The organism is Prevotella sp. P4-98, assembly GCF_002251405.1.
Taxonomy (GTDB): domain Bacteria; phylum Bacteroidota; class Bacteroidia; order Bacteroidales; family Bacteroidaceae; genus Prevotella.
On the sequence record NZ_NPJC01000028.1, the window covers coordinates 1 to 57,671 of the forward strand.

Annotated in this window: 39 protein-coding genes and 1 pseudogene (1 of these 40 running past the window's edge); 23 read left to right on the forward strand and 17 right to left on the reverse strand. The window is 46.8% G+C overall.

Annotated features, from left to right (window positions below):
* Window positions 1-207: 207 nt before the first annotated feature.
* From CIK96_RS04425 to CIK96_RS04495, 15 genes are all read right to left on the reverse strand, one after another.
* A complete protein-coding gene (locus CIK96_RS04425; RefSeq protein ID WP_094439894.1) occupies window positions 208-903 on the reverse strand; it encodes an Ig-like domain-containing protein in 696 nt (231 codons plus the stop codon).
* Window positions 904-1,450: 547 nt separating this feature from the next.
* Entirely contained in the window at window positions 1,451-1,654 is a 204-nt protein-coding gene (locus CIK96_RS13675; protein WP_094435036.1) for an AraC family transcriptional regulator, read from the reverse strand.
* Window positions 1,655-1,987: 333 nt separating this feature from the next.
* Entirely contained in the window at window positions 1,988-4,570 is a 2,583-nt protein-coding gene (locus tag CIK96_RS04435) for a glycoside hydrolase family 2 TIM barrel-domain containing protein (RefSeq protein WP_094439895.1), read from the reverse strand.
* 153 nt (window positions 4,571-4,723) lie between these two features.
* A complete protein-coding gene (locus tag CIK96_RS04440; RefSeq protein WP_094439896.1) occupies window positions 4,724-6,124 on the reverse strand; it encodes a sialate O-acetylesterase in 1,401 nt (466 codons plus the stop codon).
* On the reverse strand, window positions 6,124-9,159 hold the full coding sequence (locus tag CIK96_RS04445; protein ID WP_094439898.1) for a glycosyl hydrolase: 3,036 nt from the start codon (window positions 9,157-9,159) through the stop codon (window positions 6,124-6,126). Before CIK96_RS04445 ends, CIK96_RS04440 begins: the two co-directional genes overlap by 1 nt.
* Window positions 9,156-11,960, reverse strand: a complete 2,805-nt coding sequence (locus CIK96_RS04450; protein ID WP_094439900.1) for a glycoside hydrolase family 2 TIM barrel-domain containing protein — start codon at window positions 11,958-11,960, stop codon at window positions 9,156-9,158. Before CIK96_RS04450 ends, CIK96_RS04445 begins: the two co-directional genes overlap by 4 nt.
* Window positions 11,961-12,114: 154 nt before the next feature.
* Window positions 12,115-12,369, reverse strand: coding sequence for a hypothetical protein (locus CIK96_RS04455; protein ID WP_094439902.1), 255 nt, complete (start codon window positions 12,367-12,369; stop codon window positions 12,115-12,117).
* 44 nt (window positions 12,370-12,413) lie between these two features.
* Entirely contained in the window at window positions 12,414-12,989 is a 576-nt protein-coding gene (locus CIK96_RS04460; RefSeq protein WP_094434718.1) for an RNA polymerase sigma factor, read from the reverse strand.
* Between the two features lie 139 nt (window positions 12,990-13,128).
* Window positions 13,129-16,128 (reverse strand): DUF6298 domain-containing protein, encoded by a 3,000-nt coding sequence (locus tag CIK96_RS04465; RefSeq protein WP_254047079.1) that lies wholly within the window; start codon window positions 16,126-16,128, stop codon window positions 13,129-13,131.
* Window positions 16,125-16,799 (reverse strand): DUF3826 domain-containing protein, encoded by a 675-nt coding sequence (locus tag CIK96_RS04470; protein WP_094391564.1) that lies wholly within the window; start codon window positions 16,797-16,799, stop codon window positions 16,125-16,127. Before CIK96_RS04470 ends, CIK96_RS04465 begins: the two co-directional genes overlap by 4 nt.
* Before the next feature lie 27 nt (window positions 16,800-16,826).
* Window positions 16,827-18,578, reverse strand: a complete 1,752-nt coding sequence (locus CIK96_RS04475; protein WP_094439904.1) for a polysaccharide lyase — start codon at window positions 18,576-18,578, stop codon at window positions 16,827-16,829.
* 237 nt (window positions 18,579-18,815) lie between these two features.
* Complete coding sequence (locus CIK96_RS04480) at window positions 18,816-20,987, reverse strand: RagB/SusD family nutrient uptake outer membrane protein (RefSeq protein WP_094439905.1); 2,172 nt, start codon at window positions 20,985-20,987, stop codon at window positions 18,816-18,818.
* Between the two features lie 39 nt (window positions 20,988-21,026).
* A complete protein-coding gene (locus CIK96_RS04485; RefSeq protein ID WP_254046677.1) occupies window positions 21,027-24,362 on the reverse strand; it encodes a TonB-dependent receptor in 3,336 nt (1,111 codons plus the stop codon).
* Window positions 24,363-24,397: 35 nt separating this feature from the next.
* On the reverse strand, window positions 24,398-25,909 hold the full coding sequence (locus tag CIK96_RS04490) for a DUF4992 family lipoprotein (RefSeq protein ID WP_158214826.1): 1,512 nt from the start codon (window positions 25,907-25,909) through the stop codon (window positions 24,398-24,400).
* Between the two features lie 30 nt (window positions 25,910-25,939).
* The gene (locus tag CIK96_RS04495; protein WP_094439907.1) at window positions 25,940-26,836 is read right to left on the reverse strand and encodes a sugar phosphate isomerase/epimerase family protein; all 897 of its coding nucleotides are present in this window, start codon (window positions 26,834-26,836) and stop codon (window positions 25,940-25,942) included.
* Window positions 26,837-27,672: 836 nt separating this feature from the next.
* Between CIK96_RS04495 and CIK96_RS04505 the strand changes: the two genes are divergently transcribed.
* From CIK96_RS04505 to CIK96_RS04555, 11 genes and pseudogenes are all read left to right on the forward strand, one after another.
* Window positions 27,673-29,703 carry a histidine kinase gene (locus CIK96_RS04505; protein ID WP_094434726.1) on the forward strand — a complete coding sequence of 677 codons (2,031 nt, stop codon included), beginning with the start codon at window positions 27,673-27,675 and terminating at the stop codon, window positions 29,701-29,703.
* 18 nt (window positions 29,704-29,721) lie between these two features.
* Window positions 29,722-30,483: a LytTR family DNA-binding domain-containing protein gene (locus CIK96_RS04510; RefSeq protein ID WP_094434728.1), complete on the forward strand. Its 762-nt coding sequence runs from the start codon at window positions 29,722-29,724 to the stop codon at window positions 30,481-30,483.
* 18 nt (window positions 30,484-30,501) lie between these two features.
* Complete coding sequence (locus CIK96_RS04515; RefSeq protein WP_094434730.1) at window positions 30,502-31,941, forward strand: tetratricopeptide repeat protein; 1,440 nt, start codon at window positions 30,502-30,504, stop codon at window positions 31,939-31,941.
* 156 nt (window positions 31,942-32,097) lie between these two features.
* Window positions 32,098-32,946 (forward strand): DUF3737 family protein, encoded by an 849-nt coding sequence (locus tag CIK96_RS04520; RefSeq protein ID WP_094434732.1) that lies wholly within the window; start codon window positions 32,098-32,100, stop codon window positions 32,944-32,946.
* A 5-nt stretch (window positions 32,947-32,951) separates the two neighbouring features.
* Window positions 32,952-34,109, forward strand: a complete 1,158-nt coding sequence (locus CIK96_RS04525; RefSeq protein ID WP_094434734.1) for a MalY/PatB family protein — start codon at window positions 32,952-32,954, stop codon at window positions 34,107-34,109.
* Between the two features lie 16 nt (window positions 34,110-34,125).
* Window positions 34,126-36,000: pseudogene (locus CIK96_RS04530) on the forward strand (OPT family oligopeptide transporter); the annotation flags it as partial.
* 279 nt (window positions 36,001-36,279) lie between these two features.
* On the forward strand, window positions 36,280-38,991 hold the full coding sequence (locus CIK96_RS04535) for a two-component regulator propeller domain-containing protein (RefSeq protein WP_094439910.1): 2,712 nt from the start codon (window positions 36,280-36,282) through the stop codon (window positions 38,989-38,991).
* Between the two features lie 81 nt (window positions 38,992-39,072).
* Window positions 39,073-40,527, forward strand: coding sequence for a Fe-S cluster assembly protein SufB (gene sufB / locus CIK96_RS04540; RefSeq protein WP_094439911.1), 1,455 nt, complete (start codon window positions 39,073-39,075; stop codon window positions 40,525-40,527).
* Window positions 40,528-40,557: 30 nt separating this feature from the next.
* A complete protein-coding gene (gene sufC, locus CIK96_RS04545) occupies window positions 40,558-41,313 on the forward strand; it encodes a Fe-S cluster assembly ATPase SufC (protein ID WP_094391482.1) in 756 nt (251 codons plus the stop codon).
* Window positions 41,314-42,645, forward strand: coding sequence for a Fe-S cluster assembly protein SufD (sufD, locus tag CIK96_RS04550; protein WP_094439912.1), 1,332 nt, complete (start codon window positions 41,314-41,316; stop codon window positions 42,643-42,645). It begins immediately after the preceding gene.
* Between the two features lie 14 nt (window positions 42,646-42,659).
* Window positions 42,660-43,874 carry an aminotransferase class V-fold PLP-dependent enzyme gene (locus tag CIK96_RS04555; protein WP_094439913.1) on the forward strand — a complete coding sequence of 405 codons (1,215 nt, stop codon included), beginning with the start codon at window positions 42,660-42,662 and terminating at the stop codon, window positions 43,872-43,874.
* A gap of 38 nt (window positions 43,875-43,912) precedes the next feature.
* Here the strand turns inward: CIK96_RS04555 and CIK96_RS04560 are convergent, their stop codons facing one another.
* Complete coding sequence (locus CIK96_RS04560) at window positions 43,913-44,194, reverse strand: hypothetical protein (RefSeq protein ID WP_094391485.1); 282 nt, start codon at window positions 44,192-44,194, stop codon at window positions 43,913-43,915.
* A gap of 122 nt (window positions 44,195-44,316) precedes the next feature.
* Here CIK96_RS04560 and CIK96_RS04565 point away from each other — a divergent pair, with 122 nt between their 5' ends.
* The 7 genes from CIK96_RS04565 to CIK96_RS04595 all read left to right on the forward strand — a co-directional run bounded on the left by CIK96_RS04565 (window position 44,317) and on the right by CIK96_RS04595 (window position 51,542).
* A complete protein-coding gene (locus CIK96_RS04565) occupies window positions 44,317-44,925 on the forward strand; it encodes a ribonuclease HII (protein WP_094434742.1) in 609 nt (202 codons plus the stop codon).
* A 3-nt stretch (window positions 44,926-44,928) separates the two neighbouring features.
* Entirely contained in the window at window positions 44,929-45,843 is a 915-nt protein-coding gene (locus tag CIK96_RS04570) for a YafY family protein (RefSeq protein ID WP_094391487.1), read from the forward strand.
* Window positions 45,844-45,918: 75 nt separating this feature from the next.
* On the forward strand, window positions 45,919-47,469 hold the full coding sequence (locus tag CIK96_RS04575; RefSeq protein ID WP_094391488.1) for a bifunctional GNAT family N-acetyltransferase/carbon-nitrogen hydrolase family protein: 1,551 nt from the start codon (window positions 45,919-45,921) through the stop codon (window positions 47,467-47,469).
* A 312-nt stretch (window positions 47,470-47,781) separates the two neighbouring features.
* The gene (locus CIK96_RS04580) at window positions 47,782-49,557 is read left to right on the forward strand and encodes a cytochrome P450 (protein WP_144007481.1); all 1,776 of its coding nucleotides are present in this window, start codon (window positions 47,782-47,784) and stop codon (window positions 49,555-49,557) included.
* A gap of 42 nt (window positions 49,558-49,599) precedes the next feature.
* Complete coding sequence (locus tag CIK96_RS04585) at window positions 49,600-50,007, forward strand: hypothetical protein (protein WP_144007482.1); 408 nt, start codon at window positions 49,600-49,602, stop codon at window positions 50,005-50,007.
* Between the two features lie 165 nt (window positions 50,008-50,172).
* Window positions 50,173-51,147 (forward strand): hypothetical protein, encoded by a 975-nt coding sequence (locus CIK96_RS04590; RefSeq protein ID WP_094439916.1) that lies wholly within the window; start codon window positions 50,173-50,175, stop codon window positions 51,145-51,147.
* A gap of 2 nt (window positions 51,148-51,149) precedes the next feature.
* Entirely contained in the window at window positions 51,150-51,542 is a 393-nt protein-coding gene (locus CIK96_RS04595; RefSeq protein WP_094391492.1) for a hypothetical protein, read from the forward strand.
* A gap of 709 nt (window positions 51,543-52,251) precedes the next feature.
* On the opposite strand, the gene pnp is transcribed toward CIK96_RS04595, so the two are convergent.
* Window positions 52,252-54,561: a polyribonucleotide nucleotidyltransferase gene (gene pnp / locus CIK96_RS04600; protein ID WP_094439917.1), complete on the reverse strand. Its 2,310-nt coding sequence runs from the start codon at window positions 54,559-54,561 to the stop codon at window positions 52,252-52,254.
* A 276-nt stretch (window positions 54,562-54,837) separates the two neighbouring features.
* Between pnp and CIK96_RS04605 the strand changes: the two genes are divergently transcribed.
* The 5 genes from CIK96_RS04605 to CIK96_RS04625 all read left to right on the forward strand — a co-directional run.
* The gene (locus CIK96_RS04605) at window positions 54,838-55,086 is read left to right on the forward strand and encodes a hypothetical protein (protein ID WP_094391494.1); all 249 of its coding nucleotides are present in this window, start codon (window positions 54,838-54,840) and stop codon (window positions 55,084-55,086) included.
* Window positions 55,058-55,840 carry a threonine/serine exporter ThrE family protein gene (locus tag CIK96_RS04610; RefSeq protein WP_094439919.1) on the forward strand — a complete coding sequence of 261 codons (783 nt, stop codon included), beginning with the start codon at window positions 55,058-55,060 and terminating at the stop codon, window positions 55,838-55,840. Before CIK96_RS04605 ends, CIK96_RS04610 begins: the two co-directional genes overlap by 29 nt.
* A 12-nt stretch (window positions 55,841-55,852) precedes the next feature.
* Entirely contained in the window at window positions 55,853-56,344 is a 492-nt protein-coding gene (locus tag CIK96_RS04615) for a threonine/serine exporter family protein (RefSeq protein ID WP_094391496.1), read from the forward strand.
* Between the two features lies 1 nt (window position 56,345).
* On the forward strand, window positions 56,346-57,233 hold the full coding sequence (locus CIK96_RS04620; RefSeq protein WP_094439920.1) for a LysR substrate-binding domain-containing protein: 888 nt from the start codon (window positions 56,346-56,348) through the stop codon (window positions 57,231-57,233).
* Between the two features lie 176 nt (window positions 57,234-57,409).
* On the forward strand, window positions 57,410-57,671 hold the 5' end (the start) of the coding sequence (locus tag CIK96_RS04625) for a DUF2851 family protein (RefSeq protein WP_094391498.1). 1,079 nt of this gene lie beyond the right edge of the window; only the first 262 of its 1,341 coding nucleotides appear in the window; its start codon is at window positions 57,410-57,412; its stop codon lies beyond the right edge, outside the window.

Here is a 57,671-nt window from a genome sequence, read left to right on the forward strand (position 1 = left end):
TGTTACTTTAAGCTTTGATCACTATAAAGTTACTGATAATCAGCCACTTAACCAAATTTTATTAGTTATATTACGTTAATTAACTCCTTCATTTTCAAACGATTACGTTAGAATTAACAGAGTATTGTGTTAATCGCATAGCGGAAAAACACTTGTCTATTTGAGCCGTTTTGTATAGTCAATAGCCTTGCCGTTTCAATCTACAGGTCATTCCGGTATGTATGAGAGATCTATTTGCTTGGGCAGATTGTCTTTCTTCACGAATACTGTTCTTTTATACTTCCCATCCCACGTCATCGTAAACTTCAAGTCTTGATGTAGGGGCACTTGAAAATTGGTTGTGTATGGTGTGATATTTATGTTATAATTACGTGAAGAGTAATATTTGCCATAATTATATACAGGTTTTTCAAATTCACACTCTATGTCATAATACTCAGCACCTTCAGGCTTTGTGTTGGCAAACACTTTAACATATTGGGCTTCCCATAAAATATAATCGCTAACCACATGGTATCTATCTGTCCAGAAAGCATCAATGTCACGAAAATATGTTGCTCGCGTGAAATATTTCTTGTCATCTAAATCAGGGTATAAATAATAGTACTGTTCTAATCCATCATTATTTTCGTCAGTCTTACGAAATATGGTGAACTTATATATGCCGTTCTCGTCAGTCTTTGAAGTGGCTTTTTTACGATTGCAACTAACAATATAAGCACCTCTATAGAAGTAGAATACAACAGGTATATTCTTTACGGGTTGGTTGTTGTGGTCTATTATTCTGCCTGTAATAGTTAGTTGGTCTATTGCATCCGCAGGAGTATCGTCTTCTTCTATTGTACATCCACTGAACAATCCAATGATACACAATGCCAGAATAAGTTTATATGAATACTTCATATCTAAAATAGTTTTAAAAGGTTATAATAGCTATTGTTGGGTCATAAAACACTTGATAATTTCTGCAAATATCGTCTTTTTTTTTTACAGCACAAGGTTTTTTGTGTTAATTAAGGTTAATGGCATAGGAATTTCACTTCAATGGCAGATATTCCCCATCGTTTGTCCACAGAAAAGCCATGATTGTCTTCTTGTTTGCGGACTGTTGCTGACTGTGTTATGGACGTTGGTATAATATGTTGATAAACAGATGTTTCTCGTGAACAGACGGTCGATGCGAATGCAAAGTAAATTGATTTGCTCAGGAAAACAAATTGATTTCCTTTGCAAAGTAAATTGATTTGCTCAGCAAAACAAATTGTTTTGCTGAGAAGAGCGACTTTCGTTTGAGACATGCAGCAGTTCTTTAGCGCATGAATATCATCGTGACAGTAGGGCAAAATCATTAAAAATGCCGAGTAAATTCATTGAATTTGCTGACCAAATTCAATGAGATTGCTGACCAAATTCAATGAATTTGCAAAACAGCGCACTATCCTTTTGACTATCATGCACTTGCAATGACCTTGTTTTGCTGGTCGCGAAACAGCGATGGCGATACGCCATATTTGCGCTTAAAGGCGCTGCAGAAGTGGCTTTGGTGCTCGTAACCCAGATGATAGCCGATGGTGGAAAGGTGGTTGGTCGTTGATAGGAATGTGGCTGTATTTGATGGGAATGTGCCCAGTAGTTGGTCAGTTGGTGGTCGAATGGTGGTCGAAGCGCGTCAGGACAAAGTCATCGACCACCAGTTAAGCCATTGTATCTCTGTCTGTTAAGCGGTATTGGTGGTCGAGTGGTCGATTTTTTCGACATCGCGTGTGCGCCTGCGTGCGCTCGTGTGCGCGTATGTATGCGAGGAATAATAAGGTCTTTATCTCTCTCCGCTCCTATAGATTTCCGCGAACTATATCTCGTTGACATCCCGAACACACAGGGAAGCAAGCGTCTGATTCGAACTTGCAACATTGCGCATAACAGCACTATGCCTTACGAAGGGCAGACGGACAATAACAACGCATCGCTTGACGTCTGCCCTTATACTTTATTTCTGCAATCCGAAGTCGGCCTGTTGGGCTTCTACCTCTTGCAACAGACGGTTGCGCTCATCTTCCGAAAGTTGGCGAGAAGCTGTTTTCGTGGTAGAAACAGCGGCATTTTCACCTGATGTAGGCTGAATATCGCCCGAAAGCATGGGCAAAGGTGCTGCCACACTCGTCAGTTCAAGGTCGGCAGCGGTAGGTGCGTGAGTGCCAGGGAATGCCACTTCGGCATGAACACGTATTTTTCCAGGAGTGCGAGTTGAACGTATCAGCAGAGGAGCACTACCCCATTCTACCGCACGGGGATTGGCGCCAATGGATGCATCGCCGATGACAGAGCCTTCACCCGATACGGTGAAACGGATTTGGTCTTTAGCAAGACGACGTACATGACCGAGATCGTCGGTCACTTCACATACCACAACGATAAAATCGCTGCCATCTGCCACCAGTTGACGTCCCAATGTATCTACACGAAGACGCAGTTTGGTGCTTCGACGTGAAGGCATACGATCATCACGACAAACCACCTTACCATTGACAATACCCTCTGCCACCATGTGCACACGCTGCCAGTTTTTCTGCGTATAACTCCAGTTGCGTGCCTCAAAGAAGTTCCATGCGCCTTTGAATACCACGGGTTGTGAGGGAGCATGACCAACGGAATGAACCACAGGCAATGTCCAAGAATGAACTCCATCGTAGATAGAAAGTCGCACAGAGTCGCAATTGGAGAACACGGTGACGTCAGCATCAGAGAATTGCGTCATTTCATGGGCTATAAACACCTGAGGTTTCGGATCTGACACAAACGGTTGTAATGTGGCAGAAAACATCTGCAAGGCAGTTTTCGGTTGGCGGAACGCATCATAAATACCTCCCCAGTAGGGATCTGGATGATAACCGCGCTGATGGTCGAAGGGGTGCCATTGACAACCGCCGATAAACTGTCCGGTGGTATGAAACAGTTCGTCGGTGCTCTTGAAAAGGCTCATCGCCTGCATCAGCATAGGTCGTTCACCCCATGACCGCGAAGCCCTGTTGAGATTGTTGTGAGCATACCAGTCGTCAACGAGTTCGCCAAACTCTCTCGTAAAGATGCACTGACGGGGTTTGTCATCCTTGAAATCATCGCCTGGCCAACCATATACAACATCATAATGGTCTGCCACTCCTGCCGAATGAACATCGGCAGCAGCCACAGGACGACCTTCATAGGGATATTCCTCTCGTGTGATTTGCAAGGCATCGAGGGCAAATTTCTTGGGATAGCGCGTTTCGTTGAGGATGGGTTCCCACATCAGAACCGATGGATGGTTGCGGTCGCGACGGATAATCTGACGGGTATTGGCATGTACCTTCTCGTCCCACCCCGGTGTTTTATTCCAGTATTGCCATCCCGGTGTTGCCACAATGACAAAGAGACCGAGTTCGTCGCAAGCATCCATAAATGCAGGATCCTGTGGATAGTGGGCGGTGCGGATGATAGTGAAACCAGCATCACGCAGTCTGCGAGCATCGCGCCACTGCTGAGAGTTGGGCAGTGCGTTGCCCACGTATGCAAAGTCTTGATGACGGTTGGCACCTACCAACTGGTGGTAACGACTGCCATTGAGCCAGAATCCGTCTTTGCCACGAAATTCAAATGACCGGATGCCGATGCGGGTAGTACCGCCATCCATGGGCTGACGACCTTGACGCACATAGGTGTTGACATGATAAAGGGTTGGTGACTCTGGACTCCACAGTTTGGGACGAGCCACTTTGATGCGCTGGCTGACTGTGCGTGTCTCGCCAGGAGCCAGTCGCAACGAGGTAACGACACGTTTTCCTGTCTCCTGCAATACATTGGTCACGGTCAGCGTCACAGGCTGCTGACCAGTATTAGCCACTTCGGTATTGACACACACCACGGCTTTTTCGCTACTGATGTTCTCACAATGCACGAAAATACCGCCTCCTGCCACACGGTTTGCCTCGATGGCATCGGTGATATGCACCATACCTTTGGCTATCAGCCATACATCACGGTAGATGCCACCATGATAGGCAAAATCGAGCGTCATCTGTGGTTTGCCTGGAGGAAAACTCTTATCGTCACTATTATCAGCCATAACAGCTACCAAAACATCATCGCCGGCAGTCAGACCGAGCTTCGTCAGCGATATGGTAATAGGCAGATAGCCGCCTTCATGACGTTTCACTTCACGACCGTTGACATAAACCACCTGTTTGCCCATGATGGCTTCGAAATGGAGGCTGACGTCTTTACCAGCAGTTTGGGTTGGCATCACGAAGCGTTTACGATACCATGCCACACCCTGATAGTTACGGCAGCCACTGGCTTCGGCAGGCATCAACTGTACGGTATGGGGAGTGGAAACCACTTCCCAAGCGTGATCATCATAGTCAGTGCGGTTGGCTTCAGGCACATCGCCCAGATGGAAACGCCATCCGTTGTTGAAATTCCACACGGTTCTGCCACTGCCTTCGAGAGGGAACAATCCTGCAACGGATGGTACATCGGCTGCATGCAGTCCCATGACAAGCGTCACCATGAGTAATAAGGTATAAAATCTGTTCATTGTTTGTTACTTGTTTCTATGTTCTGCCCCTATCGGCCATCTGCACGAAAAAGGGGAATATGTTCGATTTTATCTTTGTTCTTACGTCTGTCGTCATGCTACATCCTGCTTCGGCGGAATGTATGGATGACCACACACCAACTGAGGCAAAAGTCAGAAATCAGTACGGAATGATGACACAGGCAAACCATCGTGCATTAAATCACCCACTGCCCAGTCGGACCATGCATAACGTACTGCCACAGGATGGGCAACGCTGTCGGACTTCACATAAACGCGATTACGGGCTATCCACACATGGTTAGCAGGATGGAACACACTGTCGCGACCAGCCACTTCAAAGAGTTTTGAGGTGGTGCCATGTTCGAAATAAACCCATTCCTTACTCCGGTCAAACTGTACCACGGCAGTATCTCCCTGAAATTCTACTTTGCTATAAGTAGCGAAATCGGGCAACCCCTTCACGCCGTAAGTGTTTGTAAGGGCAAGCAGAGCCAGTCGTTCGCCGGCTTGTCGTTTCATGCGTGGATGAATGCCATATTCCAAACCGGCATCCATCAACACCGCCATACGGGCATGGGGTATGCGCTGCTCAGCCAAGAGTTGTTGTTCGCGCAAGAGTTGGCTACCGCTCCAATTGATGAGACTATAATCGTAGGGAGCTATCTGACAATAGTAGAATGGAAAATCGCCTTGCTTCCAGTCGGCACGCCATCCTCGTACCATGGTTTCCAACAGTGAGGCATAGTAGTCGTAACGGGGCACATTATCCTCACCTTGATACCAAATAGCACCACGCATGGCATAACCGATAAGGGGACGAAGCTGTCCATTATATAAAGCGGTGGGGCAACGCTGCTTCAACCGATTCACATCCTTCTCATCACGAGGGAGTGTCACCTTTGGAAATGCCTTCAACCAGTCGGCTGCCATCCATGCTTCACAAGCAGAACCACCCCAGGCGGTGACGATGAGCCCAACGGGAACATCAAGTTGCTGACGCAGCGCACGTCCGAAATAATAGGCGGTGGCAGAGAAATTGCGCACGCTCTCACTGTTGGCCTCGCTCCATTCGCCTTCTACATCGGTTTGTGGAGTGATTGCAGCATGGCGTTTGACGGTGAAAAGGCGCATTTTTGTATCTTTACAGCGCAAGAGTTCTTCGGTTGTTCCCTCTACAGGCTGCATCTTGAAACCTTTCATGGGCATCTCCATATTCGACTGTCCGCTACAAATCCATACCTCGCCAACGAGCACATTGCTAAGCATGGTCTTTTCACCGTCGTCGATAGAGATGGTGAAAGGGCCTCCCGCTGTGGGAGTTGTGATGGTGATAGAGAAACTGCCGTCGGCATTAACACGGCTTTTCCATTTACCATGAGTCCATGAAGCAGTAACGACCAAAGGGGCACCAGGTGTCGCTGTGCCCCAAAGCCGACATTCAGTTTGCTGCTGAAGCACCATGCCATCGGCAAAAAAGCGAGGCATCACGACCTTGGCTTGCACCAAGGTGCAGAGACACAAAAGCGGAAGGGATAGTAGAAGTCTTTTCATTATTGTTGTTTTGTTGCTTTAGTAATACGGATAATGGGTTGGGCAAGGAGACCTGCAGGCAATAGGCTGTCGCCCTTGGTGCGGTATCGGGCATTGGTCCAAATGCCATCAAACGGGGCTTTGCCTGCATCAGCACCACGCAAAGCATTATGCCAAGTGTTGGTAACGGCGATGCGCAACGTATTGTTGCCACGATGCAGAGCATTGGTAATATCTACCTCGTAAGGGGATGTCCATACAATGCCACAGTCGGTTTCGTTGACCCAAATCTGCGCCACATCTCTAACATCAGGCAACGAGAGATAATAGCGTTGTCCCTTTTTTACCTTGATTTTGAAGTTTGTGGTATAAGTAGCACGACCACTATAATAGCGGATACTATCGTTGGATGACGCTGTCCAATCAGCAAGTGGTTGCTGCTGGAGACTGACACCATTGTTGTGGAAGTGGATATCCCATGGTGCTGTGGTGAGCACATGGTGTTGAAGCGTTGTTTCGGGCGCATTTCCTTGTGACTCATCTGTAAATATAACAAATGCCGAACCATAGGCTGACAAGGTTAACATCAGTTCGGTTCTTCCGTTGGAATGGCGGAAAACTGGTTGTTCCTGCTTCCCATCGATAGGATAATAGATATGAGGAACACCTTTAGTGGTGCGCAGCGATATGGTCATGGTGCGTGCGCTGTCCAGCTGATTGGCAAGGAAATATATCTCTGTATTGCCATCACGACGATGGTTGAATGCCACTCCTTCGGGCAATAAGGCATCAGGGCCGATGACATCGAGGGTGTCTTGGCAATAAGGTGTGCGGATGATGCGCACGCCTTGACTTTCGAGTTCAGCAATGCGACGCTTGGAGGCATCGGAAACGAATGAGCCTTGTGGCACGACGAGCGCCTTATAATCAAACCTTCCATTCTGCAATCCGTCAGGATTCATCGAGTCGTAGCAGTAGCCATGAAGGGCATTGACCCAATTCTTGAGGTCTATGATACCTGCAGAATGGCGCACTCCAACGGGACTTTCTTCCATGGGTTGCCCCTCATTGGCAAGGCGCCGTGCCTCATCAGCTATGCGGTCGGTACCAAAAAGACCGGGCAACATGGGCACAAGACGGTCGGGAGTAAGTGATCGAGACGGCATTTCGTCACCAGTAAATACGGCAATATCTACTACGGGAACACCACGTTGAAGCCATTCTTGGCATCGGGTGATGTAATCGACCATACCCTTGGCCTCACGAAACCAAGTTTGGTCACGTTGGAAGAAAAGTCCGATTCCATCGAGAGTCATACCTGGGCGGCGGTCCATCCATGGGTTGTGGGTGTTGACATGAAAGAACAGTCTATTCATGCCCAATGCCAAATTGCGATCAAGCAATGGTTTGATCATGGCTGGAGTTTCATTCCAAACACCACGAATCTCGGTAAATCCCTCTGCCTGAACGATGGTTTTGCCATAAACATGCGCTCCACTGATGGCATCAAGCATATCGTTGGGTTTGTCATGTGTGGGAGAATTGAGCCAAAACTCACCCATCGGAAAATCCACATAGCGGTAGTGGGTCAGTCCATCACTAATCATGGTGGGGGCAACACTCTCTGAGGAAAGACATACTCCATATTGACGGGCCTTGCGGGCTGCCGTGGCAAAGAACACATCGTTGATGAGATGGTCAATGGTGGTACGGATGTCACGCAACACGCGATCATCTCCCGGCATCGGAATGCCTGCATAAACGGGAAGGAAAGGTAAAAGGTCGTAACCACAACGCCGCTGAAACTCATCAGCAAACGACGCTGACCAGTTTTGCGACCCACATTCCCAAGAGTCAATATGAATATAGCGCACTACGTTGGAATGGGGTCTTTTCATAAACTGTCCAAACCAACTGTCAATTTGTTTCTCTACTGTTTTCTGTGTGAATTTATCACACTCCAGTCCCTTACCTCCACCTGCAGTGGCATTGGTGTGACCTGTAGCGGTATGGCCAAAACGAACAATACGCCATATTCCATTGCCCAACGGATGTCTGGGGCTACCATCCTTGTCGAGCATCACCACTTCTGGAAAATCTGTCGAAGGACTGTTGTTGGTGGCTATGCGCCACACACTACCATTCTTGGCTTCATACTGATCGATGACAGCATCGGCCCCCAAACGGATATCACGTATTTTCAACGTAGGTGCCCATTTAGCAGCATCAAGATCTTCACTACCGGGTTCGGTGCCTACAGGCGTCCAATAACAACGAAAATATCGGGCTGTGGTGGCAGGAAGACTATAGGTATAGTTCTGATCGGTATTCTGCCATCCTTGTCGGGGAGGTGTCAATTGGCGTACCAACTGATAGGTTACACCATCCGTACTGGCTTCAATACGCAATCGCTGCGCCTGCACATTGTTGCCACTGGGCACGATATGGATACTTCGTACTTGTTGCGGAGCATCGAAAGAAAACTCGATAAAACCGGGTGTTCTCGCACGAAATACTCCCTTTTCATCGCGTTTGATCGTTCCGCCTTCATGGGGTTTGGGCAATGGTGATGCCACACGAACGGCAAAAGCGGCAATATCACGATAGAAACCCAAATGGCCGGGATGAGCTTGGGGCAAGGCAAATGTGGAATGACGTCGGCCGATATGTACGATGGTGTCGGTCCATACCACCTGTTGCATCGATTCTTCAGGACTAATCCAAGGACCGCCTGCCAAGGCAAAGCCATCGCAGATATGCACACCCATCTGCATCTGTAGTGAGTCACTCTGCTCCATGGCATAGTCAACCATCTGCCAAAAGGTGGGTGTGAGTTGCTGGGCAGTGCCTTGATAGTCGGGCCGTTCACCCACACCACGTATGGGCATGAGGTAACAGCCTTCCAATCCCACATCTTTCATGGCTTGAAGATCTGCTTTGATGGCTTGTTTGCTTACTGCACCGTACATCCAATACCAGAATGTCCAGGGGCGCGACGAGGCATGTGCTTGCATGCCAAGTGTCAAAAGGGCAATGCTGATGAGATATTTCTTCATTCGAACGAGAGTATTGCGGTGATGGAATCTGAACCTTCTGCCCAATAGGGTTGTGCAGAAGGACCATTGAGATCGGTGGTATTAACCTTGTTGCGCACAGCAGGAATGGCTCTCAAGAGCGAAACACCAGTTTCTGGCAAGGTATAGAGCAGGTGGTCACGGCCATCACGTGGCTGGTAAATACCTACATAGGCATTAGGCTGACGGATGCCGATAACGCCCTCTTTTGTTTCAAGTTGCATCCAGTTGACGGTAGAGAAATAACCTTTAAACTCAGGATATTCGAAGGTTTCACCAGGAATGGGATCATTATAGGCAGTGGTCCAATAGCCATATTGTGGGCCATCGAGGCGATTTTGCCATACACGATAAGGGCCATTGCCCACCCAGCGTTTGCCTTTCACCTGCTGTTCTGGATAATCGAAAGTAATACCCAACAGATCTACCACACCATTGAAATACCAATGGGCGGTCAGTCTCACACTACCATCGGCCATAAAGGTCCATTCCACTTGACTTAGAGAACCATGTCTGTAGGTAGCAACGAGTGTGGAATCATTCCATGAAAAACCATCGAAAGTACCTTGATCAGCATAAGTGATATAGTCGGTTTTCTTCTTAAATGCCTCTTTATCATCATGGTTATAGAAGCCATCATCGGAACGGTCGCTACGTTTGGCTGCTACGAAACGGGGACCATTAGCAAAGGAAATGATACGATTTGCCACAGTAACAGACTGAAGACAACCGTTTTTCCTCGAGAACGTATAGTGGCGACCACCCACGGCAACAGTGGTTGTAGTGTCGGTCTCATGCGGTTGGAGCTGTTGAGCTACGACAGGTTTATCAGCAATGAACTCCTCTGCGAAGCGCCAGGTATAGATTTCCTCACCTTGCGGATTGCATACTGTCACGAGGAGTGTGCCTTCTGGCTGTTGGGGTAAAGTAATATATCCCTCGCCATGAGGATTGATATCGGGTGAAGGCAATGAGCCTTGTGCCAATACCTTAGTGGCTGATTCCCCGTAGCGAGGCATTACCACATACTGATAGGTAAAACGGCAATCCTTCAGCGAAGTAAAATCATAATGGTTTGCCACTTTCAATCGGTTGCCCTCCCTACTGATTTGTACGGGACACCATATTTCACGGATAGTATAATAAGAGCCTTCTTTCTCCATATGGGGACCTACAATGCCATCGGAGGCAAAGTTACCCATACAATCGACAAGTCCATTCATATCGGTACGCACCACACCTTGATCCATCAAATCCCATAGAAAACCGCCGGCACAACGTGGATTGGACATCATGAGGTGCCAGTAGTCTTTCAGTCCAGCTCCATGTCCGCCATCATAGAGGCCATGAAGAAATTCGGTAGGCATGAAGATTTCTTTCTGTCTCATGTATTCTGCCGTTTCACCCCACGAACGGTAATGTTTGGTTTCAAAGCCATTGCGATTGGCCCAAGGATAGAGCACCACACGCTGTTGAAGGTCAAAACGATGGAAAACAGGTTCGAGGTCGTAGTTAAACCCGCCTTCATTGCCATTACTCCAAAAGATGATAGAAGGATGATTGCAGTCACGAGTGACCATTTCTTCCGCTAGTTGCGACCCAACAATAGTGCCGTGTGCCCAATGCCAACCAGGAAGTTCACACTCTACATAGAGTCCGAGCGAGTCACAAGCATCAAGAAATTCAGGGTCTGCAGGATAATGAGACAAGCGTACTGCATTCATATTCATTGACTTGATAAGCTTGACGTCTTCTATATTTTTGGCTTTTGACAGGGTGCGACCGGTTTCTGGACGGAAAGAATGACGGTTGACGCCCTTGAATATAACTTTCTTGCCATTGATAAACACGCCATCTTCGGCATCGCCATTATAAGTATGGCGGTATTCAATGGTGCGGAAACCAAACTTCTGACGTTCGACATGAAGCAAACGGCCACCACTATCACGCAAAGAGAATACTGCTGTATAGCGATAGGGTTGTTCGGCATTCCACAAGCGGGGATGGCTGACCATGAAATCTATCAGGGTATGGTCACTACCAACAGCAAATCTGTTACTATGGGCAATGGTTTTACCACCCTCATCAACAATTTCCACTCCTACTGTAGAACCGGGAACAGCACGGTTCAGATTGACTTCTGCTCGCATACGACCATCAGCTTTCGCATCTATGGCTATTCGCTGGATGTTGAGAGCTGGTTTCGCCACGATGAAGACAGGGCGCCAAATACCGCCGAAATTCCAATAATCGGCACGACGTTCAGCAAGATTCACTTGTGGATCAGCACTCTCCTTTGACACTTCCACCTCAAGGCGATTAGCCTTTTTGCCGAAGAAAACACGGTCAGAAACATCAAACTGAAAACGGGTAAAACCGCCTTGATGCAGTCCAGAACCAGCTTTACGCCCATTGATGGTCACTCGCGCATCGGTAAAGACAGCTTCAAAGGTAAGCAGAATCTGTCTGCCCCGCCATGCTTCAGGCAATTGGAAGGTAGTACGATAATGTCCTTTCTCATCAGCAATGCCTTCGGGAGTTGCCTTGCCATAAAAGCGCATACCATATTGGTAAGTACCAAAACCTTGCAGTTCCCAGCACGACGGCACTCCAATCTTAGTCCATTGTCCGCTGTTGCGACCATCAGTACACCGGAAATCCCACTGCACCATATCGTCAGCACCGTGCCCGGAGAGATACTGTCGTTCGGTTTCTACCGACGGTTGAGCCTGAGTTGCAAGGATAACCATGCTAGCCAGAGCAGAAAAAATCAGTCGTTTCATGTCGTTATTTATTTTATAATAAGGACGCACGAGTACACGTTATGTCATCATCTATACACAGCATACTTGGACTATCCTAAGGGCATAGGACAAGATAGAATAGTAGTAAGAGGCAAATAAAAAAAGCACATGTCAGAACTGCACGACAAATACGCTATCGAGACTTCTTTCCCAAAGAAAGAAAAATTCGCTCTTTCAATCTAGCAGTTTCCTCACTGCTGAGGAATGAACAATCATCAAGATGCATCAAAATATCGCATGCGGTGAGAAATGCATGATGGGCACGATAGGGCGCAGTAATATAGGTTTCCCATCGGGAAACCATCGATGTGTCGCGGTCGAGTACGTAGCGGATGAAATCATCATCACACAAAAACTCATCAACCTGGGTATAATAGTGCTTTTTCACGTGCCTCGTCTTTTTCTAATGACGTATAGGCACATCTGTTGTCATCACTGAATAGTCTGTAAGACACCTGCTGATTCGCGCAATTTCAACATACCACGGTGCATCAAGTTACGTACTGAATGGTAGTTCATCTGCATACGCTCACACACCTCAGGATATTTACGACCTTCCAAATAGTAAAGGGTGATGGCTTCACGCTGTCGCGGTGTGAGACATTGCATCAATGCTGCCACTTGTTGAAATTGCATCTGTTCGTCTTCGATCAATAAGTATCCTTGTTCCACATCGCAGTCAGCTGCTCGTCCTGCATAACACTCTACTTCATTGTCGCTGCAAAATGACTGATGACGAAAGGCGTCAAGGAGACGGTTCTTCATAGAGATGACCAGATAAGAGGCAAAATTCTTAATATCTGTCTGCTCGCTTCGTTTACTATATACCTTAAGGAAAACTTCCTGAATGCAATCTTTCAGCAACTCTTCATTATGTGTCATGCGCAATCCATAAGTATATAAAGGTTGTACATACATTTCGTACAACTCGGCAAAGGCTGCATCGCTGCCCTTGCTGAATTCGGTGAGGAGCGTCTGAGTACGCGCTCTTTGCGTTTCTGTAGTCATTGTTGTTAGGTAGTATATGTGTGTAGTAGTTTGTTTGTTTTCTGATGACAAAGTTAAGAAGAATTGATTTATATCAACCGGAAAAACAAATAAGAAAATGGGAAAAATCGTGAAATACCGATTTTTCCCATTATTTAAGTCATTTTTTACGAATCCAGTATATACCTCGTTCGGTAAACTCTATTTGCCGTCGCACCATTCCTTTCTCGGTGATATCGCCAGTTTTCGCATCTATCTGCATATATTTATAGGTAGAAGAACTGGCAAGCGGCAGACTCAATGGTGTACTGGTTGTCTTATATACCACATAGCCACAATCACCTTGCAACAGGTAGTTGTCGTCAATTTTCTGCGGTTTCATCGAGGTTATGTCACGCAAAAACATCTTATCATTCACCGGGACATTAGCACATGAACCACCTGCCATCAAAGCTGCCCAGCCCATTTCAGGATACTTTTGGGCGGAATAGATGACTGCTTTATCAGGATAGCTGGTGCGATATTCCGCTACGGCACGATACACGTCATCAAAACGCACACTACCACCACGGATTTTACGCATATACTGGCGTGGTGCCATATTCATACCACCCGGCGGTGCATATTGTCCTTTTTGATGGTTGTACCATTGTTCGATGTCGATGATATCGACAATTTTTGAGCGTATAGGATCGTTCAGAATACTATCCTGCACATCCTTTGTGACAGCCAGTGCCACCAAAGTGCGACCATTTTCTGTTTCCCATTCAGCAACCACATCGAGCCAGAAGCGCACAAATGGCAGGGGACCGGTAAATTCCTCACCAATGGAATGTACCACATTAGGCTGTCCTTTGAAAGCATCAAGCATCTGACGGATATATTGCCGATGAAGCGGACGGAGGCTTTCGTTGGTAGTATCGTAGAAAAGTTGAGCGGTGAAGATACGCTTGTCACCTGTAAAATTGACTGGTTCCAAGAATGGTGTATGGTTCACATTATTGGCAGTACGCCATGGACAATCAACCCAATGGGCACCAGCCTCCAAGATATTGTGCTGAAAATAGTGTTGGTTTTTGAGTAGGATACCTATGTCTTGCGATTTTTCAGCAAACTGACGAAGACGATAGAAATACCACAGATTAGGTTTGGTCAAATCGTAGAGCGACAATCCATCCCATGCTGTACCTTGTCCGCTACGGGCAAAAGGCTGTTCAAAGAACGGTGCCCATACGTCACCATTCTTACGACGGATGCGTTCATGGTCATCGCGTCGGCGGTCAGTCCATAGACCATAGTTTTGGCTGAATATTACTGTGTGCGATTTTTTCATGGTTTCTACCACACTATCCACACGGTCGGTGAGACCAGTACCTTCTTCGCTAGGTACGAAACGAGTGAGTGCAGCTTTGGCTTTAGGCAGGAAACTACTTATCGTGCGACCAGACCACCAAGGCGTTTGATGCTTCTGTCCAACCAATACAGCACCATTTTTGGTAATCCAACCATTGGTTAGGGCATAGACGGACGGATTCTGTACCGATGGTTTCGGAGATTTACAGACCAAAGGTTTAATCGGTGTAATGTCTGCTTCAAAATGTGCGGAATCAATCCAAGCCTCCATCGTAGTACGTGGCAACAGGGCTTCTGTCGACATTTTCATCGCCACTTCCATAGTAGGCGAACTGCTTGCAGTAGTATTTCGCTCCAACACACGGCATCGTTTATCTATCTCATCCCGATCGGTAGTTAGGCGTTTCAATAATTGGTCACGATACGCACTGTAGGGTTTGACATGTTCGTTCATCTTGGAATACTCACCATTGCCTACTATCTGTCCCCAACAACCAATTGAATAATTGCGATTCAGCGTATCAGGTGAATAGCAGAACAAACCTGCAGCCGTACACTGCCAAAGCGTGCTATTGGCGGTATTCCAGCCTGCACCAAACTTCTCCAACTCCAGATTACGGAACAAAAGATCGTTGCCATCAATGTTGACAAGGTCAAACAACAGACCTGGCGCCATGGAAGAGATACTGCCACTGGGACCATACGATTGCCAACTGTCACACTGTACAAAGGCATTGGGACCTGGAGCAGTATGTCCGGCAGCATAGTCGTTGATGCCATATTCGGAATAACAACGCTGAAAGAGTGTTTTTTCGCCCAATACTAAATAGGTGCGACGACGTAAACCACCAATCTCTGACACAGGAGCCAATGACTTGCAGTCTTCAACAGTGACCTGAGAAGCGCTGCGACCTACGACAACCGAAGAACCTGCAAAATGTCGGAAGGTGACCATACGTACCCAGCAATTCTCAGCATCAGTAATTGATACGCCATCCCAACAGTGGTTTTCATCTTTCGGCAAGGTGCGGTCGTAATCAGATTCAAGTGTAAGATTCTCTACGCCGCAACGTTCAAGGAGCCCTGGTTGGGTATAGGCAACAGCCTTAGCCCCGCCCCACCGTTGTTCTATCGAGAGGGTTACGGGAGCGTCGAGCGCCAGTGTATTGCCCTTATACGACATGATACGGCGATTCCAACGCAGATCAATATCCCCAGGATGCCATGCCCAATACCCCATCCGCTGGCCTCCGCCAAACGATTCGCAACCGAGTGAGCGAATCCAATCTGCAGTAGAAGGCCGCCATACAAGGAGTCGGGTGCCAGTAGTCCATGTTTTGGGTAATGACTTAACACCTATGGATAGAGCGCCAGCAGGCGTATTTTCCACATCAACAGTATCTCCATAGATGCGCTGGGGTTGTCCTTCGATATAGAGTAGCGCTCCCCTGTCGTATCCTGTCTTGCGCAGAATGGTGCGGTCGCGACCACTTCCACGAAGCACCACGCCACTGGTTCTTATACGTAATGGAGTGGCAAGGTTAAAGACACCGTCCCCCAACAATACCGCACCACGGACACCCAATCGAGCATCGGGTTTCTGCCGACTTACCATGTCAATGGCCTGTTGAATCAACGGAGCATCATCACCACCTGTAGGTTGCACATAGACCTTCACGGCAGCATCAGGAATCGGCTGTTCCGAACGTTCATACCCACAATACGAGTAATCCATCGGCAACACTTGGGCTGCCGATGGAATTACCATAAGTAGGAAAAGGAGTTGTAAGAATCCCTTTTTCATCATTTTTCTGTTTTCTTTTGTTGTTCTATGCGTTTGTACCATGCCTCACGTTCAGCTTTCAGATTATATCCTCTTGCTGTGAGCCAATTGTTAATGCGCCCTTTGTATTTGCCAAACCAACCATGCTTCTTATTAGAATTTTCGGCATCCATGGCAAATTCGCGTGCCTCTTTCAACCATGCCAGAATCTGTGTTTTTTCTTCATCCTTGAGTGATGGTATCATTTCAAGGTGAGCCTGATATGTTTTGGGCACCACGCCATAGGTCATTCCATCTTTCACAGCCTCTACCTGACTATCGTTAAGATAGAGCGAAAGAGCTGCTGTAAACTCGAAATGATGCTTGTAGAGTTCTGCATCTCGACTGCGTTCTGCACATTCTATAATATGCTGACGCTGCTTGGAATCAGCCACCGAGTCTTTGGCAAAGCGTTTTTGCTGTGCACAAGTCTCGTGGATATCGTTGAGCAGGAAGTAACGGTTAGCTATGATATGGCATACATTCTCAGCCTGTTGGGCATCGGCGAGCTTAAGACCATTCACTATTTTCTGCGATCGTGCCTTGATAGTCTCCACATATTGCGCATCGCGGCCTTCGCTCTTCAGCGCCACTTGAGCTATTGCCGAAATAGCAGAGAAGAACAGAAAGCATACGATAGTTGCACATTTTATCATGGTTTTCATCATTGTCAATACCTTGTATTACATCAGTTTACCCTTGGCAGCAAGTGTATCGTAGTTGTTGTTGAGATTACGCCAATCCACTTTGCTCTTGGGATCGATGCCATTGATGTACTTTTCTATATTGGTGTATCCATCGCCATTGCAGTCACCGTTAGCGTCAGAAGGATCGTTAGGATTCAATCCGTTGGCAATTTCCCACTCATCAGGCATACCGTCGCCATCGGTATCTACCCATGGTGTCCAAGCCTTATATTCAGGATAGCCACCCATCTGACGGGGATCAGTAATGACACCTTGTTTGTAACTGTCCTGCTGAAGACGACGATGTTTGAAGAATCCCTGTTCGTTTTTCGACTTATCGTGTAGTCCCCACATGTCGCCATAGGGATTGTCTTTTACTTTCTTCTCATACTTCTCCACGAAGTATGCCTGTCCGGTACGCACCTCATCACAGATACGCTGATCGACGATATCACGTGAGGGAATAGTAGCTCCAGCATTTGACAATACCCAGTCGAAGGCTTTCTCTGCACCCATGATGTTGACAAATGGCATTTCGAAAGGTTCGTTGCTACGCATCAGAGCGAGTTCTGTAGCATCAATATCACCATCCTTGTCGGCAGTCTGTATGCCGCCATTCCAGTTGTTGCGCGTCACTTCATCATATCCTTCCATGATATTGCCAGTAGCATACACACGTCCAAACTGCTTAAAGGGGAAGAGATTGACGCTACGGCTCTCCGATTTTACAATGCGGTGTCCCACTGGTGTGTTTTTCGGAGTGAGAGGACCTGGTTTATAATAGTTGTTGATGAAGTTGGACATGGTAGTAAACTCACCTCCATCAGCAGTACGGTGTACCCAGTTATAAACCACGTTGTTGACGAAGTTGAACACACCGCCCCATCCTATACTTGGGTTACGTCCAGTATTATCTGCCCAAAGGTTGCGCATAAATGTGGCATTTTCGCCACCGATGGTAGAACCAAAAGCATGGTTCCATGTATCAAGTGCTTTAGCAGAGATGGTGTTCTGAATGGTAACATTAACTGTAGGCACCTTTCGTTTGGGTTTTCCATCCTTCATGTCAAACATGTGGCGATAGAATGAAATATTCTCATCCAGTCCCCATTCACATGAACAGTGGTCGATCATAATATTGCCCACAGGGTTTCCACCGAAGGAATCCTCGCGATGCCATACCAGAGTTTCACCTCTACGGAAGCGCATGTGGCGCACGATAACATCGTGGGTATCCACCTGAAACGACTCGCCAGCAATAATCACACCTTCACCGGGAGCAGTCTGTCCGGCAATAGTGATATATGGCGCACGTACAAAGATGGGGGATTTCAGACGGATGATGCCCGATACGTTGAATACAACGATGCGTGCACCGCCCTGTTCACATGCCCAACGGAACGATCCGGGACCATCGTCATTGAGATTGGTGACAGTCAATACCTTTCCGCCACGGCCTCCAAAGGTGTACATACCGCCTCCCTCAGCTCCGGGGAAAGCGGGGATTTTTGCCTGACGAAGGTCGTATGGACGCGAAGCCCAAGGCACATAGGGTTTTCCTTCCTGTGCCTCTTTCACCACGATGGGGAATGCTACTGCCCAAGCTGAGTCGCTATGGGCTTGCCACTTATTCTCCAAAGAGTCAATCAGTTTTTTTGCTTCCTGTGTGATCTGTGGATACTGGGCTTTGGCTGTTGCAGGAAACAGCAGAGTGGCTGCCATTGCAGCCATCAAAACAGAGTGTTTCATTGTTTCTTATGTAGATTTTATTGTAGTTGGCTGTGGTATTCGACTATAATAATGACGAAAGGTTTAAAGAAATGTACCTATTTATCACAGGATTTTTTTCTGAGGAGATGGGCGGGGGCTGATGGGCCGAGGTTTCTATAGGGAATAGGTTTTCTAGAAAACTTAGCCCGCTCCTCAAAAAAAGGAATCCCTTGCACCGATGATGCAAGAGATTCCTTTTGATATGTTTGTTTCAGATTATTCAGCAGTCAGCGGGTCAAACGTACCCATCGCACCACCGTTATTAGCGTCTTCCCATCCAATGGTTTGGGGCAAACCGATATTCTTTTCTGAGATAGCCGACGAGAAGCCAAGGAAATAGTACTTCGCACGGAAGTTGGTATAGAGATCCACCTTTGTCGACTCACCATTGGTCTCACGGGCGTCGCCCTTCTTCAGTTTGCGCACGAGGTTGTCGCCATACCATGACTTCAGCGTCTCCAACTGGTCGGTCAGGTCGTTGCGCAAGTCAACGCCAGCAGGACGCGTCACGCCAGCCTTCACCAAAGGATCCGAGTCATAGGTGGTCTTGCCGACGCCATACTTATCAGCAGTACGGAACTCCATGTTCTCACGACGCTGACCGTTGAAAGGCTTGAAGCCGAGCCATGTGCAGGTATTGCCACCCCATCCTTTCAGCACCTTGGCACCGATAGAGGCGAAGTTTGCACCACCATCGAAGAGCAACCAGCGACGCATGTCGTCGAAGCGCTTACCCTCATAGGCAAACTCCACCTGGCGCTCATAGAGGATTTCGCTCATGCAAGTGGCCTGATCGCCTGGCAGATCATAGGCGGGAACGCCAGCACGCTGACGCACCTGATTGACATAGCCCACAGCATCGTTCAACTGACCGGCACCGCAAGCCACCTCAGCGAGGTTGAGCAGCACCTCAGCATAGCGCAGTTCGATGAGCTGTGCTGCTGAATGGAAGGGCGCGCCATTGCCAGACTGTGTAGGATTGTAGGTGTAGAGAGCAGAAGGATTGACATCGAGGTCATCACTCTTTTTGCGCACGTAGATGCCCTGACGGCTAGCGAGCAAGTTGTCGGCACCATAAGAGTTGCCACTTTCAGCATTGCCCTGGTCGTCGAGCGTGGTGTACCACACATAGTTCCAAAGCACATAGTTCTTGCCATCCGATGGGTTGTTGGCATTGGCAGACGAAGCATCGCCATTATAGGCCCAGCGGAAACCAGGCATAGCGAAGGTGCGATAGAAACGTGGGTCGCGGTCCATGAATGGATAGTTGGCATCGTAAGTATACTTGGAAGTAGGCAGTTTGGTATAGGTTTCCATGCCCTCAGGAATCTTACCATCAGCCATGGGGAACATATCTACGAGCATAGCCGAAGCATTCTTGCCCGAGCCACAAGTATTCTTAGGACGGATGCCGTTCTCCCAGTTGTTATTCTTCTGGTTGTCGGCACCTGTGCCCTTGATGTTGTTGTGGAGTGTCACAAAGACAGCCTCAGGGTTTTGTCCTACCTGAGTGAACTGAGCGGCGAAGTCGCTACCATTCACGTTGTTGGCGGTTTGATAGAGGCCATAGCCACAAGCATTGATCTTGGCGAGGTCGGCCTTCATCTCGGTGTAGGCATTGGTCCAACGGCTTTCATCGTTGTCGCGGTTGAAGAGTGGACTTGCCCAAAGCAGCAGCACGCGGCCTTTCAGGGCTAGAGCCGTACCCGTGGTGACGCGTCCCCAGTTGTCTGAGTCCCATCCGCCATTGGTAGTCTTAGCCTCAAGCAGTTCAGCCGACTGCTTCAAGTCTTCAAGGATGAAGTTGATGCTGGCCTCAGCCGAAGAACGATTGGTGAACGAAGTCTCCACGGGATCGAGTGGTTCGGTCACGAGGGGCACGCCACCATACCATTTCACGAGGTTGTAGTAGCACCAGGCACGGAGGAAGTAAGCCTGTCCGAGCATGATATTCTTATTATCCTCGCTGAGTGTGCACTCTTTGATGTTTTTGATAAAGTCGTTGATATTGCGAATACGACCATAGCAGAGTTCCTGGATATTGCCGTCCGAACCCTTGAAATAGTCGGGTACGCTGGTACCCGTAGTTGTCGACGATAGTTCGTTTTGCGGGTCAACGAATGCGCCGAAGCCGCTATATTCCTCTGTAGATTTGGCAGCGTCGTCGGCATTGCCGCATGAGGGGAACTTCCAAGAGATGTTGCTCACCTGTGGCAACGACCAAGCATAGAGGTCATTGAGGCGGCCGTTGGCACCCTCGATATAGTTATATACGTCCTTGTTGACATTGTCGTAGTTCTTCTTTTCCTCAAGGAACGAGTCGCTACAAGCCGAGAAAGCAGCCACTGTCAACAGACCGAAACTGAAATATTTAATTGTTTTTTTCATATTCTTATACTATTATATATAATGTGTCCCAATAATGAATTAGAACGAGAGGTTGACACCAACAGTCCACTTGCGGAGGTTAGGATAGCTGCCGTAAGTGCCTGCCATAGGATTCATAAACTTATCAGGATAGGGGTTGTAGAAGTTGAGCACGTTCTGACCCGTCACGTTGACACGGATGTTGTTGATACCAAATTTCTTGTAGAGGCTTGAAGGAATGGTATAAGCCAAGGTCAGACGGTTGAGGGCCACACGTGCAGCACTCACTCTCCAGAACGAAGAGGTCACGGCATTCACATTGCTATAAGCCAGGTTAGGATACTGTGCGTCGCGGTTGGCTTCCATCAGCAGATTTCCGCTTCCATCATAGATATCCTGATATACAAACATGTTGTCGGGATTCCAGAACGACGGCATGTTGCAGTATTCCAGGCTACCGTTGGGTTTCAGAGCAGCCGAAGGCACTACGGTGTAGCCACCCCAGCTTGCGCCAAACTGAGCGGTGAGCGAGATGCCCTTCCATTCAGCGCCGGCATTGATGGTGAATCCATAAGGGTTGGTGCGGTTGGAGAGTTGCACCTGATCGAGCTCCTCGTCCACGTTGTGGTCGGGACCAGCATAAGTGCCGTTCTCTTGCAATGCGCCACGCACATCCTTATAGATCAGCATACCTGGGCGAACCTGTTCTTTGGTCATGCCCATATAGGTGCCATAGCTGCCGTCTTCCTTCTTCATATACATGTCGAAGTATTCGTTGATGTCCTGGAATGAACGGAACATGCCAATGCACTGCATACCCCAGAGTCCCATGTCGGTACGATGTCCCTTGGTAATTTGGCGATACAGTGAGTTGCCAGTCACCCAGTCCATCACGAGGACCTCATTGTCGCGATAGCCAGTGTTGAGACCAATGCGATATTTGAAGTCCTTGCCAATCTTGTCACGCCAGTTGACGCTGAGCTCCCATCCCCAGCTGTTCATCTCGCCGAGGTTGACAGCGGCACTCTGAGTACCAACGGTAGAAGGCACGCTCTGCTTGATGTTCATCAGCATTTCGCGGTTCTTCTCATTGTAGTATTCAGCAGAAACGGCGAGTCGCTTGTTGAGCACCTGGAAGTCAACACCGATGTTGGTCTTGTAGGACTTGTCCCAATGCACGTCGCGGTTGACGGCCGAGTTATTTTTATTGATGGTGATACGGCTACCCGAATCGATGTTCGCACCCGTACCGAAGATGATACCCTTGTTGGCATCCTGTGCATAGACCTGCATCCACTGCCAAGCAGCGGTGTTGTCACGACCGGTCATACCCCAGCTGGCACGCAGTTTGAGGAAGTCAACCCAAGATGCAGCTTTCTGGAACCATTTCTCTTCGCTGATTACCCAACCTGCTGATACTGCAGGGAATGTTCCCCAATAGTTTTCTGGAGCAAATTTAGTAGAAGCGTCAGAGCGGAGCAAGAATTCGAAGAGGTATTTATCAGCATAAGCGTAGTTGATACGTCCGATGTACGACATCGTACCGCTCTCACTGCGGGTGAACACCGTGGTGCGTTCGCCGCTAGCCGAGTTATACTGACCTGTGGTGAAGGGATAAGGAGTCTGACGCTGACCTTCGAGGTATTCACTCTCGGCCTCCGACTTCTCAATGGCGAAGAGCGCGTTGACATGATGCTGTCCGAAGTCACGCGCATAGGTTGCGGTGAAGTTCATCTGATAGTTGTCGGTGCGTGTCATGGTGCGGTAGAGCATATCGCCGTTGGCTCTTTCGAGAGCCACGAAGTTGCTATTGGCGAGATAGTCGAAGCCCTCTTCATCGCCAGATGTTGGTGTATAGAGGTGCTGACCGCTACCATAGCGTTGGTTCATCTTATAGAGTGTGAAGTGAGAACCATACTGGTTGTTCTTCGTGTTGTTGATACTCTTCGAGTAAGAGAACTTCAGTTTCAGTCCTTTGAGGATGTTGCTCCATCCGAAGTCGTAGGTGATGCCAGCGTTGATGTTCATGTTGTTGCTCATCGAACGGCTGTAGTCGCCATTGTTCTGCAGCACCGAGAAGTTGTAGTTCTGGTTTTGGTTCACCTCCGAGTTGCTGACTCCATAGGCAGCCATAGGCATGCCGTTGACATATTCGGGAATATATCCTGGGTGAGTGAGCAGCAGGTTATAGTCTTTCTCATTGCCCGAACCGCCCACTTTCACGAGTGGTGTATTCTTTTTGCCATAGTCGCCGCTGATGGTCAGATTGGCACCTAGCCACTTGCTGACCTTCACGTCGATGCCGGCGCGATAGTTCCAGCGGTTGTAGTCGAGGCGTCCGAGGTTACCGTCCTGTGTGAAGTAAGAAATACCTCCAAAGTAACTGACACGCTCCGTGGCACCGCTGATATTGGCAGAATGCTTCTGCGTGAATCCTGTCTCCCAGTTGTCGCCCAGCAAATCATAATTGAGATTCTTCATAGCCTCGAGCTCATCCTTCTGAAAGAGTGCGGTGGTCTTGTTGAGCGAAGTGTTGGTGGGGTCGGCGGCAGCCACTGCATTGTAGAGACGACCATAGTTATAGGTGCTCAGCATTTTGGGGCGAGCCACCTCATCGGTAAAACCGAAGGTTCCGCTATAGCTGATGGTTGGTTTGCCAATCTTACCCTTTTTGGTGGTCACGAGGATTACACCATTGGCAGCACGTGCACCATAAACGGCGGCAGAAGCGTCTTTCAATACAGAGATGCTCTCCACTTCAGAGGGATCGAGGTTATTGAATGCCTCAGCACCGAGGTTTTGGGTGCTGTTGCCAATCTTGATATCATTGGGATATACATAACCATCGATAACGAAGAGAGGCTCCTGTGCGCTGACGCCCACGGAACCGAGTGAGTTGGTATCACGTATCTTAATGGTGGCGCGCTCGCCTGGACGGGCATCACCGCCACTAACCGACATACCATTAACCAGTCCGCTCAGTGTAGAAGCCAGTCCGCCTGCAGCAATATCCTGCACGTCGTTCATATCTACTGTGGCTACTGATCCGGTGAGGTGTGCTTTCTTCTGTGCACCATAACCTACTACTACCACTTCGTCAAGACTTTGGCGGTCTTCCTGCAGGGAGATCTTTCCTCCGGGCAATACGGTCTGTGGCAGATAGCCGATATAAGAGATGACAACCTTTTGTCCTTTCTGCACATTGATTTTATAAGTACCGTTGACGTCGGTGACCGTACCAGTCTTGGTGCCCGACACCATAACGGATGCGCCGATGACGGGTTCGCCGTTTTCATCGACCACGCTACCCGTAACGGTCTGGTTCTGGGCCATGACTGGTGCGGCAGCAAAAGCCATCATCGTACCCAGACATATTCTTGCAATAAACTTTCTCATACTGTGTTCAGTTATATTTTTTGGTCGTTAATGGATTAGTTCTTCCAACGTGGGTCGCCAATAGTACTTGAGATAGCACCTGTGGCTTTGAAATTGATACCGTAGTTGGGCTGTGTGAAGTCGAGTTCTTTCTTGGTCTCAGCGACATCGATACCGATTTCTTCTTCTGTTGCATACTTGCCTTTGTCGGTGCCATCAACTGAGTTGGCAATGCCCTGAATGGTGTTCAGCTCCTGATGGAAGGTCTTGGTGCAGTTGCCCTGAATGAACTTTTGCAGACGGAAACAGTCGTAGAAGATATTGTTATCGAAGGTGATAACATACTCCTTGCGGTTAGGAGTGTTGTTACCAAACTCTTTCTTGTCATAAACGCGCACGAAGGTATTGTCCATCATGGTGCAGCTACCGTCGGCTGTGGGGAATGCACGATCCAAGTCTTTGTTATTGAAACGGAACATGCGGTTCTTGCTGTTGCTTACAATGTTGTAGATGGTGCTCTCCTTGATGGTGATACTCTTGATGCCACCATACCAGAATGAGCCACCGCTTGGAGCCTTGAAGCCGTTAGAGAATCCGCAGATGATGGCACCGTTGGAGTTCTTCATACCATCGTTGTTCAACTGAACCACGCAATTCATCACGCGCACATCGGCGATACCCCATGAGCACTCGCCCACTGAAAAGAGTCCGTCACATACGTTTTTGAAGGCGCAATCCTGGATGACGATAGGATCTTGCAGGATATAGACATCGGCTGGTTTGCCACCGTTCTTACCGGCACCCACCTTCTGGGCTTCGGCTGAACATGATGCAGGAGGCTCTGGTGACATCTCGATGACACCACCCTTACGATTGATGGCGCTACAGTCGAATTTAATAAACTTCACTTTAAGCTGTGCTGAAGTGAAGATGGCAGCTTTCTCGCCCATCACCACAGTGGCATGGTCGAGTTTGTTACCGCGCAAAGTCATCTTGTTGGTTTTGAAATCTACTGCGGTGTTGCAGGTGTATTGACCGCCTGCTTCCAACTCGAAGGCCTGTTCGTTTTCGCTGTCCTGCATATTGGCAGCAACGAATTCGGCAATATCCTGACCGGCAGGAATAGTGATGGCAGGCACCAGTGTGCTGTACTTCACTGCCTCAGGAGCATCGGCCTCGGTATTGTTCAATCGGGTGTTGCCCATGGTGTGGACCTTCACCTCGTAGTTGGTGTCCTCTGCTTTGGGGAATGTGAACGATGTTCCATCTACAGTACCCTTAGCGAGTTCTACTGGCTTTGTGGGGTCGTCCACATTGTAAGCCTCATACTCGTAGCCACCGGCACCAGCTACGGTTTCCCATTTCACAATGACGCTCTCACTTCCGTCGGAATTGACCTGCGAACCGAAGGTCAGTTCTGGGTTTGTGAGCTTGCTGTTGGTAACAGAGCTAACGAACTGCTCTTCTGTGAAACCGTCTTCTGCACATGAGGCAAGCATCAGCGCACCAGCACCTACGAGGGCTATGGCACACATTTTACCTGATGTAAAGATTCGATTTTTGTTCATAGAATAAATCATTTTGTTAGTAATTAGTTTTTATTTATTGTCTCTTTTTTCTTGAAACAGTCTCTTGAGGTATGCCACATTGGTGGAGAAGTTATACTTCACGTCTCTGACACGACTTACATCGCGACTGCGCTCCACTACGAGCCATCCGCTCCACCCCATGCGGTCGAGGGTGCGTTTCACTGCGGGCATATCGATTCGCGTATCGCGGTCGAGGGTGACGCTGTCGGTCAGCGAGGCATGGATCTGGGCGATGCGGCGTCGGCCCAGTATGCGCAATTCTGTCGATGGGTCGAGCCCTTGGTCAACGGCATCTTGAAGATTGAAGTAGGCTTTCACGCCCTTGCTATCAACATCGGCAAGCATCCGCTTGGTGTGGCGGGCATCCATTCCTGTGCGCAGCGCGATAGTTTTGCCTTCGCGGCGTGCCATCTCTCCGGCTTCGTGCAGACGTGCAACAAGTGTGTTATAGGGTTCGCCTGTCATCGTCTGCCACTCGCGGCCAGTGCCTCCCAATGGCAGGAATGCCACCTTGGCACCCATCACGTCCATGGTTTTCAGACAGTCTGCTACGAGGTCGCGCCAGTTGTCGCGCGTTATCAGACTCTGTGCAAAGAATCCAGACATGGCTACCGATGGCACTTCGATACCAAGTGAATCGGCTGTATGACGGAAGAGTTGCTGGAAATGACGATCACGGAGTTTGTTGTCAAATTGCGGTCGTTTGCCTAATGGCCCCATATCCATCTCGATACCATCAGCGCCAATGGTTTTAGCAAGCTGAAACTCTCCTAACTTTTGTCGTTTCAGCATCATCCAGTCGCATGCAGCCACACGATATTTCTGTGCAAATGCCGTTGTGACATTTGTCATTATCATGAAGGCTACACATATCATCATGTGTAAGGTGGATGTTTTTAATTTCATTTTAGGTTGTACAAACTATACTATATAGTATTTCAGTATAATGACGCACCATTGCACGGTTTGTCATCATAAACACTAAAAAAAATAAATTTCTTTGTTTTTGCTTCACAGTTTTTTTTATTTAGCTTATCTCTATAATATTATAATATAATGTACGCGCACACATGCGCACGCACGCGTGCCTTTAAAATTTTCGACCACTCGGCCACCATTCTACAATATAACGCACGCTTACAGGCACTTACACCGGGTGGTCGATTCCTAAAAATCGGGAAATTCGACCACCGTTCGACCACTGACCAACAATCACTTTGTTTTCATTTCGACATTGCCAACACTTTTGCCAAACGTTTGAAAACACCTTTGGCAACATTGGAAAATACCTTTGTCGAACATTAGACAATACTTTTATCAAACGTTGAAAATACTTTTATCAAACGTTGGATAACACTTTTATCAAACGTTGAAAACACTTTTATCAAACGTTGGATAACACTTTTATCAAACGTTGGATAACACTTTTATCAAACGTTGGATAATACCTTTATCAAACGTGCAACACCCTTATGATAAAATTGTTCATAACTCTCACAACCACAATAAAAATATACAAAAAAACATCGAATAATGGGTTGCACATCAATATAAAAAAACAATAGCGATGCCACATGCCACACATATCAACGAGCAAAAAAGCACCATGCCTAACAAGGATTAGAAAGAGGAAATACAAAATTGAAAAAAGGCATTAGCACACAAAAACATGAGAAAGATGATGGCTTTTTCAGAAAAAATGCCTACTTTTGCGGTTACATAAACATAACCTGGCAATAACTATGTGGAAACTAAAAACAGTGACAGGGGGCTTGCTTGCACTCGCCATGATGACGGGATGCGACGTTGTGCAAGAAGAAAAGCAACAAGAAACACTGCGTACAAACGTGGAAGACTCGATAGGTATGGGACGTACGGCATACGCCTCGCGATGCATCAACCAACAGTTGATGGCAGCAAAAGACAGCGACGCCTACTACCTCTGGCTCTCTATGCGCAATAAACTATACTACACCCGCATGCAGACTGACTCCATGAAGGTTACCATGAACCGCATACAACAGTATATCAGCAGTTGTAACCACAAAGCTCGCAAGCCCGGACGTGGAGGCAGCGACTTCAATCTGCTGCAAGCCGAATGGCTGTTGGCTAAAGGGGTGTGGCATACTGCCATCATGGGGCGACCTGATTCTGGACTGGTCTATAACAACAAGGCTATAGAACAACTCAAAAAAATCAACGCACGCCCTCAACTGATGCTGTCTGCACTAACCAACCAAGCCGATTACTACCGACAATTGGGAAAACTCGACTATAGCGCCGACGCCTATATGCAGGCACTTGCACTATCAGACACGATGAATAACCCCAATGCCAACACTGCCGTAGAGTTGGGCATAGCTACAGTATATACCTTCATGGCAGACTATGAGAATAGCAACAAATGGTGGAAACGCGCCGAACAACACGTATCAGAGATGCAGAGAGCAGATCAATTCATCTTCTACAATAACAGAGGTAATGATCTGTACCTGCAACAACGATACAGCGAAGCTCTACCCTATTTCAAAAAAGCTGCTACACTGGTAAAAGGCGACTCTACCAAAGCATGGGACTACTACACTGCACGTGCCAATATGGGCGAAATCTACGTGTGGCTGGGACACACCGAACAAGCCCGACAGGCACTCGACGAGGCTGACGCGTTCTTCCAACAGGCAGGATTCGATATTGTGCGCTACTATATCGAAACATCGCGCATTGGGCTCGACCTTAAAGAAGGACATACTGACCGGGCACTAAAGCGCATGGCTGAAGCCTCAACACCCAAGCACATGCTGCCTGCGGCAGTGGTGCAACGACTCAGAATCGAAGAACTGGTGTATCGCACAGCTAAGATGATGCCCCAAGCTTATGCAGTTCACCAACAAAAAGATGCCATCAATGACTCAATACAAACGGCAAACATGACCATGCGCATGAATGCCAATCTGCTTCAATACCAACACAATAGAAAGCTGGACGAACAACAGCACATCATTGACCGACAATATATCATGGGACTGCTGGCATGGGGACTATTCCTCATTGCCACACTCATTATCATCGTGCTTGGCATATTGGTTTATCTGCGACACCGACAACATCAACTACACAATCTGAAAGTAAGGCAACAGATTGTAAGGCTACGCATGGAAAACATACGTAACCGCATATCGCCTCACTTCATATTCAACGCACTCAACCATGAAATGCTGGCACAAATGAATGGAAAAAAGGTAAACCTGTCATCGCTGACACAACTGCTAAGAAGAGGACTGGCACAAACCGAAATGCTGGAAACAACACTCAGCGAAGAACTGGCTTTCATCAAATACTACGTCAGCATCGAGTCACAACAGATGGAATCTGACTTCCGTTTCAAGATAGAAAAAGAAAAAAACGTGAACACAGACCGTGTGTTTATACCTGCTATGGTGGTACAAATCTATGTAGAGAATGCTATCAAACACGGACTGAGACCCAAGAAAATAGTGGAAGGCAAATATCGTGACCTACTCATCAAAATACACAGAAAAGGAACTGACAGCACTGAAATAGAAGTGCTCGACAACGGCATGGGACTGGGACCTACATCAACAGAACAGATGCACACCGGTATGAAAGTGGTGCAACAAACCATACAAATGCTCAACGACCACAACAACAGTAAGATTGCTTTCGGCATAATGAACAGGCGAGACCTGCCTGCCGGAGAAACAGGATGCCGCTCGTGGATTACTGTGCCCGACAGTTTCGACTTCTTACTATAACCTTTTATAAAAGAGCTTATGACTAATAGGGAACGACATATCAGAGCATTCATCATTGATGACAGCGTCGTGGCTGTCGAAGTGTTGAAACGAATACTTGAAAGCAATCACCCAGTAACAGTGGTAGGTACTGCCTACGATGGGCCGACGGCTGTCGGACAGGTGATAGAACTACAACCCGACTTGATATTCACCGATGTAGAGATGCCATCCATGACGGGTATAGAATTCTGCCAACAGATACGTCATCAGGTAAAACCAAATACCAAAGTGGTGTTTTATACCGCCCACGAAAAATATATGATAGATGCCCTTCATCTACAGGCTTTCGACTATTTGCTCAAACCACCCACACCAGAAGATGTAGCAATGCTGATGATGCGCTACTACGAAAACAAACTGACGGAAATACCAACCATGCAGACAGTTGCACCACAGCGCCGTCAATCAATTATCGTAATCAACGCAACGGGCGAACATATTGTATTGCAGGCTTCTGAGGTGGCTTTCTTCCGCTTCAATACAGACAGGAAACAATGGGAAGTAATCTGCTGCGATGGCAACATCTACTGCCTACGATCACGCAGCAATAGCGATACTATACTGGACTACTCTGCCGATTTCGTACAAATTCACAAAAGCTATATTGTCAACATAGAACACGTCAAAATGATACAGGAGTCGCAGTGTTTTCTCAAAGAGCCACTGCAAGACATCGACGAACTGAAGGTGAGCAGAAACTACAAACGCTCACTAATGGATGCTTTCTATGCACTATAAACACTAAACACATCACACATGCACTATTTGAAACTCATCATCATGCTCCTTGCCATCATCACCATGGGGGCATGTAGCAATAAGGCAGAAAAGGCACAAATGCTATATCAGCAAAGCGAACAACTCATTAAGAAGGATCACAAATGGACCGAAGCTGGCGAAATGCTGCTTGGCAGTTTGCAACTGCAAGACGAAAACGAGCCTACACCGCTACTGGCACGCACCTATGCACTACTGTCGAAAGTATATTGGGAGGAAGATCGCGTCAAGAAAGCTATAGAATATGCACACCGCGGACTCAACACCGCACTGGCAATGCGCAACGACACTCTTCACTTACAACTATACACAAGAGTGGGATCGTCCTATTATCTCATACACAAGAACGATTCGGCTACCTACTATTTCAATAAAGCACTCGACAAAGCCATTGCCATGAACGACTCCAACGGCATTTACAATGCATACAACAACCTCGGTGCACTGAAACTCAGCATGGAGAAGTTTGACGAAGCACTCGCCTATTCCGACAAGTCATACAGTTATGCACGCAACATAGATGCCCATGAATTTCACTATTATTATAATAAGTCACGCTGCTATCAGTATTTGAAACAATGGACACTGTGTATCGATGCCACCCGTAAGGCAATCGCCAATATTCCCAAAGAGGACTTAGAAGGAAGATCGAAACTATACCAACGACTCTTCTTGGCTGAACGGAGCATAGGAAACTACGAAGCAGCATGTGTGGCTGCAGATACATCGTATAACTATCTTGACAAATATTGGAATAAAAGGCGCGATGAGGATATGCGCGACTTGACTGAGCAATATCAGCAAGAACGCTACAACGCACAACTGAAACTGCAACGCACGCAATGGATGGTAATGGTAGTTGTGGTGCTGATGATTATGGGGGCTGCCATCATGTTTGTATCACACCGCAACAAAAAACGTATCATGCGCTTACAGAAACGCTTGGAAAACCTCAAACTGCAAATCTACCGCGAACGAAACACAATACAACAGACTGCGGAAGAAAGTCAAAACAAGGTAGGGCAAACAATGCCCAACAACGAAAAACTCTATACACTCTGCTTACAACAATTGGCAGTGGCACGAGATTTGTTTAAGATGCGACCCGAATACATGCGACTCTACCAACTGAAATATCGCACCGATCATCAATATCTGTCAGACCCAGAACGCATGCCATTGCTTGATAGTGTGGTGGAGGTGTTTATTGAACCATTGCAAAACCTTCGCAGATTGTTCACCGAACTGACCGAAGACGAATGTATATATGCTATCCTCACCTTCCTCGGATGCAACAATGCCACCATCTCCATGATGACCAAAACATCAGAACCTACACTGCGTAAACGCAGAAGCCGATTCAAACAGAAAAGCCACGATATGGTATTCCGCTTTCTGATGCAGAACGAAGAAACATAGAGATACCTCAAAGACCGAAAAACTACCTGTATTTCCGATTATACCTAACAGAAAGAAAAATTAGTGGAAAGGGAGAGGGATTTTCCACAAAATAGTCGTAATTTTGCGGAATAAAACAAATAAATGCTCTGTTGATGGGCTACGACAAGATTACATATGGAACTGATAAAAGACAAACAATTCGGTGGTGAACGCCCATTGTTCGCCACACACGACCTACAACTGGATAACGTGACCATCATAGATGGTGAGAGTGGTATCAAGCAATGTAGCAATATCGCTGCAACAGGATGTCACTTCTATGGAAAATATCCTTGGTGGCACGTTGATGGTGCACAAATTGACCATTGCTATTTTGCACCAGGATCACGTTCTGCCATCTGGTACACCGACAATCTTACAATGACAGATACCAAGATTGACGGTCCGAAATTCTTCCGCGAAATGAAAAACGTGACGCTGGAAAACGTTGAGATTACAGATGCCGACGAAACTTTTTGGCGCGTAGAAGATGTACGACTGAAAAACGTAACACTACACGATGGGACATACCCCTTTATGTTTGCACGCAACATCTATGTGGACGGACTGGTGAGCGACTCGAAATATATCTTCCAATACTGCGAGAATGTGGAAATACACCATGCTAAAATCACCACGAAAGACTCATTCTGGGAGTGTGAGAACGTGACGGTCTATGACTCTGAGCTCGATGGAGAGTATCTGGCATGGCACTCCAAGAACGTGCGCCTCGTCAACTGCCACCTCAAAGGCGAACAACTGCTCTGCTATGTGGATAACCTCAAACTCGAAAACTGTACCTTCGATGCGGAATGTGACCGCATCTTCGAATATTCTACAGTAGAGGCAGACATCCGCGGACATGTGGAAAACATAAAAAATCCAACGTCGGGACACATCGTGGCAGACTCGATAGGTAGCATCACCATCGACAAAAATGTGCGGCAACCTAACAACTGTGTAATAGAAACTCGCAAGCTATAAAGCCTATGAAATACGATTTTGACAAACCGACACAACGCCGGGGCACCCACTGTGTAAAGTGGGACGAGGCTCCATCAGACAAGGTTATACCCTTGTGGGTAGCTGATATGGACTTCGAAGCAGCTCCTGCCATTGTCGAAGCAGTAGTAAAACGAGCACAACAGGGCATCTACGGCTATACTCTGGTGGAAGATGACTACTATAATGCCGTCATCTCATGGTTTGCAAGACGCCACCAATGGACTATCCACCGCGACGAAATTCTATATACCACTGGTGTAGTACCTGCCGTTTCGGTGGCTATCAAGGCACTGACCATGCCTGGCGAACAAGTGGTGATGCTATCGCCAGACTACAATTGCTTCTTCTCATCAATCCGAAACAACGGTTGTCAGGTATCAGAAAGCGTGTTGTTGCGCCACAACGATACGTTTGTAATAGACTGGGAGGACTTGGAAAAACGTTGTGCAGAAGAGAAAACTACGATGCTTTTGCTCTGCAATCCACACAATCCAACAGGACGAGTGTGGACTATAGACGAACTGGAGCGTATCAATACCATCTGCATGAAGCACGATGTGAAGGTGATTAGCGATGAAATACATTGCGAACTTGTCATGCCTGGACACCGATTCCAACCTTTTGCTGCCGTGAGCGAGAGTTGTCGGCAAAACAGCGTGATACTGAATTCACCATCCAAATCATTTAATATTGCCGGACTACAGACTGCCAACATGATTTGCGCCAACCCCGAATGGCGACGCAGACTGAACCGAGCTATTAATATCAATGAGGTGTGCGATATCAATCCCTTCGGCAATGTGGCACTTATGGCAGCCTACAACGACTGCGAAGACTGGATAGACCAACTCAACGAATACCTCTGGGGCAACTACCAATGGCTCTGTCAGTTTGTGGGAAACAACATCCCGCAATGGAAAGTATGCCGATTGGAAGGCACCTATCTACCATGGATTGACGTATCGGCTGGTGGCGAGGAGACTGATGCACTCTGCCAACGACTGCTCGACGAAGCTCAAGTATGGCTCAATCCTGGCACTATGTACGGCGCCGAAAGTGGTCGTGGCTATGTCCGTGTCAATATTGCTTGCCAGCGCAAACGCTTGGAGGAAGCTATGAACAGAATCAAACTAAAATTATAATATGAAACAACAAAACGAAGTCAACGTATGGTCTGTCACCTGGGGTGTACTCATGGCTGTACTATTCTCGGCTGCCGCAGCCTATCTCGGTCTGAAAGTAGGACAGGTTTTTGAAGCAGCCATCCCCATCGCCATCATTGCCGTGGGCGTATCAACAGCAGCCAAGCGCAACAATGCACTACGCGAAAACGTCATTATCCAGTCGATTGGTGCCTGTTCTGGAGCCGTTGTGGCTGGTGCCATCTTCACCTTGCCTGCCATCTATATCCTGCAGGCCAAGTATCCTGGAATGGAAGCCGACTTCCTGAAAATCTTCATTGCATCGCTATTGGGCGGTGTGCTCGGCATCCTTTTCCTTATTCCTTTCCGCAAATACTTTGTAGAAGCTCCTGCCGAACAGTTTCCTTTCCCTGAAGCTACTGCCACTACACAGGTTTTAAAGAGTGGAGAGAAAGGTGGATCACAGGCTCGCCCATTGCTGTTGGCCGGACTGATTGGCGGTCTCTACGACTTTATCGTGGCAACCTTCGGATGGTGGAACGAGAATGTAACCAGCCGCATGATACCATTCGGTAGCGATTTGGCAGACCGCGCTAAACTCGTATTCAAAAACAATACAGGGGCGGCAGTTCTCGGTTTGGGCTATATTATCGGTTTCCGATACGCACTCATCATCACACTGGGATCACTCTTTGTATGGTGGTTGGTAGTGCCCGGAATGGCACTACTCTTCCCTACCGAGGTCCTCAACCAATGGAACCCTTCCATTACTACAGCAGTAGGTGCAATGTCGCCAGAGGAAATATTCACCAGCTATGGCAAATCGATAGGTATCGGTGCCATCGCCATGGCAGGCATCATAGGTATTATCAAGAGTCGCGACATCATCATTGGCGCAGTGAAACGCATGAAACCTACCGCTAAAACAACAGATATCGAACCAACAACAGAACAAAAAAATGATGCCGATCTGTCCTTACGCTTCATCGCCATCGCTTCCATTGCTACATTGCTCATCACCTTCATCTTCTTCTGGTTTGGTGTTATGGGCGGCAAACTGCTCTTTGCCGTAGTAGCTATTCTTCTTACTGCCATCATTGCGTTCCTCTTCACTACCGTAGCTGCTAATGCCATTGCCATTGTGGGTAGCAATCCTGTATCAGGAATGACACTGATGACATTGATACTTGCTTCGGTAGTCATGGTAGCTGTAGGACTGAGCGGCACCGGCGGTATGGTGGCTGCACTCATCATGGGCGGAGTGGTATGCACAGCACTCTCTATGGCAGGTTCGTTTATCACCGACCTGAAGATTGGACACTGGACAGGTACACAACCTCGTAAACAGGAAACGTGGAAATTCCTCGGTACACTGATAAGTGCTGCAACTGTAGGTGGTGTCATGATGCTACTCAACGAGACATACGGTTTTGCATCAGGAGCACTCGCTGCACCTCAGGCAAATGCTATGGCTGCTGTCATCGATCCGTTGATGACAGGCACAGGAGCGCCTTGGGTTCTCTATGCCATCGGTGCCATACTGGCTATTATCCTCACTTGGTGTAAAGTTCCTGCACTGGCTTTCGCATTGGGCATGTTTATCCCCATACAGCTCAACGTGCCACTGCTGATTGGCGGTGCTGTCAATTGGTTTGTAACATCACGTTCTAAGAATGCAGAAGAGAATAAAGAACGTGGCGAAAAGGGCAACCTCATCGCTTCAGGATTCATTGCTGGTGGTGCATTAATGGGAGTCATCAGTGCACTGTTGCGCTTCGGTGGTGTGCAGTTTGACTATACAGCATGGTGGGCAAACCCATTGAGCGAACTCCTCTCGCTCGTTGCATATATTCTACTGATTACCTATTTCATTCGCGCCACAAGAAAATAATCATGTGACAGGAATACAGAGAACGGGTGTGGAGGAAAAGAATGATTTATCACACCCGTTCTTATTTTCATTCTTTGCCGAAATAGAAGTAAGCGTATTGTAATATTCGTTCCCGTTATCTCTATCACGATGCACCTATATCTTTATATTTGATAACAACAAATAACAACACCACACAAGATAGCGATTGTGAGAAATGTCCTATTACATGAGTACCAATGCACATATTTTTATCAGGAATATCATTGATTTTCAAAAAATCTTTGTAATTTTGTCACCATGACGAAACTTAAAAACTGTCTGGTACTGCTACTGACCATCATACCCGCATTAACAGTATGGGGGCAAACAGCATCGTTACTTGTAACGGACCACTATACAACCAGCAACGGACTTCCAAGCAATAATGTGTATTGTGCGATGAAAGACCGCGATGGCTTTCTGTGGTTTGGCACATGGTATGGACTATGTCGTTTTGACGGAAGCCACTTCGAGACAATGAAGAAAAGTACACGCCCGGACTCTGACATACCACCACGCAAGATAGAAAGCATGGCAGAAGACCAACAAGGTAATCTTTGGCTAAAGACCGTGGATTGGAAAGTGTATGTATTCTACCGACGCACAGGACGGTTTCATGCCTTAGGCGAGGAACTCAAACACCTCTCGCAAAACATGCAGGTCATTAAACTGCAGGCTACAGATAATGGGCAAGTATTGCTACTTACAAAAGACAAGAACCTCTTGATGGCAACAACAACCCCCAAGGGACATATTGACATCAAGACACTGTTTTCGTCAAAAGGGAAAATCAACCCATTCACCTACCAACTATACCGTGACTACTGTGAAGAAAACAACGGATATTCAGTATGGGTGGGACGCGACTATCGCATCTTTGCTGTACCCAGAGGCAAACAACTACAACAACGGATGGCAGACAACGACAATCTGCAACAGAGGAAAAACACACAGCTGGAGGCGATAGTTGCACAAGCTGGCATCAACGACTATGTTCAAATCTACGAAGACAACGACCGCCTTGTGTGGGTAACAACTCCAACGAACGGCATCTATTGCATACATTCACCAAAAAGCATTTTCAAACTCATCCCCTTTGATTTCGATCAAACGGGAGTAAGAAGCATCTTTCAACTTCCTAATGGCAACGTATTGGTGGGCACTAGAAGCCGAGACGTTTTCATTCTCAACCCACAAGGACAACGCATACATACCTTCGACTATAAGACTCATGGTATCGGAGCCATTTACCACGTCATGGCAGACAAGCACCACAGACTCTGGCTATCAACCAAACGCGACGGACTTGTCGTGGCAACACCCGATAACAGCCAGCCTACTGGATACAGACTGAACCACTACCTACACGATGACAATAATCCACAAAGCATCAGTGGTAATGCGGTATATATGACTTATACTGATAAAAAAGGACATATCTGGGTAGCAACTCTCGATGGCGGGCTCAATCTGGTGAAACAAAACGGCAGCACGCAACTGGTTTTCTACAACAGACACAACGGATTTATCAACTACCCGTCCTACGGATTATATACTGAAGTGAGAAACATGGCCGAGGATCAACACGGACGGCTATGGATTGGAACGATTGACGGACTGATGAGTACAGATACCAAATTCCGCCAACCACAAGACATCAAATTTGAAACCTATAAGGAACAGCGTGCATCATCGTTTGCTAACAACGACATCTACACCATCTTCAAAGACAACAGGGATAATATATGGATGGGCGCTTTCGGTGGTGGACTGAGCAGACTAACCAACTACGACAAACACAAACACTGTCCTGACTTCAAAACACTTGGCATGAGAGAAGGACTGCGCAACGATGTCATCGTATCCATTACCGAAGACTTGAACGGCAGACTGTGGTTTGCAGGAGAAACCACTATTGCTTGCTATAATCCGAAAAATGAACGCATACGTAACTTCGACAAATACGATGGACTGCCTGATGTCAAATTTGAAGAGGCTTCTGCATGTCGCATGAACAATGGTGAAATATGGCTAGGATGCAAACAAGGCATCATCGTCTTCGACCCCAAGCATCTGGTCAACGAAAACAGTAACTACCATACGTTCATTACCAATATGAGCGTAAACAACAGAAACATCACCCAACAACTGGAACGCATAGAAAACCAACATGGCATCGACCAACTCAAACAGATAGAACTGAAACACGATCAGAATTCATTCACCATCGAATTTGCCGCACTCAACTTCATCAATAACAACAATGTGGCATACAGATACCGACTGAAAGGATACGACCACGACTGGAACTACAGCGGACAAAACAGACAAGCATCGTACACCAAAGTACCACCAGGTAACTACACCTTTGTGGTTGAAACAATAGACGACAGCAATCCAACACTCTGCTCAAGAGACGAACTGCACATCTGCATACTTCCACCGTGGTGGGCCACATGGTGGGCATATCTTATCTATCTGGCTGTCATCGGCATCATCACATTCTTCATTGTACGCACAGGACTGCAAATGAACCGAATGAGAAACGAAATGATTATCGGTCAACGACTGGCAAAGCTACATACTATGGCCACCGCTACACCAGCCAAAGAGATTGACTACTCACAATATGTTGAGCAAAAAGGTATGGAGTTTATAGACCAGTTGCATCGCATCATCGATGAGAATCTGCAAAACAGCGAATTCAACATCGATACCATGGCTGCTGAAATGGGGCTGTCGCGATCGGCATTCTTCAAGAAAGTGAAGAACGTCACAGGCTTTGCACCACTCGATCTTATCAAGGAGTTCCGACTATCACGTGCTGCCGAACTGCTAAAACACACTAACCTCAGCATCAACGAAGTGGCATATCGTTCAGGCTTTAAGGATAGTAGTTATTTCGGCAAGTGTTTCCGCAAGCGCTTCGGTCTATCACCACGCGACTATGCATCATCAAGCAGAGAATAGTTTTCTAAAGGAACTAAAGCGAAAAGAAAAACTCGTTTTCCTTTTGTACTTCACTCACTTATTCGTAACTTTGTACCCCAAATGGAAATGAAAGAAAACAACAACGAATTAGTACGCCAAGTAGCTGAACAGAAATACGAGTTTGGATTCACTACTGATGTACATACTGAAATCATTGAGAAAGGACTCAATGAGGATATTGTCAGGCTCATATCGAAAAAAAAGGGAGAGCCCGAATGGATGCTTGATTTCCGTCTCAAAGCTTTCCGTTACTGGCAACAGCAGACGGAACCACGATGGGGACATGTACATGTGCCACCTATTGACTATCAAGCCATATCATACTACGCAGACCCGCTGGCCAAGAAACCCCAAGGTGACGGAAAGATTGACCCGGAACTGGAGAAGACTTTCGACAAACTGGGTATTCCCCTTGAAGAACGTCTGGCATTGAGTGGCAATACAGCAGTAGATGCCATCATGGACTCGGTATCGGTAAAGACCACCTTCAAAGAGAAGCTCGCAGAGAAAGGTGTAATATTCTGCTCCATCGGTGAAGCCATTAAGGAACATTCCGAACTCGTCAGACAATACCTCGGTACGGTAGTACCATACCGCGACAATTTCTTCGCAGCACTCAATAGTGCCGTATTCAGCGATGGATCTTTTGTCTATATCCCCAAAGGTGTGCGCTGTCCTATGGAATTGAGCAGTTATTTCCGAATCAATGCACGTAACACAGGACAGTTTGAACGCACATTGATTATTGCCGACGACGATGCCTACGTATCCTATCTCGAAGGATGCACAGCCCCTATGCGCGACGAAAACCAATTACATGCCGCCATCGTAGAGATCATTGTCAATGATAGAGCCGAAGTAAAATACTCTACCGTACAAAACTGGTATCCCGGTGATGAGAATGGTAAAGGTGGTGTGCTCAACCTTGTCACCAAGCGCGGTGATCTCAGAGGTGAAGGTTCTAAACTTTCGTGGACACAGGTAGAAACCGGAAGTGCTATCACTTGGAAATATCCCTCCTGCATACTCCGTGGTGACAACTCGACAGCAGAGTTCTATAGTGTAGCTGTTACCAACAATTATCAAGAAGCAGACACTGGCACAAAGATGATACACATGGGCAAAAACACCAAAAGTACCATCATATCGAAAGGAATATCTGCCGGCCACTCCCAAAACTCATACCGCGGACTGGTACGTGCTACCAGCACAGCCGACAATGCACGCAACTACTCCAGTTGCGATTCTCTACTGCTGGGCAGTGACTGTGGTGCACACACCTTCCCCTATATGGATGTACACAATGACACCGCAGTATTCGAACACGAAGCAACTACCAGCAAAATATCGGAAGACCAACTCTTCTACTGCAACCAGCGTGGCATACCCACCGAACAAGCCGTAGGTCTCATCGTTAATGGCTATGCCAAAGAAGTAATCAAGAAACTCCCCATGGAGTTTGCCGTCGAGGCACAGAAACTGCTCAGCGTATCACTCGAAGGTACCGTGGGATAAAACAACAACGACAATAAAAAGACTCAAGATATGTTAGAGGTAAAAAACCTGCATGCCACCATTGCTGGCAAAGAAATACTGAAAGGCATCGACCTGACCATTCGCGACGGTGAAACACATGCCATCATGGGCCCCAACGGTTCGGGCAAGAGCACACTCAGTGCCGTTCTCGTGGGCAATCCACTCTACGAAGTGACCGAAGGAGAAGCATATTTCAATGGTAAAAATCTATTGGACATGAAGCCCGAAGACCGCGCACACGAGGGATTGTTCCTTTCGTTCCAATATCCTGTGGAGATTCCCGGAGTATCGATGACCAACTTCATGAAAGCTGCCATTAACGAAAAACGGAAATATCAAGGTCTTGAACCAATGAATGCCGCAGAGTTCTTAAAACTGATGCGCGAGAAGCGAAAGATAGTAGAACTCGATTCTAAACTTGCCAACCGCTCGGTCAACGAAGGATTCAGCGGTGGCGAGAAAAAGCGCAACGAGGTATTCCAAATGGCTATGCTTGAACCAAAGCTAAGCATTCTCGACGAGACCGACTCAGGCCTCGATGTCGATGCCATGCGCATTGTTGCAGAAGGAGTCAACAAACTGCAGACTCCACAAACCTCCTGTATCGTTATCACCCACTACGACCGACTGCTGGAGATGATTCGTCCACAGTTTGTTCATGTGCTCTACAAGGGACGCATCGTAAAAACCGGAGGTCCAGAACTGGCCAAAGAGATACAAGAACATGGTTACGACTGGATCAAAGAAGAAATAGGAGAAGAATAAATGGGTAGCGAACAACAATATATCGAGCTCTATCAGGAAGCAAGGCAGATGATTATCAGTCATGCCCCAGAGCACATGAATGCCATACGCGACAAGGCTTTCGAGCATTTCAAAGCGCAGGGCTTCCCCACCCGACGGGTGGAACGGTATAAATATACCGACCTGCAACAACTCTTCGAACCCAACTACGGACTGAACCTCAACCGACTCAACATCCCCGTTGACCCCTATGAGGCCTTCCGATGCGATGTACCCAACCTATCTACTTCGCTTTATTTCATGGTCAATGACGCCTTCTACACCCAAGAAACTCCTAAAGGCCATCTGCCCGAAGGTGTTTTTGTGGGATCAATGAAGGAACATCCCGAACTGGTGGCAAGCCACTATGGGCGCTTAGCAAAAACCGACGAAGATGCCGTAACAGCTCTCAACACCATGTTGGCACAAGACGGACTGCTTGTTTATGTGCCATGCCACACCAAAGTGGAACGTGCCATACAGGTCATCAACATCCTCCGAAGCGATGTTGACCTTATGGTCAACCGCCGCGTGATGATTATCCTGGAGGATGGAGCCGAACTGAAAATGCTCTTCTGCGACCATGCAGCCGATGACCGCAATTTCCTATCCACACAGATCATCGAAGCATTTGTTGGCAACAATGCCTCGCTCGACCTCTATTGTTTGGAAGAGACACACCACAAGAACGTACGTATCAGCAATGTATATATAGAGCAACAAGCTAATAGCCGTGTCAACCACAATGTGATAACCCTTCACAATGGTGTGACACGCAACCGCCTTGATCTCACCTTTGCTGGCGAAGGTGCAGAATGTGGATGCTATGGCTGTGTGATTGCCGACAAGAAACAACATGTAGATAACAACACGCTCATCCGTCATGAGGTGCCCCACTGCACCAGCACAGAACTCTACAAGTACGTGCTCAACGAAGATGCCGTTGGAGCATTTGCAGGAAGAGTCTATGTGGCACATGGCGCACAGAAGACCTCATCGCAGATGACCAATCAGAACTTGACAGCTTCAAAGACAGCCCGTATGTACACCCAGCCCATGCTGGAGATTTATGCCGATGACGTAAAATGTGCTCACGGAAGTACAGTAGGCCAGCTCAATGATGCGGCCCTCTTCTACATGCAGCAACGCGGCATATCGAAAAAAGAGGCACGACTGCTGTTGCAGAACGCATTCATCAACGAGGTGGTCGATCAGATGCAACTCGAACCACTCCGCGACCGCCTGCACTATTTGGTAGAAAAGCGTTTCCGCGGTGAACTCAGCAAATGTGTGGGATGCAAACTCTGTAAATAAGATTATAAGAAAAGATGTACGATATCAATAAAGTGCGGGAAGATTTCCCCATTCTGTCGAGAAAAGTCTATGATCGTCCACTTGTCTATCTCGACAATGCAGCCACCACTCAGAAACCTCTCTGCGTGCTCGATGCTATGAGAGAGGAGTACCTCAACGTCAATGCCAATGTACATCGCGGTGTCCACTACCTGTCGCAACAGGCCACCGACCTACATGAGGCAGCAAGAGAAAAGGTTCGTGCTTTCATCGGTGCCGCTAAAACAGAAGAGATTGTGTTCACTCGCGGCACTACAGAAGCCATCAATCTAGTAGCATCATCATTCTGCGAAGAGATGATGAAAGAGGGCGATGAAGTTATTGTCACCGACATGGAGCACCACTCCAACATCGTGCCTTGGCAACTACAAGCCAACCGCCGCGGCATCGTAGTACGTCATCTGCCTTTCGACGAAAAGGGCGATCTCTGTTTGGATCAGTTGGAACAGATGATCAACGAGCGTACCAAACTGGTGAGCATGGCCCATGTAAGCAATGTGCTCGGCACAGTAAACGATGTAAAGCATGTGACAACCATTGCCCACAAATATGGAATTCCCGTATTGGTGGATGGTGCACAGAGCACTCCCCACTTTCATGTTGATGTAAAAGAACTGGATTGCGATTTTTTTGCCTTCAGTGGACACAAGATGTATGGCCCTACTGGTATCGGTGTGCTCTATGGTAAAGAAGAATGGTTGGAAAGACTTCCACCCTATCAAGGTGGCGGCGAAATGATAGATAAAGTGTCGTGGGAACAAACCACTTTTGAACGCCTGCCCTTTAAATTTGAAGCAGGCACGCCCGACTATGTAGCAACCCACGGCCTCGCCACTGCTATTGATTATATTTCGGCATTAGGCCTTGACCAGATAGCAACCCACGAGCAGATGCTTACCCATTATTGTATGGAGCAGATGTCAACCATCGATGGTATGCGTCTGTTTGGCACATCAGCACACAAAGATGCAGTAGTCAGTTTTCTGGTGGGCAATATCCACCACCTGGACATGGGCACCCTGCTCGATCGCCTTGGCATAGCTGTACGCACTGGACACCATTGCGCCCAACCCCTGATGACTCGCCTTGGTATCAGCGGCACGGTGCGCGCATCGTTTGCCCTTTACAATACGAAAGAGGAGATTGACATTTTGGTCAATGGCATACGCCGTGTCAGTCAGATGTTCTGACCAACAGTGTCAAGTTTCTGCATATTGGGCATTAACTATTAGTCGCGTCCAAGTCCGCTGTTTCGGCATTTGAGCAATGCGTTGCAAAACCACAGCAGACAGAGCAGCCGCAATACCAACGACATGGATGCAAATACAAGGAAGAAGAATGCAGCCTGTGCATTGCATAGCAACAAGGTCTGTCGCACGTTGACTTTCTCGCCTAGCAATCGCGAATAGTAGTTGGCAAGAGCCGCAAGGGGTTTATTGGCAAGATTGGCTATACGCTGTACATTGAGCATGAGGCGCTCGTTACGATTCAAAGTGATGGTCTGTTTCATATTCAGTTCAGATTTTATTGTTTCGATGCTGCAAAGGAACTACTATTTTGTGCACAATATGTTCACTTTCAAAATATCTTAGTTAAAAGAATTTAATCGTTAACATCTCTTTACAATATTATATGCTTGCAAGCCATTATTACACGGGTAAGATAGAAGCAGGATGCGATGAAGCCGGACGTGGATGTTTGGCAGGTAGCGTCTATGCTGCTGCTGTTATCTTTCCTGAAGACTACCACAACGAGGCGCTCAACGACTCGAAACAATTGACAGACCATAAGCGCAAGCAGTTGCGCGAGATTATTGAGCGCGACGCATTGGCATGGGCTGTAGGCATCGTAACAGCCGAAGAGATCGACCGCATTAACATCCTCAATGCCTCGATACTCGCCATGCACCGTGCTCTCGACCAGTTGAAAGTGCGTCCAGAAGCAATTATTGTGGATGGCAACCGTTTCAAACCCTATCAGAAGTTGCCCCACACCACTATTGTCAAAGGTGATGGTAAATATCTCAGCATTGCAGCAGCCTCGATTCTTGCCAAGACTTACCGCGACGACTATATGGATGGACTGGCAGAGGAATATCCTGAATACGACTGGCATTCCAACAAAGGATATCCCACCAAGAAGCATCGCGAAGCTATCAGCCGTTGCGGTATCACTCCCTATCACCGCAAGAGTTTCAATCTGCTGGGCGATGGGCAGCTTTCACTCGATTTTGGAGAATAGCCTATGCGTCACGACAAACTGAACCGAGAGCTGTCGTTGCTGCTTCTACTTACCGAAAACAAGAAGCTTAACGTACAGCAACTCTGCGAAAAGATGGAGCTATCAAAGCGCACGCTCTATTACTATCTCGATTTTTTCCGTGACTTTGGCTTCGAAGTGGAAAAGCGCGGCACTGTCTATTCCATCGACAAAAACTCCACCTACTTCACCAAACTCTTCCGCAAAGTGCATTTCACCGAAGACGAAGCCATCTATATCCGCCGCATGCTTGAAAACTATGGTGGTCAGGGAGCACTGGTGGCCCATCTAAAGAGGAAGCTCGACACGCTCTACGATTTTAATATCCTTGCCGATGCCCAGCTGCGCGAACAGCAGGCTTTGAATATCAGCGTCCTCTACGATGCCATCAAATATCATCGCAATGTCATTCTCCACCATTATTCATCGCCACACAGCAACTCGGTGAGCGATCGCATTGTTGAACCGTTCATGTTGATGAACGACAATCGCGAGGTGCGTTGCTATGAATTAACATCAAAGATGAACAAGACCTTCAAGGTGGCACGCATGGAATCGGTAGAGTTGTTGGCCGACGAATGGCAGCACGAAAGGCAGCATCGACAGATGTACACCGACATCTTCATGTTCAGCGGCGAACAACAGATGCGTATCAAACTACGTCTGGGCCGCCTATCAGCCAATATCATACAAGAAGAATATCCATTATCGGCAGCCTATATCAGTAAAGACAATGACACCCATTGGATACTTGAACTCGATGTGTGCAGCTATATTGGTATAGGTCGTTTTGTCATGGGACTGTTTTCTGATATCGAAGTATTGGAAGACTCTGGTTTCTGTAAATATATCCACGACAAAGTCAAGGAGATGGAAGAAAAGATAAAAAACACACCATGATAGTGTTCAACATAAAGGAATAATTAGTACTTTTGCGTCGGTAAAAAGAAAACAGCAAAAGATAACCCGTACATTATGGAAACGTCACACTCCAACAAAGTAGAACTGCGCAACCTCCAAATGGAGGACTACGACCAGTTGGCACGATCATTCCGACGCATCTATGCCGATGCTGATGTCTTCTGGACTCACGCACAAATCAAGAAACTCCTCACTATCTTTCCCGAAGGCCAGATTGTTATCGTGGTTGATGATAAGATAGTGGGATGTGCCCTATCCATCATTGTTGACTACAACAAGGTGAAAGGCGACCACACCTATGCACAGGTCACTGGCAACGAAACGTTCAACACTCACAACCCCGACGGCAATATCCTTTATGGCATCGAGGTGTTTATCCATCCCGACTACCGTGGCATGCGACTGGCTCGCCGCATGTACGAATATCGCAAGGAACTCTGTGAGAAACTCAACCTCAAGGCCATCATGTTTGGCGGTAGAATACCCAACTACCACCTCTATGCCGACACCATGCGTCCTAAGGAATATATAGAAAAGGTACGCACGCGAGAGATATACGACCCGGTACTTACTTTCCAGCTGTCCAACGACTTCCACGTGCGTCGTGTCATCCGCAACTATCTGCCCAACGACGAGGAGTCGAAACATTGTGCCACACTGCTGCAATGGGACAATATCTACTATCAGCCATCCAACAATGTAGTGGAAAAGCGTCCCACGGTACGTATCGGTATGGTACAATGGCAGATGCGCCCCTACCATACGCTCGATGATTTGTTCGAACAGGTAGAGTTCTTTGTCGATTCCGTATCCGACTACAAGAGCGATTTCATCCTCTTCCCCGAATACTTCAACGCTCCACTGATGGCGAAGTTCAACGATATGGGCGAGGCACAGTCTATCCGTGCCATGGCACAATATACGGAGAAAATCCGCGACCGCTTCGTTGAAATGGCCATCAGCTATAATATCAACATCATCACAGGTAGTATGCCTTACGTTAAAGATGACGGTGCTCTCTACAATGTGGGCTTTCTTTGCCGTCGCGACGGATCATACGAGATGTTTGAAAAGATACATGTCACTCCCGACGAACAGAAATGTTGGGGACTGACCGGTGGCAGCCATGTGCAGACTTTTGATACTGACTGCGGACGCATCGGCATACTGATTTGCTACGATGTAGAGTTCCCTGAGCTGTCACGCCTGATGGCAGATGAGGGCATGCAGATACTCTTTGTACCATTCATGACCGACACCAAGAACGCCTATTCACGTGTTCGCATCTGTGCACAGGCTCGTGCCATCGAAAACGAGTGCTACGTGGCAATTGCCGGAAGTGTGGGCAACCTGCCGCGTGTCCACAACATGGATATCCAGTATGCACAGTCTGCTGTGTTCACCCCGTGCGACTTTGCATTCCCCACCGACGGTATGCGTGCCGAGGCAACACCCAACACCGAGATGATATTGGTAAGCGATGTAGATCTGAGTCTGCTCAACGAGCTACACACCTATGGTGCTGTGCGCAACCTGCGCGACCGTCGTGGCGACCTCTACGAACTAAAGATTAAACCTGCCGCTAAACAGGATATCGAAGGTTAACCCCATACTCCTTGCGCGTGCGCATGGGCGCACGCGCATTTTTTTCGTTTTCATCGACCATCGAACACCAACCTAAAACTCTGCGAACATCATTTTATCAGCAAGAACATAGGTAAGACATTTCCGGCTCCCATACTTTATCAGCAAATGAAGTATTCAAATACAACTATAATTGTGATTTGCTATAGATAATAGTTCGTTTTTTCTTGCAGAATAGGAAAATATTAACTACCTTTGTCATACAAACAAAGAAATAGTCAAAACCGTATTACTACACATTCAGCCTATAGTCCCAATAGGATTCGAGAGTATATGAAGCTGACAACACGACAGAAACAAAAGCTACAACACATGTGCAGCATTGTGCTTCTGGCAATGCTGACAACTATCCTTCTATTCACCTGTGGCAAAAGCGACAGGAGTATTGCCATATTGGAACGTGCTGAAAATATAATAGACGAACATCCCGACTCTGCACTATTGCTACTAAATAGCATCAGCAGCGAACAAAATGAAATGGACAAAAGCCAATACATGGCCTACCATCTGCTACTGACTGACGCACACTATCGCACGGGAAATACAATAGTGGAAGATAGCATAATCATAGAAAGCGCCAACTATTACGACCTGCATGGCACTTGTAAAGAGCAGGTGCGCGCCAACTATTTGGCTGCACTCGTTTACGACTACAAAGGTAATACGCCCATGGCACTCCAGTACTATATGAAGGCTGTGGCACACACCGACACTACCGATACACACTGTGATTGGCACTTATTGGGCAAACTCCATGCACAAATGGCGAAAGCATACGGACGGGCGATGGTCTATAGTATGCAGATGGACTGCATACATAAAGCCGAACACGCATTTTTCAAAGCCAACGATACCGTTAATGCTCTCAAGGCTAAAACACAAACGGCAGACATCTACGCACAAAACGGCGATACTTACAGAGCAATAACACTGCTCGACTCAGTGGCAGATGTCATGGCTAAACAACAATATCACGAGTTGGCTGTCGGTTTCTTCCTGAAAGAAATGCCCCTTATTGCTAAAAAGACAGACCGGAAATTTGCAGAATCTGTCATGCAAAAAGTACAGCAAGAAATGCACTACCTTGCCTCAAACCATCGCTTGTGGAACAATTACTATGCCTGCCAAGGCATATTGGCTGAGCTACAAGACAATATCGACTCGGCTGGTTTCTATTATATGCAAGCCAACCTTTCTGATATCAACGACATGCCGTTGACAGCCTGCATAAATGGTGGTTTGATGCGTTATTACACTGCCAAAGGAAACCTGCGTGAAGCCACTCGCTATGCCACTTATTACACTTTAGCTTGCGATTCTCTACAAAAAATGCATGCAGAAAATATCGACTGTGAAATGTACCGTCTCTATACACAGGATCGCATGGGAGAAGTGGAGAAGCACATGGAAGCGCGTCTGAAAACAATGATTGCTGCACTCCTTATCGTTATATTTGTGCTCTGCATCGCGGGATTGATTAGTCACCAGTGGTACAAACGGCATAAACAGTGGCAGCGCATCAAGATTGAACGCCATAATATGTACTTCCAGCAACTACGTGCCACCTACGACCATGCACGCCACGAATATGACACACTACAAAACGATTTCCTCGCATACAAGCAAGCAAAAGGCGAAGAATTGGAGTCGCTGCGCGCTCAAGTGGCAACCTATTTAGACCAAAACGTATCGATTGAAACATGGGACAAAGAGCGCGAACTCTTCGATGACAAGGCTATCAGCCATCTCCACTCATTGCTTGAACGAGGAAAAATTCCATCTGGGCGCGACCTACGGGAGGTGGTACAGTTGGCAGAAGCCCATCTACCCGACTTCTGGGCAGTGGTATGCAATCCCACCAAACACTTGTCGCTAACTGAAATACAAGTATGTGTGTTACTCCGCGTCTGCTTCATTCCATCGGAAATAGCCGCTGCAATGAATATCAGTATGCAACGAGTGAGCAATGCGAAAGCAAGCATACACGAAAAACTCTTTGGCACGAAAGGTGCAAAAGGATTGGAAGACAAATTGCTGGCTCTACACTAATCCCTATACTCGGCAACGCATTTTTATCCTAAACTAAAAAGAATGAAAAGGTCAAACATAAATATGATGTTGGAATCATGGCTATACACCGCTGTGTTTTTCCATGGTATATTGGACCCTATGATAGACTACTTCTACGATTCGAGTTCCTTCGTATGGTGGAGTTTCCAAGCCTGTGGAGCTTTGCTTATTATTATTGCCGTATTCTTCAGCAGACAACTATTGAGCAAAAAGTGGACTTACACACTGAAAAAACTGGCATCTGAACAGCTTTTTCTGAATATCAACATCTGTCTCTGCTTCTTGGGTATTGCCATTGCACTGCTTTTCGACTCACAACGATGGATAGCATGGACGGTATTCCTCATCATTTTCGTCGGTCTATTTATCTCTAATCACAACCGCAAGAGAAAGGACGATATTTCACAATCAACATCACAAAGCGCATAAGCTACTATCTCATAAGCCATTAAAGCCACACTTCTATACACACAAAATACACACTTGATGTTTTGTGAATTTAACGTGTATTGATTTTTTGCTCGTTGTTTTGGTTCTGCTTAATTTTGCAATCGAAACAAAACAATTATTCACACAACAAAAATCAATCAAATTATGAAAACAATGATCGGTATTTCAAAAGGCATGGCAGTAATGACAATGATTATACTGCTGACAGCATGTACATCAGACAACTATGACATGGAAATGACACCTAAAGCAAAAACTCCTGACGTAATCTCCAAAATTGAAAACATCAACGCTGAACTTGAACAGCTCAAAACACCATTTGTGACAAGAGGATGGAAAGACTGGAATAGAAATAAGAGAAATGAATTGGTAAGAGCTGATTTCAAAGGATGCTACGATGGAGTTAAATATGGATATAAAATCGGAAAACAAATTGATTCATCACGAGGTGGATGCTTTGGCGCCATCATCGGAGGCGTGATTGGTGGCGGTGTTTCTTCTTGGTGGAAATATCGCGATATGGATCATAAACTTGAATGTAATGATGCTGATATAGAAACAATATCCGAATTATGTAGGAGTTTGGCACAAAAAGGAGACATTACTGAATCAGGCATTACCAATTTGGATGAAGCTCTTAAAGGAGATTCTATTGTAAACAATGATCTCATATTATTATCAAATTTAGATGCACTTTCACTATGTATAGGAAAAATGCATAATACTGCACTTGCCACATTTGACGGTTCAAGTGGACCAAACATGGATAAAAAGGATGAAAAATATCCAGATAATAAAATTGATGCAGAAACTATTGAATTACAATTAAGTTTGATTGACTCAAAAGAATTAAAAACGAAATGCAAACAAATTGCCATTGATATATGTACAGGAGAAAAAAACGAATCAGACTCTACTACGGATAAAATCATAAGGTTGTTTGACGAAGCATTAGACAGCTATACAGAAAACGCTGAAGACATTGCATTTATCATCGGAAAGTATTGTGAAATAATCGATAGTACTGCAGATTTGACAGAAGAAGAGAAAACGCAAGTAAAAGCTGCTTTTTCTACTGCTTTGTATAGTATATCATATTGGGAAACTAAAATGAAATAGGCATGGACAGATATTCTAAAAGCATAATATGGGCATCTTGGATTTTTCGTGCAGGACTACTTGTATGGACCTTTGACCCTTTGATAGAAAACATTTCTAAAGGCAATGAATTATTGATTGATGTATGGAGCAACCTATCGTTCGGTCTTTTAGTTATTTCTGCACTGTTTGAACTTGTGATGCTTATAATAAACCACAAGCGTTTTATCAAGGCATTGGAGAACTGTAAAACTACTGGTTATAGCATGGCAATAATCGATATCATTGGTATTATAGTTGCATTAATCTTCCAAAGTTCATTCTGGAATTTCTGGGCATTCATGCTCGTCTGTGATACAGTTGGTATAGGCATAGATGCCAAAAAGCAGAAAAAACAGCAAGATGCAGTAGGTTAATGGTTTGATGCTACCACAAAGTTAACAGAAAAGATTCACTCAAAACAATCTTTAGACCTCATTTCGCCCATCGTGTACATCCGTATGCGATGGGTTTCCTATTATTGGCAAACACCCATCAAATATGAAGATGACAGAGGACCGCGTCATTCTTTTAAGTATCTGATTTTCAATTGCCTCGTATGTAATATTGGAGAAAACTTTTATCAAACGCTGGACAATACCTTTATCAAACGCTAGACAATACCTTTATCAAACGTTGACAATACCTTTATCAAACGTTGACAATACTTTTGCCAAACGTAAGACAATACTTTTACCAAACGTTAGACAATACTTTTGCCAAACGTTGGGCAATACCCTTGCCAAACGTTGGGCAATACCGTTGCCAAACATTTGGCACAGCTTGGCAAAACGTTATCAAAAGAATATCGATCTATTTTATTTCTGAGCGACATTCGAATAGATATGAGCATCGCAGATATGCTTTCGCAATTTGGTGGTCGATGCGTGGTCGATAGAAACAGTTTCGACCACCGCCTAAAATACTGAACGATAACGTGATGCACACATCGGTGGTCGAGTGGTCGAAATTTTCTGAAAAATAAAATTCTTGTATAACTCTGGAAAAACGGAAAAGTGTCCTGCAAAGCCGTAAAGCTTCAGCAGGACACTTTAGATTATTTTTCAGCTATATGATTCGCTGCAATTAGAAGTCCATTTTGTCGAGAGCATCGCTGAAATCCTTGGGCTCGTTGTTGGGCTCATGGAATTCGTCGTTGCGCTGTGGACGCTCGCGGTGATCGTTGTGCTGACGACGCTCGCCACGCTCAGGACGGGGGCGACGCTCGCTACGGTCGCGACGTGCAGGACGCTCAACATATCCCTCAGGCTTATCAATAAGAACGCGATGAGAGAGTTTGAACTTACCGGTCTTAGGATCAATCTCCAGCAGTTTCACCTTAATCTTATCGCCTTCCTTGATACCAGCTTCCTCTACGGTCTCCAAACGCTTCCAGTCAATTTCTGAAATATGGAGCAAACCGTCCTTGCCTGGCATGAACTCTACAAAGCAACCATAAGGCATGATGCTGCGTACGGTACCCTCGTAAACCTCACCAATCTCAGGAATAGCCACAATGGCACGAATCTTGGCAATAGCAGCATCGATGCTGTTCTTATCGGGACCGCTCACCTGAATCTTACCAACGCCATCCTCTTCATCGATAGTGATAGTAGCACCGGTATCCTCCTGCATCTGCTGAATGATCTTTCCGCCCGGGCCAATCACAGCACCAATGAACTCCTTAGGAATCTCAAAGGCTACGATGCGGGGTACGTGTGGTTTAAGCTCAGCACGTGGCTCAGCAATAGTATCGGTGATGCATTTAAGGATATGCTCACGGCCAGCCTTAGCCTGCATAAGAGCTTTTTCCAAGATTTCGAACGACAGACCGTCGCACTTGATATCCATCTGAGTGGCTGTCAGACCGTCCTTAGTACCAGTGGTCTTGAAGTCCATATCACCCAAATGGTCCTCGTCGCCGAGGATATCGCTCAATACAGCATATTTATCTTCACCGGGATTCTTAATCAGACCCATGGCAATACCTGATACAGGCTTCTTCATAGGAACACCTGCATCCATCAGGGCAAGCGTACCTGCACAAACGGTAGCCATAGATGAAGAACCGTTAGACTCGAGAATCTGAGATACCAGACGTACGGTATAAGGGAAGTCCTCAGGTATCTGACCCTTCAAACCACGCCATGCCAAGTGACCGTGACCAATTTCACGACGACCCACACCACGCTGGGCTTTGGCCTCACCAGTACAGAATGGAGGGAAGTTATAATGGAGCAAGAAGCGCTGATAGCTCTTGTCAAGCACATCGTCAACAAGTTTCTCATCGAGTTTAGTGCCGAGAGTACAAGTGGTCAGAGACTGTGTCTCTCCACGTGTAAAGATAGAGCTTCCGTGAGGCATGGGCAGTGGAGAAACCTCACACCAAATAGGACGAATCTCGTCGGTCTTACGACCGTCAAGACGAATACCCTCATCCAAAATGCAACGTCGCATAGCGTCGCGCTCCACATCATGATAGTAACGGTCCATCATGGCATATTTCTCTTCGAGCTCATCTTCGGTGAGATCGGCATGTGCAGTAGCATACTGCTCCTTGAAATCCGCCAATATCTTTTCGAATGCCTCAGCACGCGCATGTTTCTCAAGAGCCTGCTTGGTCACGTCGTATGAAGGCTGATAGAGTTCCTTGTTCATCTGCTCACGCAGTTCTTCATCGTTGACTTCGTGATCGTATTCGCGCTTCACATCGGTACCGAGTTCCTTGCTCAGTGCGGTTTGCAATTCACACATAGGCTTGATAGCAGCCATCGCTGCTTTCAGTGCGCCAATCATATCTTGCTCTGAAACTTCCTTCATTTCACCTTCCACCATCATGATGTTTTCGGCAGAAGCACCAACCATGATGTCCATGTCAGCTTCCTTCATCTGTTCGAAGGTCGGGTCGATAACAAACTCGCCATTAACACGAGCTACACGAACCTCACTGATGGGGCACTCGAAGGGAATATCCGAACATGCCAATGCTGCTGATGCGGCGAATCCTGCCAATGCATCGGGTTGGTCAACACCATCTGCACTCAGAAGCATTACATTCACATAAACTTCAGCGTGATAGTTAGAAGGGAACAGCGGACGGAGCACACGGTCCACCAGACGGCTGGTAAGGATTTCGTTGTCACTGGCTTTGCCTTCGCGTTTAGTGAAACCACCGGGGAATCGACCTGCGGCGGCATACTGCTCTCTGTAGTCAACCTGCAGAGGCATGAAATCTGTTCCGGGAACTGCATCTTTTGCGGCACAAACAGTGGCCAGAAGTACGGTGTTGTTCATACGGAGAACAACGCTTCCGTCAGCCTGCTTTGCCACTTTCCCGGTTTCAATTGTGATGGTTCTTCCATCAGGCAACTGAATACTTTTCGTAATTACGTTCATCTTATTTTTTACGTCTAAATAAATAAATCATGCAAAATTACCTATTTTATTGGTAATAAACGAATAATCTGCCGATATTTTTCTTTTTTTATGAATTTGCCACAACCGTTTTCTATCGTGGGGATATAGGTACCGATAGCGGCATTCGGTATTTTTAATAGCCAATGCAAAAAGATATGGATAAAAAGCGAGACCTTTGCACACGCTTTCGAGGAAAGCAATATCGCTCAACCCTCGTTTTTACATATAAAAAGTAAGAAAAAAAATATATAAATTATGGAGACTTATAGATTAGTTATTTTAGCTGTTTCATTGGCTATGCCTTTGTTTGTTGTGGCGTTGAAAAAGTTCACTTTCGCTTTCCAAAATTACAAGAAGAGAACTCTGGGCTGTCAAGAGAAACTATTTCTCAACAACGAATGTTACGACTACGTAACAGCTGGCCACATGGCAGAAGAGGAAGTGATGATTAAGGACAACGAAACAGGCATGGTATATGACGACTACGAACTTGAACAGCTCTAAAGAAACTGCCCATTTTCTTGCCACCTATGCCGCAACCATGCTGGCTGCCGGCGGTTCATCTGCCCGTTGCGAAAAGACGGTACACCGTATTGCCGAAGCATACGGAACAACAGCAGAGATCACCATCTTACCCCATACGGTTATGACCACTGTATGGGACAAGGATCATAGTCAGTCCTTTTCCGTTGGAGAGAAATTGCCTGTCACAGGTCTCAACTTCTATGTCATTTCCCGTCTGAGTCACTTGTCATGGGATATCCGCGACAATGGCATCACACTGGAAGATGCAAAAAACGAATTTCGTAGCATCATGAAGAAACCACGACTCAACCCTTGGTTGGTAACGCTGCTCACTGGCCTTGCCAATGCTTCGTTCTGCCGTTTGTTTGAAGGCGATTGGAGAGCCATGCTCATTGTATTTATTGCCACTGTCAATGGTTTCTGGATTAAGAATGCTTTGCATAAAGAATGGAAATGGGATATGCGCCTGGCTGTACTTTGCGCTGCTTGTTGTTCATCAGTCATCGCCTGTGCAGGTTTTATGTTCCATTGCACCGACACACCAGACATTGCACTAGGTACCAGTGTGTTATATCTTGTACCTGGCATCCCATACATCAACTCCGTCAGCGACCTTATCCACGGACATTTACTCTGCTGCATCAGCCGTTTCATCGAAGCATCTGTGCTGACAGCATGCTTGGGCATCGGCCTATCGGTAGGCATTCTTTTAATGAACATACAATATTTCTAAAGACTTTACGTTATGATTATGACAGATATCCTGTTGGACGGTTTCTTTGCCGCCATTGCCGCCATCGGTTTCGGAAGCATCAGCAATGTGCCTCTCCAAGCTTTCAAAGGATGTGCACTGCTTGCGGCAGCAGGTCATGCCACACGTTTCGTGCTGACCCATGCCTGCGGTTGGGGACTGATTCCAGCAGCCTTTATCGGTGCATTGGTCATTGGATTCTTTGCACCGAAAGCGAGCCGCCACTGGCGTATTCCTGCCGAAGCGCTGGCATTTCCCGCTCTCTTACCGATGATTCCGGGTATGTATGCCTATCGTTCGGTTGAGGGATTGCTACAATGCATTATGAGCAAGGATGCCGAAACATTCACCCATGCCTTCTATCTGTTTAGTTACAATGGCATGGTATGCGTCATCATTGTCATACTGATGGTACTTGGTGCGACAGTTCCCATCATAGTGGATGCACGCAGACAAACTGATAATAGCGATACAAAAACAGCATAACATGGAACTAAGACAGCTTCGTTTCTTCCTAAAAGTCTCTGAGACTCTCAATTTCTCAGAAGCTTCTAAGCAATTGTACATCACCCAAAGCACACTAACACAAACTATTAAACAGTTGGAAACTGAGCTCGGCGTGGTGCTGTTCGACCGTAACAGTCACGAAGTACATCTGACAGAAGCTGGTAAGGAACTTGTGGATTATGCCAACCGCACGGTGACTGCTGCCGATGACTGCATGGCACGAATGACCGATCTGACGCAGATGAAATGTGGAACGCTCCGCATTGGTGTCACCCACTCCTTTTCATTGATGACTGCTGAAGTGGTGACAGAATTCTGCCGCCTCTATCCCAACACGCACATTGATATCACATACTTGCGTATGGAAGAACTTATCGACAAGTTGTGCCGTCATGAATTGGATGTAGTGCTGTCATACAAGCCCACTCATATCAGCAAGAAAGTGGAATCGGTAGAACTCTTCAAAGACCAGTTGGGGGTGGTTGTACCGCAAGACCACGAGCTGGCATCACGCCCTTCGCTGACTCTTGCCGACATTGCCAACTATTCGTTTGCACTTCCAGCAAAGGGCTTACAGGCGCGCAACGTATTGGAACGTCTGTTGGTTGCGCACAACATAACTCTCAACACACGTGTGGAACTGAACATTGCCACACCCTTATTGCGCCTGGTGCGTAAGAGCAAGATGCTGACCGTGCTGTCTTGTTCAGCTGTTGCCACCACACCAGACCTATGCGCCATTCCTCTTGAAGGGGAAGAAAGTAGTATGGTGGGATGTTTCCATACGTTGAAAGGAGTATATCGGAAGCATGCTGCCGACGAAATGCTCCGTCTGCTGAAAGAGTATATCGCCTTCTACAAGATGTAAATGCAAGTGCTGACCCCATCATTCAAATGCTACATGACTATCCTCCAATCGCATATTAAACCGAAAAGTAGGGATAAATAGAATCTCTATAACCGATTAGGAGTAAAAAGAAATGGTGTAAAGTTGCCAAAAAAAAATAATTTGCGTAACTTTGCACCATTATTATTTCATGCCGCATGGAACAACTCCTACACTATGTCTGGAAGCACCGTTTGCTGCCTGCCAGACCACTTGCCACCACCGACGGACGACCGATAGAGGTGATAGACCCTGGTCTTCATAATCGCAACAGCGGTCCCGATTTCTTCAATGCCAAGGTAAAAATCGGTCAGACGCTATGGGTGGGCAATGTAGAAATCCACGACAAATCGAGCGATTGGTTTCTGCATGGTCATGACCATGATGCTGCCTACGACAATGTAGTACTTCATGTAGCTG

Bases quoted from the DNA above. Each gene is read 5' to 3' on its own strand.
- CIK96_RS04470 (WP_094391564.1), bottom strand. From the start codon at position 16,799: ATGATAAAATGTGCAACTATCGTATGCTTTCTGTTCTTCTCTGCTATT.
- CIK96_RS04515 (WP_094434730.1), top strand. From the start codon at position 30,502: ATGCACTATTTGAAACTCATCATCATGCTCCTTGCCATCATCACCATG.
- CIK96_RS04620 (WP_094439920.1), top strand. From the start codon at position 56,346: ATGGAACTAAGACAGCTTCGTTTCTTCCTAAAAGTCTCTGAGACTCTC.
- CIK96_RS04525 (WP_094434734.1), top strand. From the start codon at position 32,952: ATGAAATACGATTTTGACAAACCGACACAACGCCGGGGCACCCACTGT.
- CIK96_RS04580 (WP_144007481.1), top strand. From the start codon at position 47,782: ATGAAGCTGACAACACGACAGAAACAAAAGCTACAACACATGTGCAGC.
- CIK96_RS04425 (WP_094439894.1), bottom strand. From the start codon at position 903: ATGAAGTATTCATATAAACTTATTCTGGCATTGTGTATCATTGGATTG.
- CIK96_RS04440 (WP_094439896.1), bottom strand. From the start codon at position 6,124: ATGAAAAGACTTCTACTATCCCTTCCGCTTTTGTGTCTCTGCACCTTG.
- CIK96_RS04475 (WP_094439904.1), bottom strand. From the start codon at position 18,578: ATGAAACACTCTGTTTTGATGGCTGCAATGGCAGCCACTCTGCTGTTT.
- CIK96_RS04510 (WP_094434728.1), top strand. From the start codon at position 29,722: ATGACTAATAGGGAACGACATATCAGAGCATTCATCATTGATGACAGC.
- CIK96_RS04505 (WP_094434726.1), top strand. From the start codon at position 27,673: ATGTGGAAACTAAAAACAGTGACAGGGGGCTTGCTTGCACTCGCCATG.
- CIK96_RS04485 (WP_254046677.1), bottom strand. From the start codon at position 24,362: ATGAGAAAGTTTATTGCAAGAATATGTCTGGGTACGATGATGGCTTTT.
- CIK96_RS04435 (WP_094439895.1), bottom strand. From the start codon at position 4,570: ATGAACAGATTTTATACCTTATTACTCATGGTGACGCTTGTCATGGGA.
- CIK96_RS04565 (WP_094434742.1), top strand. From the start codon at position 44,317: ATGCTTGCAAGCCATTATTACACGGGTAAGATAGAAGCAGGATGCGAT.
- CIK96_RS04445 (WP_094439898.1), bottom strand. From the start codon at position 9,159: ATGAAGAAATATCTCATCAGCATTGCCCTTTTGACACTTGGCATGCAA.
- CIK96_RS04460 (WP_094434718.1), bottom strand. From the start codon at position 12,989: ATGACTACAGAAACGCAAAGAGCGCGTACTCAGACGCTCCTCACCGAA.
- CIK96_RS04560 (WP_094391485.1), bottom strand. From the start codon at position 44,194: ATGAAACAGACCATCACTTTGAATCGTAACGAGCGCCTCATGCTCAAT.
- CIK96_RS04570 (WP_094391487.1), top strand. From the start codon at position 44,929: ATGCGTCACGACAAACTGAACCGAGAGCTGTCGTTGCTGCTTCTACTT.
- CIK96_RS04535 (WP_094439910.1), top strand. From the start codon at position 36,280: ATGACGAAACTTAAAAACTGTCTGGTACTGCTACTGACCATCATACCC.
- pnp (WP_094439917.1), bottom strand. From the start codon at position 54,561: ATGAACGTAATTACGAAAAGTATTCAGTTGCCTGATGGAAGAACCATC.
- CIK96_RS04610 (WP_094439919.1), top strand. From the start codon at position 55,058: ATGACGACTACGAACTTGAACAGCTCTAAAGAAACTGCCCATTTTCTT.
- CIK96_RS04465 (WP_254047079.1), bottom strand. From the start codon at position 16,128: ATGATGAAAAAGGGATTCTTACAACTCCTTTTCCTACTTATGGTAATT.
- sufD (WP_094439912.1), top strand. From the start codon at position 41,314: ATGGGTAGCGAACAACAATATATCGAGCTCTATCAGGAAGCAAGGCAG.
- CIK96_RS04555 (WP_094439913.1), top strand. From the start codon at position 42,660: ATGTACGATATCAATAAAGTGCGGGAAGATTTCCCCATTCTGTCGAGA.
- CIK96_RS04605 (WP_094391494.1), top strand. From the start codon at position 54,838: ATGGAGACTTATAGATTAGTTATTTTAGCTGTTTCATTGGCTATGCCT.
- sufB (WP_094439911.1), top strand. From the start codon at position 39,073: ATGGAAATGAAAGAAAACAACAACGAATTAGTACGCCAAGTAGCTGAA.
- CIK96_RS04450 (WP_094439900.1), bottom strand. From the start codon at position 11,960: ATGAAACGACTGATTTTTTCTGCTCTGGCTAGCATGGTTATCCTTGCA.
- CIK96_RS04490 (WP_158214826.1), bottom strand. From the start codon at position 25,909: ATGAACAAAAATCGAATCTTTACATCAGGTAAAATGTGTGCCATAGCC.
- CIK96_RS04590 (WP_094439916.1), top strand. From the start codon at position 50,173: ATGAAAACAATGATCGGTATTTCAAAAGGCATGGCAGTAATGACAATG.
- sufC (WP_094391482.1), top strand. From the start codon at position 40,558: ATGTTAGAGGTAAAAAACCTGCATGCCACCATTGCTGGCAAAGAAATA.
- CIK96_RS04520 (WP_094434732.1), top strand. From the start codon at position 32,098: ATGGAACTGATAAAAGACAAACAATTCGGTGGTGAACGCCCATTGTTC.
- CIK96_RS04585 (WP_144007482.1), top strand. From the start codon at position 49,600: ATGAAAAGGTCAAACATAAATATGATGTTGGAATCATGGCTATACACC.
- CIK96_RS04615 (WP_094391496.1), top strand. From the start codon at position 55,853: ATGATTATGACAGATATCCTGTTGGACGGTTTCTTTGCCGCCATTGCC.
- CIK96_RS04595 (WP_094391492.1), top strand. From the start codon at position 51,150: ATGGACAGATATTCTAAAAGCATAATATGGGCATCTTGGATTTTTCGT.
- CIK96_RS04575 (WP_094391488.1), top strand. From the start codon at position 45,919: ATGGAAACGTCACACTCCAACAAAGTAGAACTGCGCAACCTCCAAATG.
- CIK96_RS04480 (WP_094439905.1), bottom strand. From the start codon at position 20,987: ATGAAAAAAACAATTAAATATTTCAGTTTCGGTCTGTTGACAGTGGCT.
- CIK96_RS04495 (WP_094439907.1), bottom strand. From the start codon at position 26,836: ATGAAATTAAAAACATCCACCTTACACATGATGATATGTGTAGCCTTC.